A 57671-nucleotide genomic window follows, 5' to 3' on the forward strand; every position below is an offset into this window, starting at 1 on the left:
GCACAGAAAACCCTGGTGCGACTGCACAAATCAGCGTCCCCACCGCAAACAGCCCAATGGAGAACAAAAACAGCTGTCTTGTTGTAAATCGGCTCATAAGGTACGCCGTGACCGGAATGACAATCCCGTTTGTGAGCATGTAAATCGTAGAAAGCCAGTTTGCCGTAGAAGCGGAAATGTGTAAATGATTCATAATTTGCGGGAGGGCAACATTAATCAGCGTCTGGTTTAAAAACGCCACCAGTGCGCCAGCCATCATCACCGCAAAAAAAGGGACAATCCTGATAGAACTATTTTTTGTATTCATTGTTTCCATTCCAATCCCCCATTCATGATGTTAGTGTAAACGTTGTATACCGGAACTATGCCGGAAATGCAGATGGTTTTTCGTTTGGCAGAAGTTTTGAAGAAAACTCCCGCCACTCAAGCGGGAGAAAGAAAGCGTTTCAATTATTTAGAGAGGGTAAACTTTCGGTACTCTAACTATTTTATTCATTTTATGCTGGAAGTCAAGAGAAAAGTTTACTTAATTAGGGATTGCTGAATAAACAAAAATTTGACAAGGATTTTGGCTACTTTTGTCTAATATAAAGTGTAAGGATTTTATAGGAAACGTGTAAAAAACCTTGCACTTGGAGGCCGCTACGATGTACAAAAAGACCGAACATCAATTAACTTTTGTAGAAGATTTTTTTCTACCATTCGGTGGAAAATTAAATAAAGAAAATCGCTGGGTCCGTCTTGCTGAATTAATCCCTTGGTGGGCTGAAGAAAAGTATGCCAAGTCCTTCAAGAAAAAATTCAAAGGTGAAAAGGCTTATTCTGTCAGAGTTGCTCTTGGGGCTCTCTATATCAAAGAACGGCTTGGGCTATCTGACCGGGAAACAGTCGAACAGATCACGGAAAACCCGTATCTTCAGTATTTTATCGGGTTGCCTGAATTCCGGAAAAAGCCCCATTCGATCATTCTCTGATGACTCGTTTTAGAAAACGTTTGGGTGCAAACATCATCAATGAACTGAATGAATGGATTGTTCTGGAAGAACAAGAACGCCAATCGGAAGAAGCATCTAAAGAAAATGACAACGATGATGATCATCAACCTTCCGGTTCTGCTTCGGAAAAGAATTCAACTGGATCAGCGTCTCCTAAAATGAAGAACAAAGGAAAGCTCATTCTGGAAGCAACCTGTGCACCGGCTAATATTGCTTACCCTACTGACCTGGGGCTATTGAACGAAGCTCGTGAGAAACTGGAACATATCATTGATGTACTGCATGAACCGCACAAAGGAAAGTTACAAAATCCACGGACCTACAGAAAAAGGGGCCTGTAAGGACTATCTTTCTGTCGCTAAGCAACGCAAAGCTGGTGTCTGGAAAATCCGGAAAGCTGTCGGCAAACAACTCGGATATGTGAAATGGAATCTGGAGATCATTGGAAATCTCATTACCCAAAGCTCTCTGTCTCTTTTGAGTAAAGATGAATACCGACAACTCCTCGTGATTCATGAACTATACTGCCAACAGGCAGGAATGTACAAAAAGAAAACCCATCGGATTGACCACCGGATTGTGTGCATTTCCCAGCCGCATGTCCGTCCAATTGTGCGTGGCAAGGCAAAAGCGAACGTGGTATTCGGCTCAAAAGTCGCCATTAGCGTTGTAGATGGCTATGCCTTGATTGAGCAACTCGACTGGGAAAATTACAATGAAGGGATCACCCTTAGAGAATCTATTGAGAACTACTACTGAGAACTACTACAACCGGTTCGGATTTTATCCAGAAGCGATTTTAGCAGATAAAATCTACCGAAACCGTCACAACCTGGCATACTGCAAATCTCTTGGCATTCGTCTGAGTGGGCCAAGGTTGGGACGCCCATCCAAAACGGAAGACAAAACCTTAGAACGCGTGGCAAGGCAGGATGCCTCCGAACGTAATGCCGTTGAAAGCAAATTTGGCGAAGGCAAGCGCAAGTATGGGCTAGGCCTTATTCGAGCACGCCTTCAGGAGACCAGTGAAACAGTAGTAGCCCTTCAATTCCTTATAATGAATCTGGAGCGGAAGCTCAGGGTTCTTTTTTTGAAATTTTTACACAACACTATTTTATATTTTAATAACCGCAATTTGGCTTGTATCTGACAGAATCTGATTCGTTCAGCAAGCCCTATTTAAGAGATTCAATTAAATATTCTAAAAAAAAACAAAAAACTGTGTTGACAAAAAAAACAGTCTTGCTATAAAATATAATTCATTGAAAGGGGGGAACAATATTTCAAAATGGTTTAAGATGTTTGTTTTTGTATTAGTAGTGTTTGTATTAATATTCGGATCTATTGGACTTATTAGCATTAAAATCTCTAAAAAAAACTATCAGAAAGGAAGGGAACATCAAAATAGTACAAATTGTATACAACCCTTTAAGAATGCAAAACAAGTTGACGATCTTACCCTGCTTAAAAGAAATGCTAATAAACAAATAACTCCATGGGGTGTAAAGGCAACAATAAAAAGAGGATTGAATATTAAAAATGGAGTTAAAGTCGCAATTCTTGACAGCGGAATTAAAAAAAATCATCCTGATCTACAAAATGTAGTTATAAAAGAATTTGATGCAATTAATTCGATAAGTTCAAGCAAAACTGAAGATGTTTTGGGACATGGAACAGCTGTTGCCGGAATAATTGCTGCACAAGATAATAGTATCGGTGTAATTGGGGTAAATCCTGACTCTATATTATATTCTGTTAAAGTTTTAGACGAAAAAGGCAAAGGGACATTGGAATCAGTAGTAAAAGGAATAAATTGGTGTATTGAACAACATGTCAATATTATTAACATTAGTTTTGGCTTTAAGGCGGATTCTGATATGTTACGAAAAACTGTAAATAAAGCTATAAATTCCGGAATAATTGTAGTTGCTGCTGCTGGAAATAACTATATTGGGAATGCCGATTTTCCCGCAAGATATAAAAATGTTATTTCAGTAGGTTCTCTCGATCAGAATTACAATTTACTTAACTTTTCATTGAAAGGTAAAGTGGATGTCGTAGCACCAGGAAAGGATATATTAAGTACCAATATTCACAATTCCTATTCTTTATATAACGGCACCTCTATGTCTGCGGCTTTTGTAACAGGATTGTTTTCACTATTAATTGGTAGCGGCTACGATATGACATCCCATGCGAAGGTTATGACAACTATTAAAAAGAAAAGCATATCAATTAAAAAGCTTCAATGTAAATCAAAGTATGACTACAGGATGTTAATTTATTAAGGGGTGAGAAAAATGAGGAGTCTACGTTTCATTAGTTGCATTATTGTAGTAATAATTTTCTTGAGTCTTTTACCTCAAAAAGCAACATTTGCCGATAACTCCATAAATATGAATGAAATAAATTCTAAGAACATTGAAAAGTCACTTGAAGAACAAGGTATAGATAGCAGTCAAGTAAAAGTATCTGATACTGCCAATTCAATCACATTAAAAGTAAGCACAGACATTAATAGCGAGAGTGCAGAGCGCAATAATATCGACTTTGGTGAAAACTCGTCAAAAGATATAGAAGATAGTACTGGAAATTCTGAGTATAATAATGCTACATTAGAAAGTGATATATCTGAGAAAAATTTTGATTTTACTGATGATACTTCTAATAACATAACAGAAATACAAGATGATGTCGATAAAGCAACAGTAACTGCAGAGTTGGATAAAGATACAAACAAAGTTACTTTAACTTCCAAGGAAACAGAACATGGTGGCAATACCTTAACAAAGAAATATGCTGTTGAAATAGAAGATGCTTATGGTGACAAAATTAAAGCAGTATTTATCGACTTAGATACAGATAAAAAATATTACTTTGATAATAATGTTGCCGAAGCATCGTTTGCATTTTTAATTCCGATAGGAGTTGAAATAGGTGAAGTATTACTTTCACATTTGTTAGCTGCTTCTTTAGCAGTAACCATATCTGGAGCTACATATATTGCATACTCCGAGTTTATAAAAAAGAGAAACAAAAACTATCATTATTTTAAAGCGTACCTTGATAAGAAAAAAGGCTTATTTATTGGTGATGGAATTTCCCGATCAAAAGCGGTGAGCAGGTTGAAAAGCCATGATAATACTTGGTCCGACAGTAAAGAGCGTGCTAAATCTATTGCAAAGAGCGCCAGCCCTATAGGAAAAGTTACTGCGGCAGAGAAAGATTCGAATGGCAAGAACAAATTTTATCATTATCATCCAGTTACTGGGTATAAACATGGAAAAAGCATACGTCTAGCAGGTGCCCATTCTTTTTTCGGTGCCCCTAGTTAAATGAGTTGAGGAGTGGTAAGTTTGATATATATAGACAAAAATCCCAAAAATAAGGTATATAAAGATTTAATCGATTTTGCATTTGAAAGATGTGATATATTTCATTTGGTGATTCGAAAAGAATTTGGTCCACTGAATGATTACGATCCTGTATTAAATGAATTGCATCCTTTTCTAAAAGAAAAGAAAGAAACATCTAAATGGGCAGGGACTGAGTTGGATGGTGAAACGGCGTATGTATATTATTATTCCGCAAATGAACTGTCAAAGGATAAAATTCTAAAGTTTTCTAAATCCCTGTTCGGATGGGAACAGCCAATACTCCCTGAGGATCTTTCTTTTTACAAATCGGAGAATCCATGGCTGGTGAGTATTGCACATGAACAAATGGCTTATATATTGACCGATGACCAGTATGAAATGGATCGTTTAAGAAAAATAAAAGGCCTTCGCATAAGTTTCGAAGAGGACGGAGAGTAAAGCATCTGCCTTTTAAAAGGTGGTGTTATTCCAAGGAAAGATGACTTGAGGATTTGTATGATGGCTCCTTTTTCCAGAGGGCAATCATCGCTCAACAGGTTATCGGGAAAAGAACTTTCTAAACAGCCAACACCAGTCCGATAAAGCGCCGGGAAAGGGGGCACCATGGCGATAGAAAACTTGGCACATCCCGCGGTTCAAAAGCCGGCAAATGCAAAATAAGAATTGACAAACCCGGCTGGAACTGCCATAATAGCAAGGACAAAAGATGAATGAATGCCTTTAAAACAGTCCCGTGAGGCTGGCAAGGTTCCGGATAAATGTGCACTTCCATGCACCTTGCTTTCATTCGGGCAAGGTGCTTTCTTTTTGCCAAAAGGGCACTTCCTGGAAAACCCCTGCCTCGCATTTTACCAATCCATTGAGGGGGAGAAATATGGAACAGCATGAAATTCAAGTCAACCAAAAACTGCCATTTCTCAAAAGCCTGCCGCTAAGTTTTCAGCATTTGTTTGCCATGTTCGGTTCGACCGTTCTCGTTCCTGTCCTGTTTAAAGTCGATCCTGCGACCATTTTATTCATGAACGGGATCGGGACGCTGCTTTATATCCTGATAACAAAAGGAAAAATCCCGGCTTATCTCGGGTCCAGCTTTGCTTTCATCTCGCCGGTATTTGCCGTTCTTGCAAAACATGCGGGCCTTACCGGATACAGTTACGCATTGGGCGGATTCCTTGCAGTCGGCATTATTCTTGTCATCATTGCGCTTATCGTTAAAATTGCCGGCACGGGCTGGATTGAGGTTGTCTTTCCGCCTGCTGCAATGGGCGCGATCGTAGCCGTTATCGGGCTCCAGCTTGTCCCGACCGCTGCCCAGATGGCAGGCCTTGTCCAGTCGGGTGCTTCCGTGAAACACTGGAGCCCGGACCCGCAGACCATCACGGTTTCCTTATTAACACTTGCCATTACAGTAGTCTGCTGGGTCACCCTGCGCGGCTTTCTTAAAATCATTCCGATCTTAATCGGGATCATTTGCGGCTACTTGATTTCCCTGGCATTCGGGATTGTCGACCTCAAACCCGTCCAGGAGGCAGCCTGGATTTCATTGCCAACGTACTATCCAATCAAACTGAACTGGTCCGACATCATGATGATTGCGCCGGCAGCGCTCGTCATCATTCCGGAACATATCGGCCACTTAATCGTTACAGGCAATATTGTCAAAAAAGATTTAACCAAGGACCCCGGGCTTGACCGGTCTTTGCTCGGAAACGGAATTTCCACAATTATATCCAGTTTTGTCGGTGCCACGCCAAATACGACGTACGGCGAAAATATCGGTGTGCTCGCAATTACGCGTGTCTACTCAACATGGGTGATCGGCGGCGCTGCGGTCCTCGCCATTATCCTTTCCTTCTGCGGAAAATTGGCGGCGCTCATTTCATCGATTCCGCAGCCGGTTATGGGCGGCATCTCTCTACTCTTGTTCGGCGTCATTGCGGCAAGCGGCCTGCGGATGCTGGTCGAACAAAAAGTGGATTACGGAAAATCACAAAATTTGATTCTGACCTGCCTTGTTCTCGCTGTTGGCTTAAGCGGCGCAACGATCAATATCGGCACCGCCTCATTAAGCGGGATGGGGCTTGCAACAGTCGTTGCCATTATCGTAAGCCTGTTCTTTAAACTGCTGAACGTGCTCTATTTGGAAAACGAATAAATAAGGGGCGCCCCAAAAGCCGGAAACTGGCGGATGGGGCGCCCCCTTCTGTGTATTGGACGGGGTGCGCGAGAGCCCGCATACCATTTGCCCGGCCCGCTTTTCCGATAGCTTATAGCAGCCACAAACACCACTCCAAAATATGAAAAAACCTTTGTTTAAAAGAAAAAGCCCGGTTTCCCATACGGATACCGGGCTTATTTTTGATTATCGAATCAAGTTTGTTTTAGCCAAATCAATTAATTCATTGGCACGGCCGTTTAATACGGCTTTCAGCATCCACAGCGTAAAGCCGTGTGCTTGTTCATACGTAATTTTAGGCGGCAGGGACAATTCCTGGCGGTTTACGGCAACATCAATCACGGCCGGGCCGTCATGTTCAAATGATTCACGGAGTGCCCCTTCCAGATCAGCCGGGTCTTCCACACGGATCCCCTTCATGCCCATCGCTTCGGCAATGGCTGCATAGTTCGGGCTGTCAAGGCCTGTTCCGGTTTCCGGATAGCCGGCTGCTTTCATTTCCAGTTCAACAAAGCTTAATGCCGTGTTGTTAAAGACAACGACTTTAACCGGAAGTTTATGCTGGCGGAGCGTTAACATGTCACCCATCAGCATCGACAGGCCGCCGTCCCCGCTGAGCGAAATAACTTGCTTACCAGGTTGTGCAACAGCCGCGCCGATCGCTTGTGGAAGCGCATTGGCCATCGTACCGTGGTTAAATGAACCGAGCAGGCGGCGTTTGCCGTTCATTTGCACATAACGTGCTGCCCACAACGTTGGTGTACCCACATCGCAAGTGAAGATAGCATCTTCATCTGCCAGATCACTGACCAGCTTTGTCAAATATTGCGGGTGGATCGGTTTGCGTCCAGGTTTGCCAACAGCCAATTCATCGAGATCTTCTCTTACTTTTTGATAAGCTTTGACATGTTTTTCAAGATGCTTGCTGTTGTCTTTTTCCTGAATCATTGGAAGCAAAGCTTCAACTGTATCTTTTACATCTCCGACAACGCCGAGTGTCAGCGGGGTCCGGCGTCCCAAATGTTCGGAACGGATGTCAACCTGCAACACTTTTGCGTTTTTCGGATAGAATTGGCGGTACGGGAAGTCTGTACCGAGCATCAGCAGCGTATCGCATTCCATCATGGCGTCATAGCCGGAAGAATATCCAATCAAGCCTGTCAACCCTGCAAAGTAAGGATTATCGTATTCCAAAAACTCCTTACCGCGCAGTGCAACGACCATTGGCGATTTCAATTTATTGCACAGTTCCATAATTTCGTCATGGGCACCCTGGCAACCCGCACCGCAAAGCAGCGTCACTTTTTTCCCTTCGTTTAAGTAAGAAGCAAGCTGTGTTAAATCTTCTTCCGACGGTTTCACGACCGGTTTGGCAACGTGGACCGGCACTTGCGGCACTGCTACGTTGTCATCCAGGCCTGCAACATCGCCAGGCAAAACAAGAACGGAAACGCCTTGGTTTGCGACCGCCTGTTGCATCGCCATATTTACCATTAAAGGCATTTGTTCCGGGCGTTGTACTGTTTCAATAAAATGCGCACAGTCTTTGAAAATCAATTCAGGCCGTGTTTGTTGGAAATACTCGCTACCGATTTCACTGCTCGGAATATGGGCGGCAATCGCCAATACCGGCACACGCGAACGGTTGCAGTCATACAGCCCATTGATAAGGTGCAAGTTTCCAGGGCCGCTGCTGCCTGCGCAAACCGCAATGCTGTTATTTAAGGTAGCCTCTGCGCCGGCTGCAAAAGCGGCCACTTCTTCATGGCGCACGCCGACCCATTCAATCCGCCCGGAACGCCGGATGGAGTCGAGCACTGCATTTAAAGAGTCCCCGACGATCCCATAAATTCTTTTTACACCTGCATTTAATAATGAATCAATCAGCAAATCCGCTATCGTTTTTGCCATTTGTCAATCCCCTTCTTTTCCATTTATTTTTCGTTAATATCCCCTAAATGCCGACTTTTAATCTCCTAATTCCTTTATTCGCATTGCGGCAAACCTGGCCAATGATCCCTTCTTTCTTCGCTGTTCTTGCACCTTTCGGCATTCGGTATACAAACTGTTATAGTAAAAAATGAATCTGTACTATATTTGTTCATAAAAAGTTCACATTTATATATTAAACCTATATATGTGATGAAAACAAGGTTTTTGCATGAAAAAAATTATAAAATGCTTGATTTGCACAAAACTGTATTAGTCCATATGCAAAAGATATTAATACACATTTTTAAAGCGGTTGCATTTTTTCGCTGCCGTAAAACCGACAAACCCTTTTTCATGCAATTTGCGTTATGATGGTATTGATGGATGATGAAAGGAATGAAGAATATGAAACGTTATACAATTGACCAGCTGGCACAAATGATTGACCATACCAATTTAAAACCGTTCGCGGATCAAGCGGCAATGGAATCACTTTGCAGGGAGGCGCAGCAGTTCCATTTTAAAATGGTGGCGATTAACTCCGTCCAAACTACCCTTTGCAGACACTTGCTGGAAGGTACAGATATCCATGTCGGCGCAGCCATTTCTTTCCCGCTCGGGCAGACCACGCTTGAAACCAAAGTGTTCGAAACACAAGATGCGATCGAAGACGGGGCAGACGAAATTGACTATGTCGTGAATCTGTCCGAAGTAAAAAATAAGAACTACCGTTATATCGAAAAAGAGATGGAAACCATTACGGACATTTGCAGGGAAGAAGGTGTCATTTCAAAAGTGATCTTTGAAAACTGCTATTTGGAAAAAGATGAAATCGAAGCGCTGGCCCGGATTGCCAGAAAGGTGAAGCCCGATTTTATTAAGACTTCTACCGGGTTCGGAACAGGCGGAGCCACAATAGAAGATGTCCGGTTTATGAAAGAAATTGTCGGGGACGATGTAAAAGTGAAAGCTGCAGGCGGTATACGCGACGCCGAAACGTTCCTTGCGATGATCAAAGCAGGCGCCGAACGGATCGGCACAAGTTCCGGCGTACAAATCATGGCCAGTCTGCAGACAAAAGCAACAGATGGCCTGATAACGATCGATTAAAGAAAATCCCCGTGCCTAAGCCGCCTTGGCCTGTTTCCGGCCCTGGCGGCAGCACGATTTTTTGCTTTTGAATGACGTTATGGCAATCCCCGATGAAGGCGTCTGAGCAATTTTTGGTTTTTTAACAGATTCATTGAGGAACTTTTCCTGTATATGCCGGTTGTGTCGTACGGCAATACTTCTTTCGATAATTGATGATCCGGCCATTCGTTTTCAGAACCGCCATACCGGTATATTTTTTCCCTCTCTTTAGATTGCTCCTTATAAAAGGAATGTAGTCCAACTAAAATCGCCTCTTATTTTAAAAGCATGTAGCGGCAAAATCTCATGTTCTTCTAAATAAATTTGTACTATCAATAGAATTCCAAAGATCAATAGATGTTCAAGTATTTTTCATAAAACCGTTGCCTGCGTCCGGTTTCCAACTGCATCATACGTATAGCTGTTTGTCGTGCCGTCCGGCAATACTTCTTTCGTTAACTAGGGCTTTCCAAAATGCTATATCCCCTGAAACTGTAAGCAGTCAGACAATTAAAGGTCGTTGATTTATTCCACTAAAGAAAAAAGACGTTTGTATGAACATTATGACAAATGTAAAAAGAAATTGTGAGTTTTTGATTTTAATGGGGTAAATTTATTTATTATAAGTATCTAAATTTTTCCATTTTGGTCGGGTTTCAATAGATTAAGCTACTCATTCCTGTGGTAAATATTGTAAAACGGAAAAGGATGATTTTTTTGAAAAAAAAGAGCCATGAAAGCCACTCCTTTGTTAAGATATAAGTACCACCAAATATCCAGGGAGTGATTTCATGACTATTTCTATTCTAACACAAACCAGAGACTTTTCAATACAACAAAATTTGATTCCCCACAATTGGCAAGACTATGCCGATATACCATTTGTCATTCCAGCCATGTGTTTCCCATGGGAGATTTTTAAGCCGATTGAACGAGAATACTACACCCTTTTATATTTGCACCTAAAAAATGAAAGAGCACATGATCCTTCTAATGAAATACAACCGGCACTATTTTCAATAACGGAGGAAGAAGACAAGTCTGCGTCTTCATTATTTCATCTCCCTTCCACTGGGAGAAAAACGCATCCTTTCATGCCCTTTTTTCGTGCTTTTGAACTGGCCTCTTTACAGTATATTGAAGTGATGGTGGAGAGTGTCTATTTGGGGCTTGCTGAACGAATCAAATTTGGTCAGATACAAGCCAAATTCCGATTATCAAAATATAAAATAGTGTTGTGTAAAAATTTCAAAAAAAGAACCCTGAGCTTGCGCTCCAGATTCAGTATGAGGAATTGAAGGGCTACTACTGTTTCGCTGGTCTCCTGAAGGCGTGCTCGAATAAGGCCCAGCCCATACTTGCGCTTGCCTTCGCCAAATTTGCCTTCAACGGCATTACGTTCAGAGGCATCCTGCCTTGCGACGCGTTCCAAGGTTTTGTCTTCCGTTCTGGATGGGCGTCCTAACCTTGGCCCACTCAGACGAATGCCAAGAGATTTGCAGTATGCCAGATTATTACGGTTTCGGTAAATTTTATCTGCCAAGATCGCTTCCGGATAAAATCCGAACCGGTTGTAGTAGTTTTCAACAGATTCCTTGAGAGTGGTCCCTTCATTGTAATTTTCCCAGTCGAGGTGCTCAATCAAGGCATAACCATCTACGACACTGATGGCGACTTTTGAACCGAACTCCACGTTCGCTTTTGCCTTGCCGCGCACAATTGGACGGACATGTGGCTGGGAAATGCTTACAATCCGGTGGTCAACCCGGTGTGTTTTCTTTTTGTACATTTCTGCCTGTTGGCGGTAAAGTTCATGAATCACGAGAAGTTGCCTGTATTCATCTTTGCTTAAAAGAGACAGAGAGCTTTGGGAAACAAGATTTTTAATGATCTCCAGATCTCGTTTCACATATCCGAGCTGTTTGCCTACAGCTTTCCGGATTTTCCGGGCGCCAGCTTTACGTTGCTTAGCGACAGAAAGATAGTCCTTGCGGGCTCTTTTTCTGTAGGTCCGTGGCTTACGTAATTTCCCTTTGTGTGGTTCATGCAGGACATCAATGATATGTTCCAATTTCTCACGGGCTTCGTTCAACAACCCGAGGTCTGTAGGGTAAGCAATATCAGCCGGTGCACAGGTTGCGTCCAAAATGAGCTTTCCTCTGTTCTTCGTTTTGGGAGAAGCCGATTCAGTTGAATGCTTTTCTGAATCGGAACCGGAAGGCTGAAGATCGCCACGATCATGATCATGATCATTACGATCTTCATCATCATGATCTTCATCGTCGTGATCCTGATCATCATTGTTGTCGTTTTCCTTAGATGCTTCTTCCAATTGGCGTTTTTGTTCTTCCAGAACGATCCATTCATTCAGTTCGTTGATGATATTTGCGCCCAAACGTTTTCTAAAACGAGTCATCAGAGAATGGTCGAATGGGGCTTTTTCCTGGAATTCAGGCAAGCCGATAAAATACTGAAGATACGGGTTTTCTGTGATCTGTTCGACTGTTTCCCGGTCAGACAGCCCAAGCCGTTCTTTGATATAAAGAGCCCCAAGAGCGATTCTGACAGAATAAGCCTTTTCGCCTTTGAATTTCTTCTTGAAGGACTTGGCATACTTTTCTTCGGCCATCCACCAAGGAATCATTTCAGCAAGACGGACCCAGCGATTTTCTTTATTTAATTTCCCACCGAATGGTAGAAAAAAATCATCTACAAAAGTTAATTGATGTTCGGTCTTTTTGTACATCGTAACAGCCTCCAAGTGCAAGGTTTTTTACGTGTTTCCTTTGAAATCCTTACACTTTATATTCGACAAAAGTAGCCAAAATCCTTGTCAAATCTGGAATTTTTGCTTATTCAGCAAGCCCTATTTGCAAGTGAAATCAAACCCGCTATTTGCCACCATGTGTGGATTTACGGAGAAAATTCCGAGCTACCGTTCCTTTGCTCGTTTTGATCAAATCATGACAACAAATGGTCTTTGGGAAAAAGCCCGGCTATTGGTTGTTGAATATAATAAAGGGGAAGGCGTGGTTGAAACGAATGAGGAAGCAGCCGCCGTGGATACATCGCATATAGAGGCAGAAGCAACCTTGAATAAAACAAGGAAGACGTGTTCTTGTGAGGGTGATTGCGATTGCCCCAAAGTCCTTACGGACGACAATGTAGGGGTAATGCGTAAAAGTAATGCAGTTTCCTATATTGCGCATAAATTATCAATGGTATGCGGGGTGAGATCCGGTTTGCCTTTGACGCGGGAAGTATTTAAAGGAAATACACCCGATGGGAAAACATTAGAACCGACATTGGAAACGTTTAAGACAGAGCACCCCGAGATGGCTGAGCAGTTGAGCTTTATCCTGGCAGATGGAATCTACCAAACGCCGGAAAATCAAAAAGTGACAAAGGATGTATTACAGGCGAAATTGGTGGCACCGATCAATCCACGGAACCGTAAAGATAAACCAACTACCGCCCGGGGGATTGAAAAAATCAACCGGTACGGCACTCCCATCTGTATCAGTGGACATAAAATGGAACTTAGAGGATCTGATCGGGCAAAGGGGCAATATATTTACACTTGTCCTGTATTTCATCCAAATGGGAGCCCCCCGAAGATTCGGGGGGTTGGGGGGCTTATTTACACTTGTCCTGTATTTCATCCAAATGCCAAGCAAGAAGGTCTCACCTGCCCGCTAGCGAATCACGCGGAATGTTGTAATGGGGCAGCACAAGGAAGAGTATTTAGGATAGACTTTGATCAAACGCCTCAAGTAGATGTCGAGTTGCCGCAACATGGTCGCACATTTGAAGTGTTATATAGTGCCAGGACGATCATCGAAAGAATCTTTGGCGTTCTAAAAGACGGATACAGTCTCCGTCGTGTTCACAAGCGTGGGAAACAGGCAGTTGAAGCTCATGTAGATCGATGCATGATATCTATGCATATCATGGCAAATATGGCGTACTATCAGACTGGAAAGGCCAATTGTGGATGGACACGCAATCGACTGCAAAGAGCAAATTAAGTTATTCACAGGTGGATATGTGAATAAGTAAAATGAGCGTTTCCTTTCCACAAAGGGTAGTGAAAAAAACCCATTTTGTGAAGGCGGGATACGTATGCCCTTTTTTTGAAGGAAAATGACCGTTTTACTTCTATTGAATTGAAAATCTGGATGAAAAGGCAAAAAAATCGGGATAATTAATTTTCCAGAGCCTCGCTCAAGGGTATATTTTTATTTTGGCAGAGGCTCTTTCTTTACTTTCTTATCAATCGTTAGGAGTGCCTTGAACCCCCTCATATTAATTGTGATGATCGAAATTAGAATTAGTAAAGTACCGGAAATGGCAGTTACGAATATGGACCCCCAAAATTTGGAAAGTAGTCCCGAAATTACTATCCCTAGTAGCAATCCAGTATTAGACGACATCTGTAAAATAGCCATTGCTCTACCTCTATAAATATCTGGCGTTAGACCAAGAAACAAACTGCTTATTGGGATACTGAGGAACGCATTAATCAATCCGATTATGGAGACCCAAACATATAAAGACGGAATAGTATAAACGTGAGAAAACTGGTGTAAAGGAACAATCAAAATCATCCATACACCCATTAAGGCTGTTGAAAAAAAGAGGAGATGACCCGGCTTGAAATGTCTTAACAAAAATGGGCCCATTGCAGCACCTATGAATGCACCTGCACCTACCATAGCCTCAATCATGCCATAATGAAAACTGGAAACATCGAACACCTGCAGCAATAACGAAGTAGATGTAGTGTTAAAAATACCCACAGCAAACATAAGTTGCATGATCAAAGCAATGAGAAATGTAAGTGGTGCCAATTCAAAAACTGTTTTTATCCCCTCTTTTGCAGCGCTCCATATTGATGGATTTGGACGATGATTTTCGCTGAATGTTTGTTTATATTTAATCAATTTGACGGTGATACCTGTAAAAAGTGCTGATAACAAGAAAGTTACAACATCAATCATGAGTATATTGGAGGGAGATGCAAGAACAAGCAATATCCCTGCTATACCTGGTCCGGCAATTTGCATAATTGAATTAATGCTTTGAGAAATACTTAAAGCTTCTGTAATATGCTGTTCCCCAACTAAATGAGGAATAAATGAAGATCTGGCTGGATAATTAATTGAATTTCCAATACCAGAGAGGAAAACTAAAACAATTAATAACCAAATAAAATGTGTTGAGAAAACCATGGCTAGCATAACAAGGGCCCGATATAAATCAGTTCCGATCATTAGATAATGTTTAGGAAATCTGTCTGCTATTGTTCCAGTAAAAAATCCAAATAAAAGCATAGGACCATATTGTGCAAAAAGAACAAGACCAATTAAAAAAGGATCTTCCGACATAGTTCCAATAATATACAAAATAATAGTAGTAGTTACTCCGTCACCAAAGCGTGAAATAAATTGGCCTAAAAAAAAATAGAAGGAGGATTGCTGTTTAAGTAATATCAAAACTATACTCACCACCCGTTTTAACTATTTTTAAAAACAGTTAAGTTGATGTGATATTTTTCACCTTCTTTTTCTTGATTTAAATCTTTTTGGTTTACATCCTTTAAGAGCGAATATATTTCTTTTAACAATATCTTCAGCTTTTCAATTTCTTCCCTATTTAGATAATAATCTCCCGTAACTTGATTCATATCAGAAACATCGACGATCTTCTGTTCCGCCAATACTTGTACTGATCTGTTTAAAGATATCATCATACTTTCCTTTAATCCTGCACTGAGCGTTGCATTATTTTTATTTATATATGGAGTTACCTTCTCAAGAGAAATAACCTTTGCAACTGTACGATAAAATTTTTGGATAATACCGTTTTTTTCCTCCGTTCTATCAACTTTAATAAGCCCAACTTTTTCGAGTTCAGTTAAATGATATCTTACTTTTGACGGAGATAAATGTAATTGATCGGCGAGCATTTTCCCCGTTTTGGGTACTTCGTCTATTTCCCATAAAATTTTTACCTTAAAGGGATCACTTAAGGCTTTTAATTGATTTAGATTATTTACATAGAAAACATTGTCCATACATAAACACATCCTAAACGTATTATTTTTACAATATGTAATTATACATTAATACGTATTAGAATGAAAAAAACGAAACTTTTTAAAAAGTCATGTGCAGAAAAAATTAGAGCACATGACCTTTTTACACTTAAATCAGTCAGGAATAATGATAATAACAACGCCTCTTTGTTCAAGTTGTTTTTCCAGCATTATTCTCACCTCCTTTAATTATTTAGTACAAATTAAAATAATACTAGGAGACTCTATTGAATATTTACTTTCACTAAAATCACCAAAAACATTCTCAATATTAAATCCTACTTGTTTTAAATAACTTGCAATCTCGCTTAAGCTGTATAATCTTAGTTTGAGATTATATTTAGTGACTTTGTTGTCTATAATTCTAGTCTGATTAATACTTAATGAACTGCTTTGTAAATCCAAAGTCCTCCTTTCTAAAGAAAACCCTATTTGTTCGTTTCCAAACCAAACTAAGGGATTGAAATTTTTAATTAAATACTCTCTATTTGCAAGATGAAGGAGAAGCTTTCCGTTTGAATTTAAGCAAGAATACATACACTCTAACATTTTAAAATTTTCATCATCGTTTAAATATCCAATTGATGTTTCCATATTAAGTAAACATTGTATTTTTGTTCTGATTTAAAGTATCTCCCATCTGCTAAAAAAGTTGTTACTTCACCACTGGTTTTTTGATTTATAAGTTTGAGATAATCTTCATTAATATCAAGGCCATGCACACTATAACCATCTCTCCATAATCTCACCTGAATCCGTGACGAAATTTCCGCTTAAAGGCAAACAAATCGCATAAAATTTAGTATAATTGGTATATCAGACAAATTAAATTCATTCCACATTCAGGTGATCTCATGAAAAAGTTTGTGATAGAACCCACAAAAGAACGAATTGTTGCCCAAGCTGGCTTAGCGATAGTAGGAAATTTACTAAATCAAACGAATTTAGTTTCCAGGTTGAATGCCTATAAACTCCCTGATATCTCCCGGTATCCGGCTTGTTCCAATGGCGATGTGGCTAAATCTTATATCGGCTTGCTTTGCCAGGGAAAAAGTGATTATGACAATATTGAAACCTTCCGTGATGATGCTTTTTTTGCACTGGCTTTGGATATCCAGAGGGTTCCTTCCAGCCCGACTCTCAGGCAACGATTGGACCAGGCCGCCTTGGTGGAAAAATGGAAAACGATCTTGCACGAAGAATCGCTGGATCTGATTCGCCATACAAATGCGGAAATCAGCCCGGTTTACGCCAAAGACAAGCCGTATATCCCGGTTGATCTGGATGTCTCCCCTTTCGATAACTCCAAGACAAAAAAGGAAGGGGTAGAAAGAACCTATAAAGGCTGTGACGGTTATGCCCCTATGTTCGCTTACATGGGACAGGAAGGTTACTGCCTGCATGTTGAGATGCGAAAGGGAAGTGTCCACTGCCAAAAAGGTACACCAAATTTCATCCAGGAAACCATTCAATCTGCCCGGAAACTAACAGATCAGCCATTGCTTTTCAGGCTTGATTCCGGAAATGACAGCCGGGATAATCTCATTATTCTCCTAGAAAACCATGCAAGCTTTATTATCAAACGCAATCCCCGTAAGGAAAAAGCTGAGGACTGGCTGTACATTGCCCGAAAATATGGGATCTGTTGTGAAGAACGGGAAGGAAAGAAGGTTTACCTTGGATCCATCCCCGAAACCATTCAAATTAAGGACCAGGAGCGAAGCATCCGAAAAGTTTTTAAAGTGACCGAAAGAACCATCTCAAGAGACGGACAAATTTTTTTAATTCCCGAGTATGAATTTGAAACCTACTGGACGGACCTTGAAGTGCCGCCTCATGTGGTGATCTCTCTTTATCATAACCATGGCACTTGCGAACAGTTCCATAGTGAAATTAAATCAGAACTGGATCTCGAACGGCTGCCGTCAGGCAAATATGAAACGAATGGCCTTGTGCTCCATTTCGGTGTATTTGCGTATAACCTGCTTCGCTTGATTGGACAAGAAAGCTTGAAAAAACAAGATACGCCATTGAAAAAGAAAACAACAAGAAGAAGAATCCGAACCGTCATCCAGAATATGATCACACTGGCCTCAAAGCTGGTTTTCCGTGGCCGGCAATGGAAATTAAAAGTCGCGGAGACCAACAAATGGTTACCGGTCTTTACTCGTTTGTATCAAGCCTTTTACTAAACATCCCGATCAATAGACTACTAGGAAAAAAGAAATAAAAAAACGAAAACTTGCAAAAAATGGAAATTTGCAGGTTTATTTAGCTTGCACAAAAACGAATGAAACAGGGAAATTTTTACATACTGAATCACTAAAAGTGCATTTATCGAATAGTCGGACACCACTATATCCTTACTCTTGGGAAATCTACCTATTAACGGCGTTTGTTATATTTTCGTCACGGATTCAGGTCTCAATAAATGTCTGCCATGCCCACAACAAAAATCAAGAATATGAGGATTCTCTATCTCATTTAAAAGATTCCTTTTTAAAAATCTAATTTGGTCATCTACTTCTCTGTCTAGTAGTTGAGAATAAACTTGTTGATACGTAGAGTCAAAAAAATTTTTATCGCCATCAGAAAATGGAATTGGATAGTCGTTAGTACGTTTAACTTTTGTTATCAAAAAAATCACCCCGTATTATTTTTTTAACACGTTCAAAATTATTAATATGATAATATCATTCTTACCGGTAAGCGTCAACAAAATTTTTAAAAAAATTTAACACTTACCTGAATCCGTGACGAAATTTCCGCTTAAAGGCAAACAAATCGCATAAAATTTAGTATAATTGGTATATCAGACAAATTAAATTCATTCCACATTCAGGTGATCTCATGAAAAAGTTTGTGATAGAACCCACAAAAGAACGAATTGTTGCCCAAGCTGGCTTAGCGATAGTAGGAAATTTACTAAATCAAACGAATTTAGTTTCCAGGTTGAATGCCTATAAACTCCCTGATATCTCCCGGTATCCGGCTTGTTCCAATGGCGATGTGGCTAAATCTTATATCGGCTTGCTTTGCCAGGGAAAAAGTGATTATGACAATATTGAAACCTTCCGTGATGATGCTTTTTTTGCACTGGCTTTGGATATCCAGAGGGTTCCTTCCAGCCCGACTCTCAGGCAACGATTGGACCAGGCCGCCTTGGTGGAAAAATGGAAAACGATCTTGCACGAAGAATCGCTGGATCTGATTCGCCATACAAATGCGGAAATCAGCCCGGTTTACGCCAAAGACAAGCCGTATATCCCGGTTGATCTGGATGTCTCCCCTTTCGATAACTCCAAGACAAAAAAGGAAGGGGTAGAAAGAACCTATAAAGGCTGTGACGGTTATGCCCCTATGTTCGCTTACATGGGACAGGAAGGTTACTGCCTGCATGTTGAGATGCGAAAGGGAAGTGTCCACTGCCAAAAAGGTACACCAAATTTCATCCAGGAAACCATTCAATCTGCCCGGAAACTAACAGATCAGCCATTGCTTTTCAGGCTTGATTCCGGAAATGACAGCCGGGATAATCTCATTATTCTCCTAGAAAACCATGCAAGCTTTATTATCAAACGCAATCCCCGTAAGGAAAAAGCTGAGGACTGGCTGTATATTGCCCGAAAATATGGGATCTGTTGTGAAGAACGGGAAGGAAAGAAGGTTTACCTTGGATCCATCCCCGAAACCATTCAAATTAAGGACCAGGAGCGAAGCATCCGAAAAGTTTTTAAAGTGACCGAAAGAACCATCTCAAGAGACGGACAAATTTTTTTAATTCCCGAGTATGAATTTGAAACCTACTGGACGGACCTTGAAGTGCCGCCTCATGTGGTGATCTCTCTTTATCATAACCATGGCACTTGCGAACAGTTCCATAGTGAAATTAAATCAGAACTGGATCTCGAACGGCTGCCGTCAGGCAAATATGAAACGAATGGCCTTGTGCTCCATTTCGGTGTATTTGCGTATAACCTGCTTCGCTTGATTGGGCAAGAAAGCTTGAAAAAACAAGATACGCCATTGAAAAAGAAAACAACAAGAAGAAGAATCCGAACCGTCATCCAGAATATGATCACACTGGCCTCAAAACTGGTTTTCCGTGGCCGGCAATGGAAATTAAAAGTCGCGGAGACCAACAAATGGTTACCGGTCTTTACTCGTTTGTATCAAGCCTTTTACTAAACATCCCGATCAATAGACTACTAGGAAAAAAGAAATAAAAAAACGAAAACTTGCAAAAAATGGAAATTTGCAGATTTATTTGGCGTGCACAAAAACGAATGAAACAGGGAAATTTTTACATACTGAATCACTAAAAGTGCATTTATCGAATAGTCGGACACCACTATATCCTTACTCTTGGGAAATCTACCTATTAACGGCGTTTGTTATATTTTCGTCACGGATTCAGGTATCAGATAAAGTTGTACTTGCTCAGCAAATTTGAATATCATATTCCATTTCGTGTATTTTCAAAGACACTAAAAGATTATTTTAATCATATGTCCTTCTATTTTCTTTCTTTAATAGCAGTATTACCATTTGGAAAATGATGCAAATTACCTACATAAAAATATTTACAAATTTAGTCTTTTCTGTTAATATAAGAATTGATCCGGATCACACCAAAATATTAGGAGGGTAATTTTCATGCAGAGTCCATCTCTTGATAGCTTGTTGTCTGAGATTGCTAATGAAGTAACTGAAGAGGAAGTATCTCAAGCACAATCAAACCTCTTAGAAGCACAGTCAGACGATACTGTAAGAATGGTTTGGAGGATGTATGCAGTGGATCCTTTCGAAGAGAAATCAGAACCCCCTTATGTCGATAATAAATAATTGTTAATTGTAACAGCCCGCATATAATCAATTGATTTATGCGGGTATTTCTCAATTTACACTTTTAATTTCCAAGAAAGAAGGGGATTATATGCTTTTTTTAAGAGGAGAAAAATCAGTTTTACAAACGGTTAATGTTTTGACGAAACCATATCAAAATAACAGCATCCTCACATCATTTGAATCGTTAAAAATCTCCTATAATAAATTAATTACTGAAATTCAACCTTGGGTGCCTCATTCCAAAGAAATAAACACCGAGTTTATTACAGATCTAAGAACTATAAAGAAGTTAATGGAAGTGTTTAGTACCGAATCCCTTGCTGATGACACCTTTTACGACATGGAACAGTCTAGACAATCACAGTCTGCTGGTATTCTAGGTAGAACAAAAAACTCTATTTTAACCCTTGGAGAAAGGCACCCTGGTTTTTCATGGGTTTTTAATTTAGTTATGAATTCAGTGTTTAATGTTTCTTCCAAAATTGCTTCAGGTGGTACTACAAGTGCAGCTGTTGGGGTCTTATTTATTGACCCACGAAGTCATTATACAGATGAAGATATGTACGAATTATTAGTACATGAGCTTGGCCATACGTTACTATTTCTCCACGAATGGCGATTTGGATTATTTAATGACGTAAACAGACTGACCGACCCTCAAACATTTGCATTGTCAGCCATCAGAAACCAGGTGCGACCTTTCGATAAAGCAATTCATAGTGTACTGGTTGCAATAGAAGTTTTGCTTTTAAGAGAACGCGTATTAGGACATTATAAAAAAAGATCTTTACATCCGCCTACTAATGAGTTGATACCAATGGTCAACAATTCTATCAAATCCATTTCAGAAACCGATAAAAGAGAAAACATGCTTACTGATTTTGGCAAAGATCTTTTGGCTGAATGTAGGTTAATTATGGAGAACTACAATAAGGGGGAAGTAAGGGGGAAGTGAAAAATGTGGTCTCTAGTCGGAGTTAACAATGTTTTCAAAACGCTTTGTACTCTAACACATGGGCAATTAGAGAATAAAGAAACAGTTACCATTCAGATATTAAAAAAAGCAATTACAGATTACCTTATTAAACACAATCCTCATATAACTTATAGCAACTCCTTAAAACCATGTATTATACAATCAGGCCACCAATTGATAGAAATAATAAAAATACTCGATTTAGAAAAGGAAATAAGGTCACATAATGAAAATAATTTAGAGGCTGTAAATAAATCTAATCTAAATAAATTAAATGCTGCTATGAAAAGCATGCAACAGTTAAACGATATATATTCATTGTTCTTTTTGTCGGTTGACACCATAGCCTTAACATCTAACATAAAATTCGCTGGTTCTGCTACTACTCCTGAAGCTATAGGAGTGGTTTGGATTCAACCCGATGAACATTGGAGTATGTTTGACGTTTTAGAATCCTTAGTTCACGAGTTAACCCATAATTTACTTGGTTTTGATAACCTAGTAAACAAACATTACGACAAACCTTCAGAAATTATGAATCCAAACACATGGGTACCTTCTGCTATCAGAAATCAACCTAGACCCGTTAACGGAGTAGCCCATAGTATTATTGTTGGAATCGAATTACTAAATTTAAGAAACAGATTAAATTATGACGATAGCGAAGTAAGTGTACATGGTAATTCTAAAGAACTAATAACCAAGACAAAAAATGCAATTGATAGTTTCAAATCACAAAGGGATAGTTGGCAGATTCTAAGCAATAGGATGCAGCACTTGTTAAACTTAGCTGATGAATCATTAAAACATTTTGCATATGGGAGGATTCAAGATGAAATATTCCCATCAAGAACCTAAAGTGTTACCGCATATCACCATCATAGGTGCAGGCGTTAGAGGACGAAAACAATTAACCTTAGAAAGCATTAAAATTATCAGAGAATCATCTTATGTTCTTTATTTTCCCATTGAAGATAAATTACATGATTGGTTAACAAATAGTATTGGAGTTAAAAATGCGGAAAGTTTGTCTGATTTGTACAAAAACGGGGCTCAAGACCTAGAGAATTACAAACGAATAGTTAGTAAAATTATAGAAGTAAGTTCTAAGTTTAAAGATGTTGCGGTACTTGTTCCAGGTCATCCCTATATAGGTGTATCTTGGATAAAAAGCTTAAACAAAATGGCAATGGAAAATTTAATACACTTGAATGTTATTGAAGGTATTTCTAGCTTTGATACGATGATTAGCGATTTAAAGATCGACCCTTTAGACCACGGAGCTACAATTATAGATGCAAACCGTTTATTGTTATTCCAGCTTAAAATCGAGCCTAAAATTGATCTGTATATTTACCATATTTGTTCTGTGGGTAACTCCAGAACGGATTACGAAGATCTTTCTAAAAACAATCATCTTGAAAAGTTACAAAAATACCTCATCCAGTTTTATCCTTTAAATCATAACGTAGTCCTAATTGGTTGTAACTCAAACTCAAATAAAAGCCTAATCAAATCATGTAAACTAAATGAATTGAATAATCTTCACAGTTATATTTCGGTGGCAACCAGCTTGTTCGTTCCAGGATTAGGTTTCACAAAAGACGACATAGATAAAGAGTTTTACAACCTTGTACAAAGTACCGTATAAAGAAAGCTATGCTACCTCTTATATTATAGATAATTGTTTTGTTGAGGTGATGCAAAATAATAACAAAACCCATAAATAATAAAGATGTCGAGAATGTCTGTCAAGCCATTTATGAAAACCAAGTAATTTCCTGTTTAAAGAATGCACAAAAATTAGTATTAGAGATGGCAAAACGTAAAGAGGCCGGATACTGTCCTTTTTTGCCTACAGCACTAGTTAAAAATGGAGTATGGTATGAAATAGTGGAACAGTACTCCATAGAAAACCTCAGTGCATTTATTGAAGAAAAAATATATGAATTTAAACAGTTACCTCCAGTAAATTCCGATAGAAAATACAAAACTTTGATATTAATATTTCCAAATATCCCTTTCCGTCCAGCCCAAGAAATGCTAGATGCAGTGCAAGAAGAATTGAAGCACTTTATTATTCACCATAAAATCGTAATTGGTGGATTTTCTTCCAATAATGAGCATAATACATTACATTTTATCCTTCGTTACTTAATTGAACAAGATTTATCTTTCTTATTAAAGACTAAGTCTTTAACCGACAAAGTGAATTACTTACAGAGTTATTTGAAGACATTCAAAACAACCCTTACCAATAAACAATACGAATTGGCAACCTATGAACTAAACAAAGCAAAAAAATACCAAACTAATAAAGTTTAGTTTGGTATTTTTATTTGAATTATAAGGTTGATTTGACTGGGTCAAGATATTTTTGTCTCATATAAGCCCAAACACTTGAAACCAAAAGAAGAAGCGATGAGATAACGAAAACTGACCTCACTCCAAATAATTCAGAAAACATTCCGAATATCAATGCAAAAACTCCGAACAGACCAGTAAAAATCACATCTCTAGCAGAAAACACTTTCGGAAGAATATCTTGAGGAGTACTGGACTGAATTAGTGAAAGTTGAGCAATTTCCTGAATTTGAGTCGGTACTCCTACTAATAGGGAAAATCCTAAGGCCCAAAAAGGACTTAAAGGAAACCCAAATAATAAAGTAAATAAGGCTGTCAAAAGAGAACCATAGATAATTAAATATCGTTTTCTCTCTTTATAAAACCTTTCTAATTTAAAGCTGATAACTCCACCTAACAATAGTCCGGCAAAGAAAGCGGAATTAATATATCCCCACCATGCTTCTCCCTTGTGCAAAATTTCATCAACATAAACGTAAAGAATAGCTGCTATCCATACAGCCCCTGTTATTGAATTTATTGCATCCATTACAGAAACCGTCAACAGGGTAGGTGTATTCCAAATGTATTTCCACCCCTCTTTTAAAGAATGCCATAATTTTGTTTTATTACCTTGGCTGCTTTGTACTTTTTGAGTATATTTAACAAATAGCATCATAAAACTCGATATAAAAAATAGGAAACAAGTAGCTGTTATTAAATATTTACCACTTAAGGCAGCAACAATGATCGCCCCAACCGGCCATCCACCGAGTTGAACTGTTCGGTCAGTTATTGAAAGTAAACTATTTGCCTTAACTAATTTTTCCTCTCCTACTATTACAGGAATCATGGAATTTCGTGCAGGTGTCTGCCAACCGTCCAGAAATGCAATAATGCTAACAAAAGGGATTATAAATGCTAGAGTGTTTAACCCCTTAGAAAAATGCATTCCTATCAGTAGAAATACCAATAAAAACGCTTTCCCAAATGAAGAACCAACAATAATTTGTTTTAGATAAACCTTGTCAAGTATCCATGGTGCTATTAATCCACCAATAAATCTTGAGAATGTTATGACAAACGGGATAAGGGATACCACAAAAACCGAATCCGAAACCACATATAAATAACTGATAATCCCAACAATATAAAAAATATCGCCAGCATTGGATACCGTTTGGCCGATCCACAAAAACAAAAAGGAACGGAAATTATTCAATTCATTCACTCCTTTAAAATTAATCTCATTATAACGAAGAATAATTTAAAAAGAGTTTACATTGGACCTCATCCCTTCAAATTTTTTTCTTCATATTTCTTGTTTTATTCAAAACATAAAAAATATATACCAGGATACAGCGTTTTTACTATTCAAAAAAATTTAGTTTAAATCAACCTTAAAATTTTAAATGTATTTTAAGCATCACTCAACTCTATTATTCACGATTAAAATTTTTTTGCAAATTCTAGTGATTTAATTTCCAAGTTATTGAACCAAATTGGTTTCACATACTATCCATTACTATTCTAATAGGAGATCTATATGCCGGATATTTTTTAGCTTTATTCATGGGACAATTTACTTGGTCATTGATCTCCTTTATGAGATTTATCATGTATTTAGGGCTTGCTGAACGAATCAAATTTGGTCAGATACAAGCCAAATTCCGATTATCAAAATATAAAATAGTGTTGTGTAAAAATTTCAAAAAAAGAACCCTGAGCTTGCGCTCCAGATTCAGTATGAGGAATTGAAGGGCTACTACTGTTTCGCTGGTCTCCTGAAGGCGTGCTCGAATAAGGCCCAGCCCATACTTGCGCTTGCCTTCGCCAAATTTGCCTTCAACGGCATTACGTTCAGAGGCATCCTGCCTTGCGACGCGTTCCAAGGTTTTGTCTTCCGTTCTGGATGGGCGTCCTAACCTTGGCCCACTCAGACGAATGCCAAGAGATTTGCAGTATGCCAGATTATTACGGTTTCGGTAAATTTTATCTGCCAAGATCGCTTCCGGATAAAATCCGAACCGGTTGTAGTAGTTTTCAACAGATTCCTTGAGAGTGGTCCCTTCATTGTAATTTTCCCAGTCGAGGTGCTCAATCAAGGCATAACCATCTACGACACTGATGGCGACTTTTGAACCGAACTCCACGTTCGCTTTTGCCTTGCCGCGCACAATTGGACGGACATGTGGCTGGGAAATGCTTACAATCCGGTGGTCAACCCGGTGTGTTTTCTTTTTGTACATTTCTGCCTGTTGGCGGTAAAGTTCATGAATCACGAGAAGTTGCCTGTATTCATCTTTGCTTAAAAGAGACAGAGAGCTTTGGGAAACAAGATTTTTAATGATCTCCAGATCTCGTTTCACATATCCGAGCTGTTTGCCTACAGCTTTCCGGATTTTCCGGGCGCCAGCTTTACGTTGCTTAGCGACAGAAAGATAGTCCTTGCGGGCTCTTTTTCTGTAGGTCCGTGGCTTACGTAATTTCCCTTTGTGTGGTTCATGCAGGACATCAATGATATGTTCCAATTTCTCACGGGCTTCGTTCAACAACCCGAGGTCTGTAGGGTAAGCAATATCAGCCGGTGCACAGGTTGCGTCCAAAATGAGCTTTCCTCTGTTCTTCGTTTTGGGAGAAGCCGATTCAGTTGAATGCTTTTCTGAATCGGAACCGGAAGGCTGAAGATCGCCACGATCATGATCATGATCATTACGATCTTCATCATCATGATCTTCATCGTCGTGATCCTGATCATCATTGTTGTCGTTTTCCTTAGATGCTTCTTCCAATTGGCGTTTTTGTTCTTCCAGAACGATCCATTCATTCAGTTCGTTGATGATATTTGCGCCCAAACGTTTTCTAAAACGAGTCATCAGAGAATGGTCGAATGGGGCTTTTTCCTGGAATTCAGGCAAGCCGATAAAATACTGAAGATACGGGTTTTCTGTGATCTGTTCGACTGTTTCCCGGTCAGACAGCCCAAGCCGTTCTTTGATATAAAGAGCCCCAAGAGCGATTCTGACAGAATAAGCCTTTTCGCCTTTGAATTTCTTCTTGAAGGACTTGGCATACTTTTCTTCGGCCATCCACCAAGGAATCATTTCAGCAAGACGGACCCAGCGATTTTCTTTATTTCATTTCCCACCGAATGGTAGAAAAAAATCATCTACAAAAGTTAATTGATGTTCGGTCTTTTTGTACATCGTAACAGCCTCCAAGTGCAAGGTTTTTTACGTGTTTCCTTTGAAATCCTTACACTTTATATTCGACAAAAGTAGCCAAAATCCTTGTCAAATCTGGAATTTTTGCTTATTCAGCAAGCCCTAATTGGTTATTCTGGTCATACGTGTAACTTGTATCGCCTTTTGCCGTTGTTTCTTTTGTGATATTGGCTGATCCGTCGTACTGATAAGCAAACTGGGCAGCTGCTGTTGTGCTGCTTCCTTTGAAATACTGGAACTTTGGATATTGTTTGCGGTATCCAAAGTGGTGGTTTGCTTAAACAAGCCGTTATTGGCTGTCAATGAATCTTTCCGGTTATTCACTTTTTTTACTTTCAAGTTTTAGTTATTAATATCCAACATTTAACTTAAATCTGACTGACCATTTAAGTGGTAGAAAATCTTTCCGTTTTTTGTTATTAGCCCACACCTTCAAGAAAAATATTAATATACTCTTATAACTTGTTTGCTATAAATAAAATATATTCTTTTAATGCTGAAGTTATTGTGATCTCTTCGGATTCATAGATTTCAACAATCAGAGGAACTATGTTTAATAGATCACTTTTAAAATTTTCTTCAGTAAAAGTTTTGTTTTTAAATATCTGATCTATAGATTTATCCTTTTCAATAAAAAATAATTTATCATTTGAAACAATTCTATCCCTATAAAAGCTTGCATCGTTTGCTTCACATATGATAAATTTTTTTTCGCCAAATAAGAAACGTTTTTTTCCTTGGAGCGGAATAGTTATTAAGGGTGATTCTAAAGCATCATTTGAAGTTGAAATTGTATATTGATACATGGTAAAATTAATATTTTTTAGTAGGTTTAGTACTTCATAAATTACATTTTCTATCGTTTCATATTCATGTGTCTCATTATTATATTTACCAAATGTCGATATTTGAAAAGAGTAATACATCTGCAAACTTCCTATTCTCCTTTTCCTATAGTCTTTCGCCATACAACATGACCTCTAATCCATTTTCCATTGTGTTTAGAATATTTATTGCATTGAATATGATAACCATGTCCGTGCTCAGGTGGGTGAAATTCTATAGAACGATAAATTCTTTTTCCTTTTCTAGTAGTTGAGTAAAGAATCCCCCACCTTCCTTTTTCCTTACTACCAGTATTTTTTATTCTCCCCACTTTTATTATCCTAAAACCCATTTTGTTTCTTACTTTTTTTACATACTTAGAAATATATTTCCAAGCATTACGAAATCCTTTAGCGACATGCTTGGATATGATTTTTAAAGTACCTATACTTATTTTTATCTCGCCATCTAGATCCACATTCACTATTGGATTATTGCTAACGTAATTATATTCATTCTGTGAAAAAGGATCATCTTTGTCCCCAGGCTGTGGATCCATTGCTAAAAATGTCCCATTCGCAGGGTTATAGTACCTCGCTTTCAAATAGTAATCCTTCGTCTCAGCATCATAATAGTACCCGGCATACCGAATCGGATTGTATTTGGCAATTTCACCAGTTTCAGTCAGCACATTCCCGTATGCGTCATAAGTGTAGGAACCCACTTCGTTTCCAGACTGATCCACAATGGAAATGACATCCCCACGATGGTTCGTCCAGAAGAAGTATGCTTTATTGGCCCATTGTCCAGTGCTATCCTGCTGGCGAATGATCATGCCGAGCGGTGTTGTACCGTCTGAATCCCATTTGTAATACTTGTACTGCGTGATGGTACCGTTGTTTTTCACTACTTCCATGGACAAATTGTTGTCCTGGTCATAGTAGTATTCATTTGTTTTCGTTCCAACGGTTTTCTTTGTCCGCAGCCCGTTTTCATCATACGTATACTCGGCAACAGTTGTTCCGCTGAGTGTGGTAACTTTCGTCATCTGACCTAACGCGTTATACGTATATTTATCATTTTCATCCTGCGTTAAATTGCCGTCCTTGTCATACGTAAAGGCGGTGCCATTTTTCTTCACGATCTGGTTGGCATCGTTATACGTATAATTGGACGTTTTCCCGTTAACCGTTGCCTGCGTCCGGTTTCCGACCGCGTCATACGTATAGCTATTCGTCGTGCCATCCGGCAATATTTCTTTCGTTAATTGGTTATTCTGGTCATACGTGTAACTTGTATCGCCTTTTGCCGTTGTTTCTTTTGTGATATTGGCTGATCCGTCGTACTGATAAGCAAACTGGGCAGCTGCTGTTGTGCTGCTTCCTTTGAAATACTGGATACTTTGGATATTGTTTGCGGTATCCAAAGTGGTGGTTTGCTTAAACAGGCCGTTATTGGCTGTTAATGAATCTTTCCGATTATCCAGATCATACCCGTATTGGAACTGCAACAGCGTATCGCCATTCAGCGTTGTATTTACTGTATCTGCTTTTCCTGATTCTATATATGTGTAATTGTTTTTCACTACAACAGATTGCGAATGATACGAATACGTATCGCTTTTCAAGGAATCATCATCGTTGTATTCATTGTTGATCTGATAAGAATCTCCCTGATTGTACTGGGACACCAGGCCGTTATCCGTATAGGCATAGGTTTTAGCGAGAATCTCTGCACCTGTCGCATCTTTCAACGCCGTTTTCGTTACTTGTCCATTATCATCATAAGTGTTGGCAATGTTGTATTCATTTTTTCCTGATGCGTCCGCAACAGTTGTCCCGGTTAGCTGCCCTGCCTCATCATACTGGTACGTCTCTAAAATGCCCGATGCTTTTTTGAAGGTCTGTAGGTTGCCATCTTCATCATACGTATATAGCATTTTCATCGGGTCTGATCCCGAACCGACCGGCAAAGTCACGCTCAATACTTGATTGTTATTGTTATACGTATAGCTTTTTGTAACATTTTTTGCATTTGTCACTGTCAGCATATTGCCGTTGTTGTCATACGTATAGCTCGTTTTATTACCGTTTCCGTCTGTTACGGAAGTTTTTAAATCAGGCGTCAGTGAATCATACGTATAAGAAGTTTTCCTTCCGGCACCGTCCGTCTGGGACACAATCTGGCCGTTATCATCGTATGTCGTACTTGTGGTATTCCCTTTTGCATCTTTTTCGGTAACAGTATGGTCGGTATAGGCTGTTTCCGTATACGTCTCGTTCGGATAAATTTCTTTCGTCTGCCGTCCATATGCATCATACTCAAATTTTGTGATTTCGTCCCCTACCTGCGTCTCGGTGAGATTCCGATTCCCGTCATAGCTGTAAGTAGTCGTAACCCCTTTTGGATCTGTTTTTGATGTGAGTAAATTTTGAGCATTATAGGCATATGTCGTCACATTTCCTTCTGCATCCGTTTCTTTCGTTACGTTACCGTTTGCGTCATATACCTTCGTTTCTGTATTGCCTTCTGCGTCGGTCGACTTGATTATATTATAATTTGCATCATATTGTACGGTGCCCGATTTCCCATTTTCATCAACCGTTTCCGTTACGGCAAACGTATTGTTTGCTGTATTCCGGTGATAAACTTTTTGGCTATCATTTGAATCCGTTACCGTAAATTTGTTATTTGGCAAATCATAATTATAGGTTGTTGAGACAGATGATGCTCCGTCTTTTTGCGGTGTGACAACCGTAATCTCGTTATCCTTATATTCCATTGTCCCTTCATTGCCGTTCCCGTCCGTAAAGGAACTTAACCGGTCGCCGTTATCCTCATAATCGTACGAATTGGTAATGGTTTTGCTTGTGCCTTCAGCATGCGTCACTGTATCTGTTAACAGCTTTGGGCGGTCCGCATCGTTGTATTGGTATTCAATCCAGCGATTATTGTAAGCCATTTTACTGACCAGGCCGTCCGCATTATACGCAAGCGTAATGCTTTTGCCAATTGTACTGCCTGAGCTGTCGGTTTCAGCAATTTCCGTCAGTTGATTATTTGTATACTTAAACCGGATCGTATTATGATTTGTATCCTGATAAGCGTACAAACGGTAAGTACCTGAAGTGGGGGCAGATTCAAACAGTTTGGTAAATCCGTCTTTATCAGTTAAAGCAAAACCTGAAGCGCCATTAACTGTCTGCTTCTTTAAGGACAGATATTTTCCTTTTGGCGAAGTGAACGAATCGTTCCCTGGATTATAAACGAACTCATGCCTCGTTCCGTCTTCATCATCATAATACAGATTAGATGATGAAGGTTTTGTTACAAGCGATTCATTCCCGGCGAATGTCCAGCCTGTGCCAAATGCGGAGCTGCGTGTGGATCCTGAATTATAAGACCTCGTAAAATCAAAATCCAGCACCCCACGTGGATAGAGTGAAGCATCTGTGATGGCCATATTCAGGTTCCCGGTTGTAACATTGACGGAAACAGTAGCATTTCCCATCGTATGGGTACCATATGTGAAATCATCTTCCAGACCAAGGAGATCCTCGCGTGATGCCATGTTGACGGTTTTGATTGCAGATGCGGCGCTGACACCCCGCGGACCGCTGATTTTTTCCTTTTCAGATGATGGGGCTATCGCATCATTGTACCGATATGCCTTTACCCTAACCTGGTAACCTTTACCAGGATCCAGCTCCAGTTTTCCTGTCGATTTCCAGGAGGTCACTTTTCCGACATCCACGGGTGACCGGAAAGTTTTTCCGCCATCCGTTGAGATTTCCACCAAGTAACCACCGGCTCCTGTGACAGCATCCCATTTGACGTTTAAAATACCCTTCGCACTCACAGGGTCTGCAAGTTCCGCTGTTGCTGCAACATTTTTCGGCGTTTCCAGCGGGATATATCCGTAATTCGTATCGGCTGACGGTGTGGTTCCCGCCGGACAGACTGCTTTGATGGTAATCGAATACCGGTGAAAATAATCATAGCCTCCGCCATCGGCCACTGCATTTTTGTATACCGGATTTGGGTCAATCGGCAATTCCGCGCCTGTTTTATCCAGGTGGAGCAAATACTTTCCGGCAGCAATTTCACTATCTGTCGGCCACAGTTTCTGGCCTTTGGTCGACCAGCTGGTGGCATTTCCGGCATTAAAATCCTGATAGTCTTTTCCGTTATAGATCCGGACGATATATCCTGTTGCCCCTTCCACCGGATCCCACGATATATCCAGCCATCCCCTTCCTTTATTTACGGAATCGGATTCAGAATAAGCGCTCGCTTTTACATCCGGCCTGTCCGGCGTATCTACAAGGCCGTTTGGAATAGGCTTGGATACAACGGTGGAGGCGGGGCTGCTTCCTCCCGGGTAATTGGCAATCACGCGGAACTGATAATTTTTATTTTTGGTGGCCGTGCCGCTTTTTGCACTGTAAAAGGCACTCGGATCAACCGGCAGCTCGACACCCGTCCCGTCCGTTTTAAAAGCGGAACTGGTGGAATACGGCGACTTCGGAAAGATCTTTTTCCCCTTTGTAGTCCAACTCGTTGCCGTTCCTTTATAAACGGTTTCATAGCTTTTCCCGTCATACATCTGCAGGCTGTAAGATTCCACATTGTTCACTTTTGGCCAGGAAACATTTACATAGCCTGTTGCAGAACCGGCCGATGTCTGTGCAGCAGACAAGGTCAGGCTTTTCATTTCCGGATAATGGTACGTGACGACAAGTTTTGCTTTATTTGCACTTTCTGAAGCAGTAATCTTTTTCCAATATGTTTGACCATTGCCATTTTCATGGAATTTAAAACCGTAGTTTGGATACTCACCATCCACCACTCCCTGAACAGTGCCTTTTACATTGAAGGTGGCCCATTGGTTCCGGGCTGCTGTCGTACTTGTAATGTTTGTTGAGCCCGGCTTGTTATTCCAATTCATTGTATCAGCCGACCAGGAAGATTGTACCCGGTCCACCCATATGCTTGTTTTAGTTGTGGCATAGTAAGAATGGGTGATATAGGCTTTTAAATCCGCCGAATCAATGATTGCCCCTTTTAAATCAGAAGGGATTGCAAACTTCATATAGGCATAATTGGTGCCGGTTGTATTGTCATATTTCCCAACCTTAAGGACATACTCACCCTGGGAAGAATCCCACTCTTTGTTATAGTTTGTCGTGGGATATGCACTCGCCACGAATGTATCTGCATTGACATCTAAGGAAACAGAAGGGTCTACATAAACCGGATAAACGCGGTCTTTTGATTCCAGCCAGTCTTTATCTGCAGTTAAGCTGAGTTTATACTGGCCATCCCCATCAGCAGATAAGGAATAATGCAAATCATTTGACTTTACACCACTGCCCAGTCCATCATTGTAATTGGAATCTTCCATTTGTGGGCGCGGCAGTACAAACACCTGATCTTTAAAATCAGAATCCTGATAGAAACCGACTGAACCATCGCCGTTCAGACGGGCAGCCAGGTCTGTTTTGATGATGTAGTTGAATTGGTTTATTCCAGTATACTGATTAATAATCCAATCTTCTTTTACTTCTTCGTTGAATGTAACATGCCGCAAATCAATGCCATTAAAAATATTTTGGTACATTATTTGATTGTCTTCATATTTTGTTCGGGCTGAAGGGTTGGCAGCAGTGGTTGTACTTCCGTCCGAGGCAGAGAGATTGGAAAAGATAATGTCATGGTTTCCAACAGAGAAGGTCATATCTTTGTCAGAGGTCTTGTAAGTTTTTGGGAAAGTTGCATCCAATGTGGTGTTATCTGCTTCTACTACATTGGCGTTATCTTCATCTTCCACAAGTTTGTCTGAAATGTTTACCCATTTTCCGTCATCTTTGCGGTGAATCGGTTCTTGATAAATTTCCTTTTTAAAATCCCCCTCATTGTTGGTATACGTTTTGGAATAGGCATCCCTATCCGACACAAGTTCATGATACGCTGAATCCTCATTTTGGCCGGTACCGGCGCTCGCTGTCGAATTCTCTGTTGAATGGCCCGAACCGGAATCATTGGATTCAGCACCTGCATGCATGGGCAGCAAGGACGCAATCATTAAAATCGACAGCAGGCGCGCTAAATGTTTTTTGAACACAAAATATCCCCCAGTATTACAAAATTTTTACTAGCTTTTAAGAATTGTATCACGCGTAGTAACCCCTTACAAGAAAATTTTTCAAAACTTTCTTTCCTCATTCTGGTAATTAGCAAGATGGCTATGTGCTGCTTTTTATGCTGCAATATTTCATTTCCGGTTGGTGCTGGGAATGATTTTTTTATCGGTAAATCGGCATTCGCAACCCGTTAATTTTGCCGGAAACAGTTGCGGCTTCCTTCATACCGGACCAGGCCGGGCACAAAAGAAGCCACTTCCGTTCGTGTAAAGTTTTATGCGTTTCCTTTTTCCACTGCTTCCGGGACGGTTTGCAACCCATTTTCGCTCCGGGTTTTGCGGATCAGGCCGACAAGCAAATAGACAACCGGGGTCATGATGATCGAAGCTGCAAATTTAAAAATATACTGGGTGAGAATCAGCGTTCCAATCATCCCGGCCGGCACCGTTCCGTAAAAAGCTATCACAATAAAAATAGACGTATCGATCAACTGGCTGAACATCGTGGAAGCATTGTTGCGCAGCCACAGTTTTTTTCTACCGTGCCTTATTTTCAGCTTATGAAATACAAAAACATCGAGATTTTGGCTGACCCAATACGAAATCAGGCTGGCCAACACGACGCGGAAACTGCCGCTTAAAATCGTTTTAAAGGCATCCTGGTGCTGAAAAGAAGGGGCAGCCGGGAGATGGATGGCGGCCACGATAAAAACCAGGGCAAGGATTTGGGTGAGAAAGCCTGCCTGAACCGTTGCCCGGCCCGCCTTTTTCCCGTAAACTTCCACTGTAACATCAACAAGGGGATACGTAAAAATGTAAATGATGGCGGCAGCGGGCAGCACAATCGCATCGCCAATATGAAACAGCTTCACAGAAATGATATTCGATAAAATCAGCAGCCCGACAAACATGCCATTTAAGTATGCATTCATCTGTATCCCCCTCACCGGTTATCCACTTTTTCAGGATACAGATCGTGATGCATCAGGCGAAAATGGGCCATGTCTTCATATTTGGTGCCCGGCTTCCCGTAATTGCACCACGGATCGATAGAGATGCCCCCGCGCGGCGTAAATTTTCCCCACACTTCAATGTAGCGGGGATCGAGCAGCTTGATGAGATCGTCCATGATGATATTGACGCAGTCTTCATGAAAATCGCCATGGTTGCGGAAACTGAAAAGATACAGTTTCAGAGATTTGCTTTCGACAATTTTTTTGTCCGGTATATAAGAAATATACATGGTTGCAAAATCCGGTTGTCCGGTAAGCGGGCACAGACTTGTAAATTCCGGACAATTGAATTTTACAAAATAGTCACGGTCCGCATGCAGATTGTCAACCGCCTCCAATACCCCGGGATCGTAATCCACCGGGTATTTTGTTTTTTGGTTGCCGAGCAATGTTAAGTCCTGCAATCCTTCTTCCTGTTTTCTTCCAGCCATAAAAAAACCTCCTGTCAAAAATGTTCCCGTCATTTTTTCCAAGAGAGGCGCAGACCCGTGCCAGAATAAGATGAAAAAAGCCACATCCCGTATGGACATGGCTTTTTGATCCATTTATCCATAGTTTTTTATAGAGGGTTTGCTATGAACCTCATGCTTATGCAACTGTTCAATACCTGGTTCCGAAAATCTACATAAAGCTATATAATCATATAGTCTATCTAGATATCCGAATGATTCGCTCCTGAAAACAGGTCCTGGTTGAGCCAGTGAAACAGCTGTACACACAATTGCTCTATGCCGGGTAAGGCGTTCCTTACCATTTTAGAAAATGATGCGGCGCCTGTAAACCCTTTGAGCTGGAGAATCTTCCATTCAGCCATCTCGAAACAAGAAATAAACAGTAATCCGTGCCGGCCCCGAATAAGAGGACAGTCATGATCGAAGTGGCCTGGGAATCCACTGTAATGATGGCTTCTTTTGCAAGAATACCCAATATCCGCCCGATTGCCCCGTAAGCAAATATGACACCGATGAGCGGGACAAGCGCCAGAATCGGCGACCGGTACAATACAATCAGCAGCACGAGCACAAGCATCACGGTCGAAACCAGCAGGGTGATATCCGCTTTGCTAAAAAGCGACACCGCATCCGTGGAAATGCCCGCAGGCCCTGTGAAGCGGACATGCAGGCCGGCATCCGCCAGTTTCTTGTTCAAAACGGCTTTCGATTCGAAGGATGCCACTCTCTTCTTCAATTCTTTCAAGTTATCGGAAAGTTCATCCGTCCCTGCATTCTTTTTCAAAAATACCGGCGTGGCAATCGTTGTGCCGTCTTTTGAAGCCTGGCTGCCCAGTACCTGCGGCGGCATTTTTTCGTACGGTGGAATAAAACTTTGTGCGGGAAGCGGGTTTTTCTTTAAATCCGCGTACAATTTAGCAATCGTTCCGTAATCCTGCTGCGAGAGGCCGCCTTCGCGGTACCAGGCGATAAGAAGCGGCGTGCCTGCATCCGGAAACTGTTTTTCGGCCACCTTTTCAGCCCGGGCGGACATGGCTGAAGCCGGCAGATTTGCTGCGCTGTTATCCGTTACTTTATTCACATTCGGAAAAACGGCAGATGAAACGGCCAAACAACCAAATTGGGCGGGCAGTCCCATGCCGGGAGCCGGATTTGAACCGTATTTTTGAAAGCGAAAGAAAAGCCTGCCTGTAAAAACAGGTTTTTCCGGATAAAAAGCGGGAATAGTGCCCTTGTTCTATTCGCTTTTTGGCGTGCTTAAAATCATAATTGATTGAAAATTTTTCCGCATTCACTTATACTAAACGCATCAACCTAGTTCTTTTGGAAGGGGTATTTTTCTTGGAACGAAATCATACGATTCTGCAGTTTTTTGAATGGAATACGCCGGCAGACGGCAGCCATTGGAACCGGCTGAAAGAAATGGCGCCTGAATTAAAGAAAACCGGGATTGATGCCGTCTGGCTTCCGCCGGTGACAAAAGGGCAGTCAGACATGGACAATGGTTATGGGGTATACGACCATTACGACCTTGGGGAGTTTGACCAGAAAGGCACCGTCAGGACAAAGTACGGGACGAAACAGCAATTGCATGAAGCGATCAGCGCCTGCCATGAGCAAGATATCCAGGTCTATATCGATGTCGTCATGAACCATAAAGCGGGCGCGGATGAAACCGAAGCTTTCCAAGTGGTGGAAGTCGACCCGATGGACCGCAACAAAGAAATTTCCGAACCGTTTGAAATAGAAGGCTGGACAAAATTTAATTTTACAAACCGGAAAGATAAGTATTCTGCTTTTAAGTGGGACCACACCCATTTCACCGGCGTCGATTATGACAACCGGACAGGGCGGAAAGGCATTTTCCGCATTGTCGGGGAAAATAAGCATTGGGATGAGCATGTCGACAACGAATTTGGAAACTTCGACTACTTGATGTACGCGGACATTGATTACAACCGTCCGGATGTCAAAAAAGAAATGATCGAATGGGGAAAATGGCTGGCCGATACGGCTGGTTGCGACGGCTACCGGCTCGATGCCATAAAGCATATCAAGCATGACTTTATTCGCGACTTTGCCACTGCTTTAATGGAACACCGCGGAGACCAATTTTATTTTGTCGGCGAGTTCTGGAACCCGCAGCTGGAAGCGTGCCAAAAATACCTCGACCATGTCCAGTTTAAAATCGATTTGTTCGATGTTGCGCTGCATTATAAATTGCATGAAGCATCCAAAAAAGGGCGCCATTTTGACCTCACGACCATTTTTCAAGATACGCTCGTCCAAACACACCCGCTGAATGCTGTTACGTTTGTTGATAATCATGATTCACAGCCGAACGAATCGTTGGAATCATGGGTGGACGACTGGTTTAAGCAGAGCGCCTATGCTTTGATCCTGCTGCGGAAAGACGGTTATCCGTGCGTCTTTTACGGGGATATGTACGGCATCGGCGGCGACCATCCGATTCCCGGAAAAAAAGGCGCCCTTTCCCCGCTTTTATCTGTCCGGCGGGAAAAAGCGTATGGCGAGCAGGATGATTATTTTGACCATCCGAACACCATCGGCTGGGTACGCCGCGGCGTTCCGGAGATGCCGCATTCCGGCTGTGCCGTCGTCATCTCAAACGGCGAGAACGGCGAAAAAAGAATGCTTGCCGGAAAAGAGCGCGCTGGCGAGGTTTGGGTGGACGCCACCGGCAACCGGCAGGAAAAAATTACAATTGGCGAAGACGGCTATGCGGCTTTTCCGGTGAACGGCGGCAGCGTTTCTGTCTGGGTACAGGAAACGGGCGAAAACTAAGGAGGGGCACTGTTCCATGTTCCGGAACGGTGCTTGTTTCATTCTTTTTCCCAAATTCAGTCGCTGGCATGCCCAACCAATGTGCGGCATCGTTCCCCGCCCGCTTCCAGGTCATTCCCGGATTTTTTTTAGCGCGGCCTTTCGGATGAAGCGTTCGACGCCTATTTTACAAAGGACAAACCGGTTGTTTTTGCCTTCCATGGCTACGAAAGCCTGATCAAAGACTTGTTCTTTGATCGTGCAAACCGCAATCTGCATGTGCACGACTACCGTGAAAACGGGGATATCACGACGCCGTTTGATATGCGCGTGATGAACCAGATGGACCGGTTTGATCTTGTAAAAGAAGTGGTGTCAAGCCTGCCCGATGCATCCCGGCATGCAGCCCTCATCAGCGAAATGGACGGCATGCTGCAAAAGCATCACGCGTACATCCGCGAAGAAGGCACTGATCTGCCGGAAATCGAAAACTGGCAGTGGCAAGCGTTAAAATAACAGCAGGAAAATCCGGCCGGCGTTTCGAAGCCGCTGAAAAAAAGTCTCATTGAAACCATAAAAACGGCGGGACACCATCATGAATCGTGTCCCACCGTTTTTTTTTTGCATCCTATAGAGGAAATGGGTTTTTTCTTTTCCAAATACAATATATCTATTTCAATAAATAGAATTTTATTTTAAAATAAAAGGAAAAGAAACTGCGAAAATGATAATGATAATCAATTAAATCTTACATCATGCGGGTGATAAAATGGAGCTAAGACAGGCATTGCATCAATTTTTCCTTGAAAAAACATGGCAATTGACGGAAGACTGGTACGCATCGCTCGACAAAAGCACCGTGCAGGGGGTTTATGCGTCCACCGACCCCGAAGTGGTTGCAAAACTGAAAGAGCAAAACCACGAGTTCCACGTCCAGTTTTGTGAAGTGTTTTTAAAAGATGAAGATACATTTTTACACCATTTTGAAAAGTGGGTAATGAACGTTGCACAGGATGAAGAGCATCTTTCCACACCGAACCACTTTATTTTGCGCGAGTTCTTCCACACGCAGGAACAATATCTCGATCTGTTTGATTCATTTGTTGCAGCCCACGAGGGAAAATATACATACGAGGAACTGAATTTTTGGAGAAGGGCGATCATCCGGACATTCGAACATGTCATGCTCAGGTTTATGAAAGAAAACCACTATTATTCCTTAAAGCGATTGGAGTCCCAGCAGGAAATGATTAAAGAGCTGAGTTCCCCCGTCATTATGGTCGGCAAAAATACCGCGCTGCTGCCGCTTGTCGGGGAAATTGATTCCAACCGTGCGAAAATTATTCTGGAAAAAACACTCGAACAATGCGCAGAAAAAAGCGTTCTCCTTCTGTACATTGATTTATCCGGCGTGGTCGTCATCGATACGATGGTCGCCCAGCAAATTTTCCGGCTGATTGAGACGCTGCGGTTAATCGGGGTAAAATGCATTCTTTCCGGCATCCGTCCGGAGGTGGCGCAAACTGCCATTCAATTGGGCATTGATTTTAATGACATAACGATCCACTCAAAACTGGAACTCATGCCGGAATGATGAAGGATCTATCAATCTACTACATAAAGGATGCAACAGGGTGTTGCATCCTTTTTGCTGTCTCCCTAAACCGCCCGCTTATGATTATTTTTATATGAACAGGGTAAAAAAACGATGAGCAAGTTAGCAAATCGGACAAACTTTGGGAAGGAGAAAGCCATGGGGCAGCATGTTAAAAAAGGGGCATTTCTATTCTTATCTGCAATGCTAGTCGTCCTTTTATCGGCATGTGCGAAAAAGGATGAACTGCCGGACGGGGCAAAACTGATCCATAAAGATACATTTACATTTGTGGCTTCCGGCGAATTCAAACCATTTAGCTATGTGAAAGACGATTTGACCATGACTGGATTTGATATTGAAGTAGGAAATGCGATTGCAAAAGAACTTGGGCTAAAGCCTGTCCAAAAACGGATGAAATTCAAAGGGCTTGTGGAAGGCATCAATACCGGCCGGGCAGATGCAGCGGTTGCAAGCCATACCGTGACCCCGCAGCGCAGCAAACATGTCATCTTTACAACCCCTTACTACTATTCCGGGCCGCAAATTTTTACAAGGCCGGACAGCGCGATAAAAACCGTTAAAGATCTTTCCGGCAAGGAAGTAGCCGCCGCAAAAGGATCTACTTATGCGGACATTGCTTCCAAATATACAAAAAATGTAAAAGTGTATGATAGTGATATCACTGCTCTGAAAGCACTTTCGGAAGGTCGCCACGATGCCGTCATTACCGACTTTGTGACGGGAAAGACCGCGATCAAAGAAGGGTACAAAATTACTGGCCGGCAGCTGATCGAGCGGAGCGAGCAGGCCATTGTCGTGGCAAAAGACAATCCGAAGCTTGCAAAAGATATTAACCGGGCGCTTGAAAAACTTAGAAAAGACGGGACGCTTGCACGAATCAGCAAAAAATACTTTGGCGAAGACATCACCAAAAAACCGAACTAGACCGGCAGAAAGGAATGTTGTACATTGCCTAGTTTTTCTCACTTTTTCCATGTGCTCGCCAGTACGAAGCACGTTTTCCTCGAAGCAATGGTTTTGACGCTTGAACTGACCATCGTTTCGATTTTAATCGGCGTTGCCATCGGGCTTCTGTTTGCCCTGTTAAAAATTTCCCGGATCAAAATATTCGGGTTGATTTCCGATCTTTATATTTACCTTATCCGCGGCACGCCGCTCATCGTGCAAATCTTTATTCTTTATTTCGGGCTTAGCGGGCTCTTTCTGATCCCTGACTTCTGGGCGGCTTCCCTTGCACTCGCGCTGCATAACGGCGCCTATATTGCCGAAATCTTGCGCGGCACGATCCAGTCGATCGACAAAGGGCAGATGGAAGCCGGCCGTTCCCTTGGTATGACAAAATCGCTTGCACTGCGCCGGATCATTTTGCCGCAGGCATTCCGGAGGGCGCTGCCGCCGCTCGGCAATCAATTCATCATTTGCTTAAAAGATTCATCGCTGGCCGCATTTATTTCCATGGACGAGCTGTTCAATATCGCAACGACCCTTGGCGCCAACAATTTTGACGAAATGACGTATTTATTGATCGTCGCAGTCTATTACTTAATCCTTGTCGCCCTGCTGACGTTTATTGTCAGCCGCGCGGAAAAATATTTAGCTGTCAGTGATTAAAGGAGGCTCCGTTCCTATGAAGGAAATGATTACGGTCGAAAACTTAAATAAATCGTTTGGCGATCTCCACGTTTTAAAAAATATTAATCTCGCAGTACACGAAAGCGATGTGATCTGCCTGATTGGCTCAAGCGGTTCAGGCAAAAGCACCCTGCTCCGCTGCCTCAATTTTTTGGAGAAAAAAGACAGCGGCACAATTAAAATTGAAGGGGAGGAAATCACACCAAAAACCCATAATATCAATGAAGTGCGGCAAAAGGTCGGCATGGTTTTCCAGCACTTCAACCTGTTTCCGCATAAAACCGTCTTGGAAAACGTGATCGAAGCGCCGGTGATGGTAAAAAAAATCCCCAAAAAACAGGCGGTGGAAGAAGCCCGTGCCCTGCTCGATAAAGTCGGCATTTCCGATAAAGCGGATGTGTATCCGGGCAAACTTTCCGGCGGGCAGAAACAGCGGGTCGCCATTGCGCGTTCGCTCGCTATGCACCCTGATATCATGCTGTTTGACGAGCCGACTTCCGCCCTTGATCCGGAGCTTGTCGGCGAAGTGCTGGCCACTATGAAAGAACTGGCGGAAGAAGGCATGACCATGGTGATCGTCACACATGAAATGGGTTTTGCCCGCGAAGTCGCAGACCGGATTGTTTATATGAATGAAGGTAGGATTATTGAAAAAGGCACCCCTGAACAAATTTTTGAAAACCCGCAGGAGGAAAGGACAAAAGAATTTTTGAAAACGACCGTATTGAAATGATGAAGGTTTTAACCAAGGCGTCATGAAAAATTTTCTTCTTGCTATTTTAAGTCCGTGCTGATACGATAGAAGAGCATGATTTGGAAGGCATATATTCAGCATCAGGAGTCTTTCCAAGCAGATAATTTTGGCCAGTGGAGTAAAGGCATCGGTGTGCCGGGCCAAATGCCGAATCGGCAACTTTTGGTTGCCTTATTGATTGAGTGGGAAACTCAAATTTTATAAGTTGGTTACTTTACAACCGGTGCTTGTGCACATCAACTTGTGAAACGATCAATAAGAGTGGTAAAAGTAATTATTTGCTATATAGACTCTGATCCTATAAGAATATAAAGCTTTCTTCCATATTGTCCACGGACTTTTATGGCAGGCGTATATCTGTTTATGCGGATATGCATGCTTTTTTAGGATGATGATTTCAAGCAAGTGTTGTGCGCACGTATGCGGATTGCACTTGCTTTTTATTATGCAAAAATTCTATTTGAAGGAGACAGAAGAATGGGAAAAGCGTTGATTATCGGGGCCGGCGGCGTGGCATCGGTCGCTGCGCATAAATGTGTCCAAAACAGCGAAGTCTTTGAAGAAATCTGCATCGCAAGCCGCACGAAATCAAAATGCGATGCGTTAAAAGCAAAGCTTGACGGCGGAAAAACGAAAGTGACGACTGCACAGGTCGATGCCAATCACGTCGATGAACTGGTTGCTTTAATTGAAAAAGTGAAACCGGATGTCGTCATGAATCTGGCGCTGCCTTACCAGGATTTAACCATCATGGAAGCCTGCCTTCAAACAAAAACAAACTATCTCGACACCGCGAACTATGAGCCGGAAGACACGGCAAAATTTGAATACAAATGGCAATGGGCATACCGCGAACGTTTTGAAGAAGCCGGCATTACCGCCCTTCTCGGCAGCGGCTTTGACCCGGGCGTAACAGGCGTATTTTCCGCTTATGCCCTGAAACACCATTTTGATGAAATCAATTATATTGATATTTTGGACTGCAATGCCGGCGACCATGGCTATCCGTTCGCAACAAACTTCAACCCGGAAATCAACATCCGCGAAGTTTCCGCCAACGGCAGCTACTGGGAAAACGGCAAATGGATCGAAACAAAACCGATGGAGATCAAACGCGTGTATGATTTTCCTGAAATCGGCGAACGCGACATGTACCTGCTGCACCATGAAGAGCTGGAGTCGCTTGCCGCAAATATCCCTGGCATTAAACGGATCCGTTTCTTCATGACGTTTGGCGAAAGTTACCTGACACATTTGAAATGCCTGGAAAACGTCGGCATGACTTCAATTGAGCCGATTGAATTTGAAGGCAAACAAATCGTGCCGCTGCAATTTCTGAAAGCTGTGCTGCCGGATCCGGCTTCCCTCGGCCCGCGCACAAAAGGGAAAACGAATATCGGCTGCATTTTCCGCGGCAAAAAAGACGGCAAGGACAAAACCTATTACCTTTACAATGTGTGCGACCATGAAGCCTGCTACAAAGAAGTCGGCTCGCAGGCGGTATCGTACACAACCGGCGTGCCGGCGATGATCGGCGCGATGATGCTGATCCAGGGCAAATGGGACAGAAAAGGCGTTTATAATGTGGAAGAGTTCGATCCTGATCCGTTCATGGAAGCTCTGAACAAATGGGGCCTGCCGTGGAAAGAAAGCTATAATCCGGAGCTTGTCGACTGATGCGATTTGAAGAACTGCCGACGCCTTGCTATGTAGTTGATGAACAAAAGCTCGAAGACAATTTGAAAATTTTAAACGGCGTGATGAAACGGACCGGGTGTAAAATTGTTTTGGCGCAAAAAGCTTTTTCGATGTTTGCTTTGTACCCGCTCATCGGCAAATACTTGAGCGGGACAACAGCAAGCGGCTTATATGAAGCGCGCCTCGGGCATGAGGAAATGGGAAAAGAAAACCATATTTTTTCCGCCGCTTACCGTGAAGATGAAATCGATGAGATCGTCTCGATTTGCGATCATGTTATTTTTAATTCATTTTCACAGCTTGAGAAATTCAAAGGCCGCGTGCTTGCAGGCGGGAAAAAGGCGGGCCTGCGCATCAATCCGGAATGCTCGACACAGACCGGGCATGCAATTTATGACCCTTGTTCGCCGGGCTCGCGCTTCGGTGTGACGCAGGAACAGTTCCGCCCTAATCTTCTGGACGGCGTAACCGGCCTCCATTTCCACACGCTCTGCCAGCAAAATGCGGACGATCTGGAGACAACGCTGAATGCCGTTGAAGAAAAGTTCGGGGAATGGCTGCCGCAAATGGAATGGATCAATTTCGGCGGCGGCCACCATATTACGAGGGAAGGCTATGACATTCCCTTGCTCGAAAAATGCATCAAGCGGATGCAGGACAAGTACGGTTTGGAAGTCTACCTTGAGCCGGGCGAAGCTGTTGCTTTAAATGCCGGCTATCTTGTCACGACAGTGCTTGACACAGTGAAAAACGGCATGGACATCGCGATCCTCGATACGTCCGCCTCGTGCCATATGCCGGATGTGCTGGAAATGCCGTACCGCCCGCCGCTCATCGGGGCCGGGGAGCCGGGCGAAAAACCGTATACGTACCGGCTTGGCGGCCAAACATGCCTCGCCGGCGATACGATCGGCGATTATTCCTTCGATAAGCCGCTTAAAGAAGGCGTTCGCCTTGTATTTGGCGATATGGCCATCTACACCATGGTGAAAAATACCACCTTTAATGGCATGCCGCTTCCGGCCATCGCGATCCAATATAAAAACGGCGACTGCGCAATTGTCCGTGAATTCGGCTATCACGACTTTAAAATGAGACTCGGGTGAATACCTGCATTACCCGGGCTAAGTGGAAACAATATAGACGAGGGAGAAAAGCGAAACCGCCGGCAGCCTATCCGTGGCTGATGATGCTTTCTGCTGCAGATTACCGGAAAAAGACGGTTAACACGGACATTTTGCAGGAACTGGAGGAATGGGCGATGAATGGGTAGGAAGTGCTTGACGCAATCAAAGAGTGGGAGAATTTGAGTGCCAATCGGGAAAACAAAGTATTGTACGAAGCCCGGCTGAAATTTTACGCGACCAGCTCGCGAATATCCGCGGTGAAAGAGAGGAAGGGCTCAGAGAAGGGATTCAAAAAGGGATTGAAGAAGGGGTACAAATAGCAATCAAAAAATGCTGAGCAAAGGCACCCCACCCGAAACGATCGCAGATATGCTTGATTATCCGCTTGAAGAAATCAAAAAAACCCAGCGGGAATTAGAGCGGGGTAGCTAACTGAATCGCGCGCCCGCCGCTTCCAAACGCAAGGGGGCTTTTCCAATGCCGGACTGGCGGCGGAATGGCCCCCTTTGCTATCTTGGTTGCATGCTTCCGGCTTCCCTTTTTTCCACAACATTGTTATAATAATATTTGGAAGCTTCCAATAACCTGGGGTTTCCGGCATGCCCATACGCAAACCCGGACAGCTATCTTCTTTAGTATTTTTACTATTTGAAGCCATTAGGTGTTCTTTTTGTGTTGCCTAAATTTCAATAAATGGAGGGATGGCAATGAAAAAGCGGGCAATTGTGTATTGCGAAAACCAATTTGGCACAACAGATGGCAAAACAGCAAACGGGCTCATCCGTGAACCCGGGAATTACACCATTACTGCCGTCATTGACAGCAGCAAACACGGGCAGGATGCCGGCATGCTCCTCGACAACAAATGGAGCGGCATTCCGGTTTGCAAAGACCTGGAAGACGCGCTCATCCACTCCGGCCCGAAACCGGATGACTTCATTTTCGGCATCGCGCCGGCGAACGCCTTTTTAAAGCCGGAAGAAAGAAAAGTCATCCTGCAAGCAATGGAAGCCGGATTGAACATCATTAACCCGCTCCAGGAATTCTTAACCGATGATGAAGAAATGGTGGCCCATGCAAAGGCTTGCGGTGTCACGATCCGCGATATCCGTAAACCGCGGCCGAAAAAAGAATGGACTTTGTTTACCGGAGAAATTTTGAAAATGAACACCCCTGTCGTTGCCGTGCTCGGGACAGACGGGGCCTGCGGAAAACGGACAACCGCCAAATGCATTGAAAAGGCATTCATGGAAAAAGGCTACCGCCCGGCATTTATCGCAACCGGGCAGACAGGTTTGATCCAGGGCGCCAAGTACGGGTTTGCGATGGATGCTTTCCCGCTCCAATATTTAATCGGCGAACTGGAACGCGAAATTTTGCGGGCCAATAAACAAGAACACCCGGATATTATCATCGTGGAAGGCCAGGGCGCGCTCAGCCACCCGGCATATGCAAGCTCAACCGGCATTTTAAAAGGAGCAAGGCCGCAAGCAGTCATTTTACAGCACGCCCCGAAACGAAAATATTTATCCGATTTTCCATTTGCCGAAGTGCCGAAAGTGGAAGATGAAATCAGCCTGATTGAACATTTCGGAAAGACAAAAGTCATCGGCATTACGCTCAACCATGATGGAATGGCAGACAGCGAACTGGAAGACACCATCCGCCGCTATGAAGAAACTTACCATCTTCCGGTTACGGATGTTTTAAAAACCGGCACAGACAAAATCATAAACGCCCTGATCGATTTCTTCCCTTCCCTGAAAAAGGCAGTGGTTTCCTGATGGCCGTTCTGCCACGGGTGGAAATCAATCTGGAGAAGATCCGGCATAATGCGGAAACATTAAAACAATTATTCGGGAGGAAAGGAATCAGCATTACAGGCGTTGTGAAAGGTGTCGCAGCCGATTTAAAAATTGCCGGCACCCTGGTGGATGCAGGCATCAAAAGCCTCGCAGACTCGAAGATTGCAAATATCGAAAAAATGAGAAAAGCGGGAATCAAGGCGGATTTGATTTTGCTCCGTGCCCCCGGGATCAGCGAAGCGGAAAAAACGGTCCGGTTTGCGGATATCAGCATGAACACGGAGCTGGATACGATCCGCGCATTATCCGCTGAAGCGGTGCGGCAACAGAAAACCCATAAAATCATCCTGATGGTGGAAATGGGAGATTTGAGGGAAGGCATATTATTAAAAGATGCCCCTGCTGTGATCAGAGAAATATTAACCTGCCCCGGGATTGAACTGGCCGGAATCGGGACAAATTTTGCCTGCTTTGGAGGCGTGCTCCCGACCGAACAGAAGATGCAGGCGTTTTCCCGGTTTGTCCATGCCATGCAGGAGCTGTTTTCCCTCAAACTTCCTTATGTTTCCGGCGGCAACTCCGCCAACTACAACTGGGCCGTAAAAACAAAAGACGCCGGGGCCGTAAACAATGTGCGGCTCGGCGAGTCCATTTTGCTGGGCCGCGAAACATCAGGCGGGCATACCATTCCGTCTTTATATCAGGATGCCTTTTGCTTTGTTGCCGAAGTCATCGAATCAAAAATCAAACCTTCCGTGCCGTATGGGACAATCGGCAAAAATGCATTCGGGGAACAGGTCACCTTTATCGACAGGGGCAACAGAAGGCGGACGATTGTCAGTGCAGGGCGGCATGATGTGCTTGTTTCAGGCCTTACCCCTGTCCGGCCGTTCCATATCATTGGCTCAAGCAGCGACCATATCATTTTGGATACACAAAATGCGGTTCTCGTGCCGGGCGATGAGGTGAGATTTTATATGGACTACGGCGCGATGCTGAGAGCCATGACGTCTCCGTATGTTTATAAAACGTACGTCCATGGTGCGGCCACAACCAAGCCTTACAAACAACAGTTTCTGCTTTCGCGCGGAACAAAGCAAAGCCGGCCCGCGGAAACCGAAAAAAGCCCCGCCAATTAAAGAAAAGCAGGCTGCAAAAACGGCAGCCTGCCTTTTTTACTTCGTTATAATGATGTCTTCCGCACGGATATCACTGCCAAAATATGGCGCCAGATTTTTGTTGTAATCACTTTTGAAAAAGCCATTGTTGTTTAACTTCGTAATTTCTTTGTTCATCCAATTGAGGAGCGATTGATTCCCTTTTTTCACAGCAGGGGCAATATATTGGTTCGGCCCGAGCGTTTTAATGCCAACCGTATAATCCGGATGGTTTTTCACCCAGGCATACAGGTAGGAATTGTCGTCCGCCAGTGCAACGGCCCGCCCGTTTTTAAGCGCATTGAACTGTTCTGTTTTGGAATCGTACTTTTGCAATTTCACATCTTTTTGTTTGCTTGTAAAATAGTTTTCCGCAGTGGTGCCCTTGTTGACGATCAAAGACTTGCCTTTTAATTGGCTGACACTTGTGACCGGCTTTTTCTTCGGTGAAACAACACCGATGGAAACTTTCATGTACGGCTTGGCAAAATCAACAACTTGCTTCCGTTCCGGTGTGACTGTAAAATTCGCCAGAACCAGATCCACTTTATTTGATTTCAATGCATCCACACGGCTGTTGGCATTCACTTGCACGAATTTCACTTTTACGCCAAGATCTTTGGCAACTTGTTTGGCGAGCGCAACATCATATCCCTGGCGTTGCCCGTTTTTATCGACCCATCCGTATGGCGGAAGATCGCCGAATACGGCAATTTTGATCGTGCCGTTTTTCTTAATGGCTGAAACACTGGACGGATTGCTGCTTGAAGAATTGCCGGAACTTTTGCCGCAGCCTGCAAGCGCCAGCGACAAAATTAATAAAAATGCTGAAACCAAACCAAACAAACGATGCTTTTTCATGGTCTAACCCTCCAAAATATTTTTCTTTTAAAAATCCATGCTTTCCAGAAAATTTTTCGCCCGCTCTGTCTGCGGTTTTGTGAAAAATTGGCGCCCGGGGGTTTCTTCGAGAATCTTCCCGTCTTCCAAAAACAAGATTTTTTCCCCGATTTTCCGGGCAAAATTCATTTCATGCGTGACGACAATCATCGTCATCTTTTCTCTTGCCAACCGCAGGATGATCTCGAGCACGCCGCGCACCATTTCCGGGTCAAGCGAGGCGGTCACTTCATCAAACAGCATCAGCTTCGGGTTCAGCTCAAGCGCGCGGACAATCGCCACCCGCTGTTTCTGCCCGCCGGAAAGCTGGCGCGGATAGGCATTGGCATACTGCTCCATGCCGACTTCCTTTAACAGGCCCATTGCCTGGCGCGCCGCTTCGTCTTTTTTCCGTTTCTGGACTTTCACTGCACCGAGCAGGATGTTTTCCAACACCGTCATATTCGGAAACAGATCATAGCTCTGGAAAACCATTCCGATCTGCTGCCTGAGCCTGCGCCAATTTTTCGGCGACGGCCGCACGGTTTCCCCATTAAACAGAATGGTGCCGCCCTGGAAGGCTTCGAGACCGTTTAAGCAGCGGATCAATGTACTTTTTCCCGATCCCGACGGCCCGAGGAGAACAACAACACTGCCTTCCTCCACTTCGAAAGAGATATCCTCCAGCACTTGTTTTTCGCCGTACGATTTTTTTAAATGTTCGACTTTCAGTAAAGGTTCAGCCATTAGCCCCTGCTTTGCCCCTCCTTTCTAACCGCCTTGCCAGCCGGGAAAGCGGATAGCATAAAATGAAATACAGGATAAATATAAAACCGTATATCCAAAACGCGCCATCCTGATAGCGGTGGCTATTCGCTTCGATGATTTGCTGGCCGACATTGATGACATCCACTACGCTGATCAATAGCAAAAGGGAAGTCGTCTTAATTATTCTGGTCATCAGGTTAATGGTCGCCGGAATCATTAAGTGGACTGATTGCGGCAGCAGCACGTACCGGTAAAGCTGAACCGTGCTTAAACCGACCGCTTTTCCGGATTCCACCTGATGCCTTGGGACAGAAATCAGCGCACCACGGACAATATCGCTCATTTCAGCAGCCATCCACAGGCTGAAGACAATCGTCCCGACCGTATCCGCCTTATAGTTGATGTTAAAGCTTTGCGGCAGAATATAGTAAAACAAAAATAACAGGACAATCGTCGGCACGATGCGGAAAAACTCCAAATACAGCCTGAGTAAAAGGCGGAGCAACGGATTGTGCAATGTCCTTAAAACCCCCAGCACGATGCCGAGGATACCGCCGAAAACGATGGACAGAAAAGCAATTTTTGCCGATACGTATAATCCACCCAGTAAACGTAAAAAGTTGGCTCCTTCAAAAAAGATATTAATTCCCAAATGTCCCATAACGCACCTTCTTCTCCAGCCATGTCAGCAAGATGGACAATGGAATTAAAATGATGGCATAAGCCACAACGAGCATAAACAGATACTCATTCGTGTTGTAATACATCCCGATCAAGTCAAGTGCCGTGTTGGTCAGTTCCGGAATCGCCAGCACAGTAAAGATGGATGTTTCCTTGATTAAAAAAATGACATTTGCGGCGAATGCCGGGACACTGAGCATCAATCCCTGCGGAAAGATGACGTAGCGTGCCAGCTGGAACCTGCTCAGACCGATCGCAAGCCCGGACTCAATCTGCGTTTTCGAAACGCCTGCAAGCCCTCCGGAAAACCCTTCTGCCATATAACTGCCGCCAAGAAAAATAATCCCGATAATCCCGCAAACCTCGGCAGAAAATTTGATCCCGACTTGCGGAAGCCCGTAAAAAAGGAAAAATAACTGGATCAATAAAGGCGTATTGCGGGACAGTTCCACATAGGCCGATACAAGCTTCCGTAAAACCGGCACCTTAAAATACTGGATAAAACTGCATATCAAGCCAAGAACACCAGCCCCGATAATGCCGAAAAAGGAAAGCCGCAAAGTGAGCCAGAATCCTTTTTCAAACATGGGCAAGCTGTTTTGCACAACGGTCCAGTCCATCTCACCCCTCCTATTTTGGAAAATTCTCTTCAATCCAGGCGGGCTTGCGCCAGCCGTCCGGTATGTATGGCGTTGCTGTCCCGAATCAGGTGCTTGCGCGTTTAAAGGCCGGACGACAAAAAGCCGTTTCCTAAGAAAACGACTGCCCTTTTTCAGGTATTGCTGCAGTTTTCTTATCTTGATAGACGATCATGAACTGTACTATTATGATGCCGGTTTCCAAGGACAGCCCTTCCGCCGCCCGGGATAAGAAATTTTCAGCATTTTAGCAACATCTTTATTTTACTGAACGCCGGGACAAAAATCAATATATTCCTATCGACTTGATAGGGTTTTCTTTGCATAGCACCCAAAAAAAAAACAGCATGCCAAAGTTGTTCCTCCGCTTGCACCCGTACTGCTTTCCGGCTGCCTGCAAAATGAATGCCGGTTAAGACGCGTTACAGCCAAAAAAAGGCCTTCAATCCGCTTTAGGATCAAAGGCCCTTCATTTTAGCGCTCCACGCGTTACCGGTAGGCCGGTTCTTTTTCCGTCAGGCCGAGCGTCTCTGCCGTTTCAGCGTGAATTTGATGCAGCAGATCCGGGTTTTCTGCGAGCCGCACGCCATAAGAAGGAATCATTTCTTTTATTTTTGGTACCCATGCTTTTTTCCGGTCCGGGAAGCATTTTTCAATGACTTCGAGCATAACATGGACAGCAGTAGAAGCACCCGGCGAAGCACCGAGCAATGCCGCGACTGAACCGTCAGCAGCTGTTACCACCTCTGTACCGAACTGGAGCGTGCCTTTTCCGCCTGCTTCCGTATCTTTAATCACCTGGACACGCTGCCCGGCTACGACAACATCCCAGTCTTCCAATCTCGCATCCGGAATGAATTCCTGCAGTGTCTCCAGGCGTTTTTCGTCTGACAATAGAAGCTGCCCGATCAAATATTTAACAAGCGGTACATTTTTTGCCCCGGACGCAAGCATCGTTACGACATTATTCGGCTTCACAGAACCAATCAGGTCTAAATTTGACCCTGTTTTTAAAAACTTCGGCGAGAAGCCGGCAAACGGGCCGAACAGCAAACACTTTTTATGGTCAATATATCTTGTATCCAAATGCGGCACGGACATCGGCGGCGCGCCGACTTTCGCTTTGCCGTACACTTTTGCATGGTGGCGGCTAATGACTTCAGGATTGTTGCACACCATAAATAACCCGCTTACCGGAAACCCTCCAATATGTTTGGACTCCGGAATGCCGGTTTTTTGGAGCAACGGCAAGCTTCCGCCACCGGCACCGATAAAAATAAATTTCGCCGTATGGTATTCGATCCTGTTGTGCTCAATATCATGCACTTTCACTTCCCAGTTTCCTTCCGGAGTGCGTTTAATATCCTGAACGGCATGCTTGTAGTTGATTTCGACATTTTGGCGTTGCAAATGATCAAACAGCATGCGGGTCAAGGCGCCGAAGTTGACGTCCGTCCCTGCATCGCTTTTTGTCGCCGCTACCGGTTCATTGGACTTCCTGCCTTCCATCACAAGCGGAATCCATTCCTTTAATTGCCCGGGATCGTCGGAAAACGCCATTCCTTCAAAAAGCGGATGGGCTGACAGCGCTTTAAATCGCTTTTTTAGAAAAGCAACGTTCTCCTCCCCTTCTACGAGGCTCATATGCGGGATCGGCCGGATAAAGTCCTGCGGATTGCGGATCAGCCCCTTGCTGACCAGGTAGGACCAGAACTGCCTTGAAAGCTGGAATTGTTCATTTACATTTACAGCTTTTGTAATATCTATTGAGCCGTCCGGTTTTTCAGGCGTATAATTCAGCTCACATAATGCCGAGTGCCCGGTCCCCGCATTGTTCCATTCATTCGAACTTTCTTCCCCCGGTTTTGCCAGCTTCTCATATACGGTGATTTCCCAATCCGGGGTCAGTTCTTTCAGCAAGGTGCCCAGCGTTGCGCTCATAATGCCGGCACCAATTAAGATGACGTCTGTCTTTCCCTGTCTGATGCTCATGATTACCTTCTCCTTATCCCTGTATTTGCTAATATTATTCCGGACACACTGCCTCTTTTTCAGAACAAGGCAGTCCCCGGGAAAACGCTTTACAAGTCTTAATATCATAATATCATATTTTATGATAATTCTTTAGAATAATGATACACAATTTGACAATGGAAATATCAGGAAACCTTTTTATTTGCTGAATGATTCATTCTTCATTTTGCTTAAAAATATAATATAATGAATCTTGTAAATAGAAATTTTACTGGTATATTTCTTGCATTTGCCAAAGGGGGATGCCAGGAGATATTTTTCACGGATTGAAGACGGAATTTTCATTTTACAAAGGGGGAAGACAAATTGGCACAAACAACCGGACGCACATCCAGACATGTGACTGCTAACATCTTTAAAGGATCACTTGGCAATCTGATCGAATGGTATGATTGGTATGTTTATTCTGCGTTTGCGGTTTATTTTTCATCAGAGTTTTTTCCGGAGGGGAACCAAACTGTCCAGTTATTGAATACAGCCGGGATTTTTGCCATTGGTTTTCTGATGCGGCCGCTCGGGAGCCTGATCATGGGCCGGTATGCAGACCGGTACGGCCGCCGGGCTGCACTGACCTTCCATCTTCTAAAAATTTGTTTTCGAACTCCCCTTGTTTTCCTGCACGAAATAACCAAACAGTCATTATGTAACTCCTTTCTTTGACGTAGCATAATAATTTTCTTGATAATAAAAGAAAACGTCAGTCACCTCTAAAAAAATTTCTAGAAATGACTGACACTGATGCACTTAAACTTCATATTCACTTTTAGACTCCGCAACCTGCAGCGTATTCCAATCTCTTACTTCAGTATGCTCCGCCATTAACTCTGCTTGTCGCATAACTGTGTCCAATGCTTTTTTCGCTTGTTCTGGTGGGTAATCGTATTTCTTCAATAGTCGCTTAATAATTCTCCTCATTCCTGCACGGGCGCTTTTTCGAACATGCCAGTCAATGGTCATGTTCCGTCTAATTGCTTGAGTCAGTTCATTGGCGATTTTACGTAAGACGTCATCTTCCATTAACTCTTTAACTATAGACTCAGATGTTAAAGCATCGTAAAAGGCAATTTCATCTTCATTTAAACCGAGATCTTTTTCTTCTTCTCGTTCTTTTTTCATGTCCTTTGCCATTTGAATTAGTTCTTCGATTACTTCGGCGTTTGTAATGGCTTGGTTTTTATATTTGTTCAGCGACTGTTTCAGTTTTTCCGAGTATTTTTGGGATTTGACAAGGTTGCGTCTTTCCATTGTTTTGATGTTGCCTTCCAGCAATTTTTTAAGCATTTCAAGGGCTAAATTTTTATATTCATATGAACGTACTTCTTCGAGAAATTCTTCTGATAATATGGATACATCCGGATGTTTCAATCCCATTACTTCAAATACATCAACTACTTCTTCTGAAATAATGGAACGTTCGAGTAATTGATTAACGCGTGCTTCGATTTCTTTTTTCGTCTTCCGCTTCGGCTGTTTTTCTTGAAGTTTATTAAGGCTTGCCTTAACTGCTTTAAAATAACTGACTTCAAGAGCTGCTGCTTTTCCTTCATCCGTCGCTGCACATAGTGAATGCGCCTTCGCTAGCTCGGTTGCCGTCTTTTTGAATTCATTTTGTTCCTTTTCACTCTTACCAAAAATGACATTCATTCCGCCCGTGATGGCTCGAATACGAGCTGCTTGGGATGAACCCATATAAGCCGAATAATCAAACCCATGCATCATATCTTGCAGGATTTCAAGTTTTTCTTTCATAACAGCGACAGCAGCTGATGTATCGATACCCGTTGTTTTCTTATCACTTTCGGTATATTGATTTAAAGCTTTCTTTAAGTTTTCTAATATTCCAATATAATCGACAACCACACCACCTGGTTTATCTTTAAATACACGGTTTACCCGTGCGATTGCCTGCATGAGGTTATGACCCTTCATCGGTTTATCGATGTACATCGTATGCATCGAAGGTACGTCAAATCCGGTCAGCCACATATCACGTACAATGACGATTTTTAGTTCATCACTATTGTCTTTCATTCTTTTTGCCAATAAATCCCGCCGTTTTTTTCCACCAATATGCGGCTGTAAGAAATCATCATCCCCAGCACTCCCTGTCATGACGACTTTAATTTTACCTTTATCGTCATCATCGGAATGCCAGTCTGGACGTAATTTGACAATTTCGTTATAAAGTGCGACACAAATACGACGGCTCATGCAAACAATCATTGCTTTTCCGTCAATTGCTTTTGCCTTTTCTTCGTAATGATGAACAATATCTTTGGCTAATTGTTTGATCCGGTTAGGTGAACCGACGATGGCTTCAAGCCTCGACCATTTGGACTTGTATTTTTCACGTACTGATTCTTCCTGATCTTCGGTAATCTCTTCAAATTCCTCATCGATCTTCGCTAATTCTTCTTCATTGGCTTCCAAGCGGATAATACGGTTTTCATAATAAATTTTAACCGTTGCTTTGTCTTCAACTGCTCGCGTCATATCATAAATGTCAATATAATTACCGAAAACAGCGGGCGTTGACTTATCTTCTAGCTCAATCGGTGTTCCTGTAAAACCGATAAAGGAAGCATTCGGAAGTGCATCACGAAGATATTTTGCATATCCATATTTCACTTCGCCTGTTTTCGTATCTGTCTTTGCAGAAAAACCATATTGACTGCGATGAGCTTCATCCGCAATAACAATCACATTTTTACGATCGGTTAAAACCGGCATTTCGCCTTCTTCCGGTTTGAACTTTTGAATCGTTGTAAAAATAATACCGCCTGATTCCCGGTCATTTAGAAGATCATATAATCCGTTTATCTCTTTGGATTTTTCGTTGGCTTGTTGTTTTTTCTGTTCTTCATTCAATTTGCGGACATCTGCTTGTTTCGGTGTTTGTCTTAAGATATCCTTTGATTTTAAAAACGTCGAAAATAACTGGTCATCTAAATCGTTGCGGTCGGTAATCACCACAATGGTTGGATTATTCAGTTCTTTGACAAGCTGTGCTGTATAAAAAACCATCGAAAAACTTTTACCCGAACCTTGTGTATGCCATATAACACCGATTTTACGGTCTCCATTCTCACTGGTCGCTATTTTTGTCTTTTCCACCGCTTTTTTTACCGCAAAATATTGGTGATAGGCAGCGAGAATTTTGGCAATCGTTTTTCTTTCGCCGATTTTCTTCCCATTTTCATCCCGTTCTTCTTCTTTGGATTCCTGAAAGAGAATAAAGTTTTCAATAATATCAATAAGCCGGTCTTTTGCCAGCATCCCTCTTAACAACACTTCATATTGCGGCACTTCAAGTGGTTCAATGTTTTCCCCATCCACCGTCCGCCAATTCATAAAACGTTCTTGACTTGCAGTAATCGTTCCCGATTTCGCATTAATTCCATCGGATAACATACAAAACGCATTGTAGTAAAATAAAGATGGAATATCACGTTTATACGTTTGAATTTGTGCATAGGCATTATCGATACTCACATTTTCATCAGATGCTGATTTTAATTCGATAACGACGAATGGGATGCCATTGATAAAAATAACTAAATCCGGGCGGCGTTCTTCTTTTTCAACGACCGTAAACTGATTCACTACCAAAAAATCATTATTAGCTGGTTCTTCAAAATCAATCAAGAATGCCTTCATGGAACGGCTAAGACCATCTTGATGAAACGACACATCAATGCCTTCAGTGATTAATTTGTGAAAATGACGGTTGTTTTCTTCTAAGATTGGACTATTAAAAGCTATAATTTGCCGAAACGCTTCTTCTATTGCTTCCTGTGGCAAATGGCGATTATGTTTAAACAAAGCATCTTTTACACGTTCTTCTAAAATAACTGTACGATAATCTTTGCGTTCCGGTCTTTCCCCATCACAACTAATGTCCGGACCAAAGACATAGTCATAGCCAAGTTCCTGAAGAATTTCTATAGCTGCTTCTTCCAGCTTATCTTCCGTAAAATTTTCAAAAAAACTCATTCTCCTCTCTCCTTTCGCAATCGGAACCATCTCCATTAACTCTGTTCTACTAAATTTTCATTATCCAGCGGGACACGAATTTCTCCGGACATTAATTTGGGTAATAGAATATCACGAACAGCTTTTAATTTTTTTGACTCAATTTTTAAGTTAATTATGTCATTAATTATGGTACCTAGTATCTCATTAGCCTTTTCATATACATTCGAAGTAGGAATTAACACTTTAGAATCTGTAAGATCTTTTCGTTTTATATGACCCATAGTTGTAGCCTTACTATTTGCTATATTAATGAATCTATCTAAATGTCTTTTAATCCAAAAGTAATAAAACCATTTATTATATTTTTGTGAAGTAACTTTAAATAAATGTTGATTCAGCCCACACTTTCCACCACACCAAATATCTATCATTAAAGTACCTGACCATGAAAAAATAATATCGCCATCATTGATAATATATTTGTCTTCAATATTCGCTGAACATCTATCACTATTTATATCTGGTTCACCGTTTCTTAATTCCTTTATCTTTAAAACAGGAAGAGATAATTCATCTTCTTTTGGTATATA

The 57671-nt window shown here is 42.3% G+C and carries 43 protein-coding genes and 4 pseudogenes (2 of these 47 running past the window's edge); 27 read left to right on the forward strand and 20 right to left on the reverse strand.

The features are described 5' to 3' along the window. On the reverse strand, nucleotides 1-316 hold the beginning of the coding sequence (locus NST20_RS15810) for a DHA2 family efflux MFS transporter permease subunit (protein WP_340703880.1). The gene continues 1187 nt to the left of window position 1, outside the view; the window shows 316 of its 1503 coding nt (coding positions 1-316); its start codon is at nucleotides 314-316; its stop codon lies beyond the left edge, outside the window. Nucleotides 317-647: 331 nt separating this feature from the next. On the opposite strand from NST20_RS15810, the pseudogene NST20_RS15815 reads away from it, so the two are divergent. The 5 genes and pseudogenes from NST20_RS15815 (at nucleotide 648) to uraA (ending at nucleotide 6527) form a co-directional block, all read left to right on the forward strand. Then, nucleotides 648-2145, forward strand: a pseudogene (locus NST20_RS15815) (IS5 family transposase). 148 nt (nucleotides 2146-2293) lie between these two features. Further along, a complete protein-coding gene (locus NST20_RS15820) occupies nucleotides 2294-3283 on the forward strand; it encodes a S8 family peptidase (RefSeq protein WP_019720300.1) in 990 nt (329 codons plus the stop codon). A gap of 12 nt (nucleotides 3284-3295) precedes the next feature. Continuing rightward, the gene (locus tag NST20_RS15825; RefSeq protein WP_019720301.1) at nucleotides 3296-4330 is read left to right on the forward strand and encodes an SAR2788 family putative toxin; all 1035 of its coding nucleotides are present in this window, start codon (nucleotides 3296-3298) and stop codon (nucleotides 4328-4330) included. Nucleotides 4331-4351: 21 nt separating this feature from the next. After that, nucleotides 4352-4810: a hypothetical protein gene (locus tag NST20_RS15830; protein WP_019720302.1), complete on the forward strand. Its 459-nt coding sequence runs from the start codon at nucleotides 4352-4354 to the stop codon at nucleotides 4808-4810. A gap of 436 nt (nucleotides 4811-5246) precedes the next feature. After that, nucleotides 5247-6527, forward strand: coding sequence for a uracil permease (uraA, locus tag NST20_RS15835; RefSeq protein ID WP_342399804.1), 1281 nt, complete (start codon nucleotides 5247-5249; stop codon nucleotides 6525-6527). A gap of 207 nt (nucleotides 6528-6734) precedes the next feature. Here the strand turns inward: uraA and poxB are convergent, their stop codons facing one another. After that, nucleotides 6735-8459, reverse strand: a complete 1725-nt coding sequence (gene poxB / locus NST20_RS15840) for a ubiquinone-dependent pyruvate dehydrogenase (RefSeq protein WP_342399805.1) — start codon at nucleotides 8457-8459, stop codon at nucleotides 6735-6737. A 426-nt stretch (nucleotides 8460-8885) separates the two neighbouring features. Here poxB and deoC point away from each other — a divergent pair, with 426 nt between their 5' ends. After that, nucleotides 8886-9590 (forward strand): deoxyribose-phosphate aldolase, encoded by a 705-nt coding sequence (gene deoC / locus NST20_RS15845; protein WP_342400435.1) that lies wholly within the window; start codon nucleotides 8886-8888, stop codon nucleotides 9588-9590. 812 nt (nucleotides 9591-10402) lie between these two features. Further along, nucleotides 10403-10909 (forward strand): hypothetical protein, encoded by a 507-nt coding sequence (locus NST20_RS15850; RefSeq protein ID WP_342399806.1) that lies wholly within the window; start codon nucleotides 10403-10405, stop codon nucleotides 10907-10909. Here NST20_RS15850 and NST20_RS15855 read toward each other — a convergent pair. Beyond that, a complete protein-coding gene (locus tag NST20_RS15855; protein ID WP_342399807.1) occupies nucleotides 10804-12357 on the reverse strand; it encodes an IS5 family transposase in 1554 nt (517 codons plus the stop codon). The two genes, NST20_RS15850 and NST20_RS15855, sit on opposite strands and share 106 nt — an antisense overlap. A 130-nt stretch (nucleotides 12358-12487) precedes the next feature. On the opposite strand from NST20_RS15855, the gene NST20_RS15860 reads away from it, so the two are divergent. Then, nucleotides 12488-13639 (forward strand): transposase, encoded by a 1152-nt coding sequence (locus NST20_RS15860; protein ID WP_342400436.1) that lies wholly within the window; start codon nucleotides 12488-12490, stop codon nucleotides 13637-13639. A 210-nt stretch (nucleotides 13640-13849) separates the two neighbouring features. On the opposite strand, the gene NST20_RS15865 is transcribed toward NST20_RS15860, so the two are convergent. The 3 genes from NST20_RS15865 to NST20_RS15875 form a co-directional block, all read right to left on the reverse strand. Next, nucleotides 13850-15106: an MFS transporter gene (locus tag NST20_RS15865; RefSeq protein ID WP_340703133.1), complete on the reverse strand. Its 1257-nt coding sequence runs from the start codon at nucleotides 15104-15106 to the stop codon at nucleotides 13850-13852. A 20-nt stretch (nucleotides 15107-15126) separates the two neighbouring features. Further along, nucleotides 15127-15687, reverse strand: coding sequence for a helix-turn-helix domain-containing protein (locus NST20_RS15870; RefSeq protein WP_340703134.1), 561 nt, complete (start codon nucleotides 15685-15687; stop codon nucleotides 15127-15129). 210 nt (nucleotides 15688-15897) lie between these two features. Next, complete coding sequence (locus NST20_RS15875; protein WP_342399808.1) at nucleotides 15898-16302, reverse strand: hypothetical protein; 405 nt, start codon at nucleotides 16300-16302, stop codon at nucleotides 15898-15900. A 260-nt stretch (nucleotides 16303-16562) separates the two neighbouring features. Here NST20_RS15875 and NST20_RS15880 point away from each other — a divergent pair, with 260 nt between their 5' ends. The 7 genes from NST20_RS15880 (at nucleotide 16563) to NST20_RS15910 (ending at nucleotide 23857) form a co-directional block, all read left to right on the forward strand. After that, on the forward strand, nucleotides 16563-17900 hold the full coding sequence (locus NST20_RS15880; protein ID WP_081355869.1) for an IS1380 family transposase: 1338 nt from the start codon (nucleotides 16563-16565) through the stop codon (nucleotides 17898-17900). A gap of 658 nt (nucleotides 17901-18558) precedes the next feature. Then, nucleotides 18559-19896, forward strand: coding sequence for an IS1380 family transposase (locus NST20_RS15885; RefSeq protein WP_081355869.1), 1338 nt, complete (start codon nucleotides 18559-18561; stop codon nucleotides 19894-19896). Nucleotides 19897-20364: 468 nt separating this feature from the next. Continuing rightward, on the forward strand, nucleotides 20365-20553 hold the full coding sequence (locus tag NST20_RS15890) for a hypothetical protein (protein ID WP_328196800.1): 189 nt from the start codon (nucleotides 20365-20367) through the stop codon (nucleotides 20551-20553). Nucleotides 20554-20644: 91 nt separating this feature from the next. Further along, a complete protein-coding gene (locus NST20_RS15895; RefSeq protein ID WP_328196801.1) occupies nucleotides 20645-21511 on the forward strand; it encodes an HEXXH motif-containing putative peptide modification protein in 867 nt (288 codons plus the stop codon). 3 nt (nucleotides 21512-21514) lie between these two features. Continuing rightward, a complete protein-coding gene (locus NST20_RS15900; RefSeq protein ID WP_328196802.1) occupies nucleotides 21515-22390 on the forward strand; it encodes an HEXXH motif-containing putative peptide modification protein in 876 nt (291 codons plus the stop codon). After that, on the forward strand, nucleotides 22365-23183 hold the full coding sequence (locus tag NST20_RS15905; RefSeq protein ID WP_328196803.1) for an SAM-dependent methyltransferase: 819 nt from the start codon (nucleotides 22365-22367) through the stop codon (nucleotides 23181-23183). Before NST20_RS15900 ends, NST20_RS15905 begins: the two co-directional genes overlap by 26 nt. A gap of 164 nt (nucleotides 23184-23347) precedes the next feature. Then, nucleotides 23348-23857: a DUF6875 domain-containing protein gene (locus NST20_RS15910; protein WP_328196804.1), complete on the forward strand. Its 510-nt coding sequence runs from the start codon at nucleotides 23348-23350 to the stop codon at nucleotides 23855-23857. 19 nt (nucleotides 23858-23876) lie between these two features. On the opposite strand, the gene NST20_RS15915 is transcribed toward NST20_RS15910, so the two are convergent. The 7 genes and pseudogenes from NST20_RS15915 to NST20_RS15945 all read right to left on the reverse strand — a co-directional run bounded on the left by NST20_RS15915 (nucleotide 23877) and on the right by NST20_RS15945 (nucleotide 36642). Continuing rightward, nucleotides 23877-25097 carry an MFS transporter gene (locus NST20_RS15915; protein ID WP_328196805.1) on the reverse strand — a complete coding sequence of 407 codons (1221 nt, stop codon included), beginning with the start codon at nucleotides 25095-25097 and terminating at the stop codon, nucleotides 23877-23879. Nucleotides 25098-25527: 430 nt separating this feature from the next. Continuing rightward, a pseudogene (locus NST20_RS15920) lies at nucleotides 25528-27081 on the reverse strand (IS5 family transposase). Between the two features lie 473 nt (nucleotides 27082-27554). Then, complete coding sequence (locus tag NST20_RS15925; RefSeq protein WP_327077457.1) at nucleotides 27555-28067, reverse strand: hypothetical protein; 513 nt, start codon at nucleotides 28065-28067, stop codon at nucleotides 27555-27557. Then, nucleotides 28037-34048 carry a DNRLRE domain-containing protein gene (locus tag NST20_RS15930; protein WP_342399809.1) on the reverse strand — a complete coding sequence of 2004 codons (6012 nt, stop codon included), beginning with the start codon at nucleotides 34046-34048 and terminating at the stop codon, nucleotides 28037-28039. The genes NST20_RS15925 and NST20_RS15930 overlap by 31 nt, the downstream gene beginning before the upstream one ends. Before the next feature lie 293 nt (nucleotides 34049-34341). Next, nucleotides 34342-34998: a queuosine precursor transporter gene (locus NST20_RS15935; RefSeq protein ID WP_342399810.1), complete on the reverse strand. Its 657-nt coding sequence runs from the start codon at nucleotides 34996-34998 to the stop codon at nucleotides 34342-34344. A gap of 11 nt (nucleotides 34999-35009) precedes the next feature. Then, nucleotides 35010-35510, reverse strand: a complete 501-nt coding sequence (gene queF, locus NST20_RS15940) for a preQ(1) synthase (protein WP_017551191.1) — start codon at nucleotides 35508-35510, stop codon at nucleotides 35010-35012. A gap of 316 nt (nucleotides 35511-35826) precedes the next feature. Next, nucleotides 35827-36642: an MMPL family transporter gene (locus NST20_RS15945; protein ID WP_342399811.1), complete on the reverse strand. Its 816-nt coding sequence runs from the start codon at nucleotides 36640-36642 to the stop codon at nucleotides 35827-35829. A 230-nt stretch (nucleotides 36643-36872) separates the two neighbouring features. Here NST20_RS15945 and NST20_RS15950 point away from each other — a divergent pair, with 230 nt between their 5' ends. The 11 genes and pseudogenes from NST20_RS15950 to NST20_RS16000 all read left to right on the forward strand — a co-directional run bounded on the left by NST20_RS15950 (nucleotide 36873) and on the right by NST20_RS16000 (nucleotide 48088). Next, a complete protein-coding gene (locus NST20_RS15950; protein ID WP_342399812.1) occupies nucleotides 36873-38336 on the forward strand; it encodes an alpha-amylase in 1464 nt (487 codons plus the stop codon). Between the two features lie 132 nt (nucleotides 38337-38468). Next, a pseudogene (locus tag NST20_RS15955) lies at nucleotides 38469-38831 on the forward strand (phosphoketolase); the annotation flags it as partial. Between the two features lie 253 nt (nucleotides 38832-39084). After that, entirely contained in the window at nucleotides 39085-39909 is an 825-nt protein-coding gene (locus NST20_RS15960) for an STAS domain-containing protein (RefSeq protein WP_342399813.1), read from the forward strand. Between the two features lie 159 nt (nucleotides 39910-40068). After that, nucleotides 40069-40857, forward strand: coding sequence for a transporter substrate-binding domain-containing protein (locus NST20_RS15965; RefSeq protein WP_035183127.1), 789 nt, complete (start codon nucleotides 40069-40071; stop codon nucleotides 40855-40857). 24 nt (nucleotides 40858-40881) lie between these two features. After that, nucleotides 40882-41544 carry an amino acid ABC transporter permease gene (locus NST20_RS15970; protein ID WP_026683537.1) on the forward strand — a complete coding sequence of 221 codons (663 nt, stop codon included), beginning with the start codon at nucleotides 40882-40884 and terminating at the stop codon, nucleotides 41542-41544. A 16-nt stretch (nucleotides 41545-41560) separates the two neighbouring features. Further along, on the forward strand, nucleotides 41561-42298 hold the full coding sequence (locus NST20_RS15975) for an amino acid ABC transporter ATP-binding protein (RefSeq protein ID WP_035183123.1): 738 nt from the start codon (nucleotides 41561-41563) through the stop codon (nucleotides 42296-42298). A gap of 498 nt (nucleotides 42299-42796) precedes the next feature. Beyond that, the gene (locus NST20_RS15980; RefSeq protein ID WP_013860852.1) at nucleotides 42797-43996 is read left to right on the forward strand and encodes a saccharopine dehydrogenase family protein; all 1200 of its coding nucleotides are present in this window, start codon (nucleotides 42797-42799) and stop codon (nucleotides 43994-43996) included. Further along, a complete protein-coding gene (gene nspC / locus NST20_RS15985; protein WP_019720098.1) occupies nucleotides 43996-45123 on the forward strand; it encodes a carboxynorspermidine decarboxylase in 1128 nt (375 codons plus the stop codon). The genes NST20_RS15980 and nspC overlap by 1 nt, the downstream gene beginning before the upstream one ends. After that, nucleotides 45120-45290: a hypothetical protein gene (locus tag NST20_RS15990; protein ID WP_235801247.1), complete on the forward strand. Its 171-nt coding sequence runs from the start codon at nucleotides 45120-45122 to the stop codon at nucleotides 45288-45290. The genes nspC and NST20_RS15990 overlap by 4 nt, the downstream gene beginning before the upstream one ends. A 561-nt stretch (nucleotides 45291-45851) precedes the next feature. Then, complete coding sequence (locus tag NST20_RS15995; RefSeq protein ID WP_019720099.1) at nucleotides 45852-46928, forward strand: DUF1611 domain-containing protein; 1077 nt, start codon at nucleotides 45852-45854, stop codon at nucleotides 46926-46928. Next, a complete protein-coding gene (locus NST20_RS16000) occupies nucleotides 46928-48088 on the forward strand; it encodes an alanine/ornithine racemase family PLP-dependent enzyme (protein ID WP_328192410.1) in 1161 nt (386 codons plus the stop codon). Before NST20_RS15995 ends, NST20_RS16000 begins: the two co-directional genes overlap by 1 nt. 36 nt (nucleotides 48089-48124) lie before the next feature. Here NST20_RS16000 and NST20_RS16005 read toward each other — a convergent pair whose 3' ends face one another. The 5 genes from NST20_RS16005 to NST20_RS16025 all read right to left on the reverse strand — a co-directional run bounded on the left by NST20_RS16005 (nucleotide 48125) and on the right by NST20_RS16025 (nucleotide 53064). Next, entirely contained in the window at nucleotides 48125-48967 is an 843-nt protein-coding gene (locus tag NST20_RS16005) for a cysteine ABC transporter substrate-binding protein (RefSeq protein WP_061575436.1), read from the reverse strand. 27 nt (nucleotides 48968-48994) lie between these two features. After that, nucleotides 48995-49732: an amino acid ABC transporter ATP-binding protein gene (locus NST20_RS16010; RefSeq protein WP_342399814.1), complete on the reverse strand. Its 738-nt coding sequence runs from the start codon at nucleotides 49730-49732 to the stop codon at nucleotides 48995-48997. Further along, nucleotides 49725-50414 carry an amino acid ABC transporter permease gene (locus NST20_RS16015; protein ID WP_013860859.1) on the reverse strand — a complete coding sequence of 230 codons (690 nt, stop codon included), beginning with the start codon at nucleotides 50412-50414 and terminating at the stop codon, nucleotides 49725-49727. Before NST20_RS16015 ends, NST20_RS16010 begins: the two co-directional genes overlap by 8 nt. Then, complete coding sequence (locus tag NST20_RS16020) at nucleotides 50395-51054, reverse strand: amino acid ABC transporter permease (protein WP_013860860.1); 660 nt, start codon at nucleotides 51052-51054, stop codon at nucleotides 50395-50397. The genes NST20_RS16015 and NST20_RS16020 overlap by 20 nt, the downstream gene beginning before the upstream one ends. Before the next feature lie 507 nt (nucleotides 51055-51561). Further along, nucleotides 51562-53064: a malate:quinone oxidoreductase gene (locus NST20_RS16025; RefSeq protein ID WP_342399815.1), complete on the reverse strand. Its 1503-nt coding sequence runs from the start codon at nucleotides 53062-53064 to the stop codon at nucleotides 51562-51564. 348 nt (nucleotides 53065-53412) lie between these two features. On the opposite strand from NST20_RS16025, the pseudogene NST20_RS16030 reads away from it, so the two are divergent. After that, nucleotides 53413-53679 (forward strand): annotated as a pseudogene (locus NST20_RS16030) (MFS transporter); the annotation flags it as partial. Nucleotides 53680-53850: 171 nt separating this feature from the next. On the opposite strand, the gene NST20_RS16035 reads toward NST20_RS16030, so the two are convergent. Then, on the reverse strand, nucleotides 53851-57099 hold the full coding sequence (locus NST20_RS16035) for a type I restriction endonuclease subunit R (protein WP_342399816.1): 3249 nt from the start codon (nucleotides 57097-57099) through the stop codon (nucleotides 53851-53853). Nucleotides 57100-57134: 35 nt separating this feature from the next. Further along, a protein-coding gene (locus NST20_RS16040; protein WP_342399817.1) for a restriction endonuclease subunit S crosses the window boundary here: on the reverse strand, nucleotides 57135-57671 show its 3' end. The gene runs 717 nt beyond the window's last position; 537 of the gene's 1254 nt are visible here — the last part of the coding sequence; its start codon lies beyond the right edge, outside the window — the gene reads right to left on this strand; it ends in the stop codon at nucleotides 57135-57137.

This window comes from Weizmannia sp. FSL W8-0676 (genome assembly GCF_038593015.1).
Lineage (GTDB): Bacteria > Bacillota > Bacilli > Bacillales > Bacillaceae_C > Weizmannia > Weizmannia coagulans.

Coding starts and splice junctions, on each gene's coding strand:
- NST20_RS15820 (WP_019720300.1), top strand. CDS start 2,294: ATGTTTGTTTTTGTATTAGTAGTGTTTGTATTAATATTCGGATCTATT.
- NST20_RS15825 (WP_019720301.1), top strand. CDS start 3,296: ATGAGGAGTCTACGTTTCATTAGTTGCATTATTGTAGTAATAATTTTC.
- uraA (WP_342399804.1), top strand. CDS start 5,247: ATGGAACAGCATGAAATTCAAGTCAACCAAAAACTGCCATTTCTCAAA.
- poxB (WP_342399805.1), bottom strand. CDS start 8,459: ATGGCAAAAACGATAGCGGATTTGCTGATTGATTCATTATTAAATGCA.
- deoC (WP_342400435.1), top strand. CDS start 8,886: ATGAAACGTTATACAATTGACCAGCTGGCACAAATGATTGACCATACC.
- NST20_RS15850 (WP_342399806.1), top strand. CDS start 10,403: ATGACTATTTCTATTCTAACACAAACCAGAGACTTTTCAATACAACAA.
- NST20_RS15855 (WP_342399807.1), bottom strand. CDS start 12,357: ATGTACAAAAAGACCGAACATCAATTAACTTTTGTAGATGATTTTTTT.
- NST20_RS15870 (WP_340703134.1), bottom strand. CDS start 15,687: ATGGACAATGTTTTCTATGTAAATAATCTAAATCAATTAAAAGCCTTA.
- NST20_RS15875 (WP_342399808.1), bottom strand. CDS start 16,302: ATGGAAACATCAATTGGATATTTAAACGATGATGAAAATTTTAAAATG.
- NST20_RS15880 (WP_081355869.1), top strand. CDS start 16,563: ATGAAAAAGTTTGTGATAGAACCCACAAAAGAACGAATTGTTGCCCAA.
- NST20_RS15885 (WP_081355869.1), top strand. CDS start 18,559: ATGAAAAAGTTTGTGATAGAACCCACAAAAGAACGAATTGTTGCCCAA.
- NST20_RS15890 (WP_328196800.1), top strand. CDS start 20,365: ATGCAGAGTCCATCTCTTGATAGCTTGTTGTCTGAGATTGCTAATGAA.
- NST20_RS15895 (WP_328196801.1), top strand. CDS start 20,645: ATGCTTTTTTTAAGAGGAGAAAAATCAGTTTTACAAACGGTTAATGTT.
- NST20_RS15900 (WP_328196802.1), top strand. CDS start 21,515: ATGTGGTCTCTAGTCGGAGTTAACAATGTTTTCAAAACGCTTTGTACT.
- NST20_RS15905 (WP_328196803.1), top strand. CDS start 22,365: ATGAAATATTCCCATCAAGAACCTAAAGTGTTACCGCATATCACCATC.
- NST20_RS15910 (WP_328196804.1), top strand. CDS start 23,348: ATGGCAAAACGTAAAGAGGCCGGATACTGTCCTTTTTTGCCTACAGCA.
- NST20_RS15925 (WP_327077457.1), bottom strand. CDS start 28,067: ATGGCGAAAGACTATAGGAAAAGGAGAATAGGAAGTTTGCAGATGTAT.
- NST20_RS15935 (WP_342399810.1), bottom strand. CDS start 34,998: ATGAATGCATACTTAAATGGCATGTTTGTCGGGCTGCTGATTTTATCG.
- queF (WP_017551191.1), bottom strand. CDS start 35,510: ATGGCTGGAAGAAAACAGGAAGAAGGATTGCAGGACTTAACATTGCTC.
- NST20_RS15960 (WP_342399813.1), top strand. CDS start 39,085: ATGGAGCTAAGACAGGCATTGCATCAATTTTTCCTTGAAAAAACATGG.
- NST20_RS15965 (WP_035183127.1), top strand. CDS start 40,069: ATGGGGCAGCATGTTAAAAAAGGGGCATTTCTATTCTTATCTGCAATG.
- NST20_RS15975 (WP_035183123.1), top strand. CDS start 41,561: ATGAAGGAAATGATTACGGTCGAAAACTTAAATAAATCGTTTGGCGAT.
- NST20_RS15980 (WP_013860852.1), top strand. CDS start 42,797: ATGGGAAAAGCGTTGATTATCGGGGCCGGCGGCGTGGCATCGGTCGCT.
- nspC (WP_019720098.1), top strand. CDS start 43,996: ATGCGATTTGAAGAACTGCCGACGCCTTGCTATGTAGTTGATGAACAA.
- NST20_RS15995 (WP_019720099.1), top strand. CDS start 45,852: ATGAAAAAGCGGGCAATTGTGTATTGCGAAAACCAATTTGGCACAACA.
- NST20_RS16000 (WP_328192410.1), top strand. CDS start 46,928: ATGGCCGTTCTGCCACGGGTGGAAATCAATCTGGAGAAGATCCGGCAT.
- NST20_RS16005 (WP_061575436.1), bottom strand. CDS start 48,967: ATGAAAAAGCATCGTTTGTTTGGTTTGGTTTCAGCATTTTTATTAATT.
- NST20_RS16010 (WP_342399814.1), bottom strand. CDS start 49,732: ATGGCTGAACCTTTACTGAAAGTCGAACATTTAAAAAAATCGTACGGC.
- NST20_RS16015 (WP_013860859.1), bottom strand. CDS start 50,414: ATGGGACATTTGGGAATTAATATCTTTTTTGAAGGAGCCAACTTTTTA.
- NST20_RS16020 (WP_013860860.1), bottom strand. CDS start 51,054: ATGGACTGGACCGTTGTGCAAAACAGCTTGCCCATGTTTGAAAAAGGA.
- NST20_RS16025 (WP_342399815.1), bottom strand. CDS start 53,064: ATGAGCATCAGACAGGGAAAGACAGACGTCATCTTAATTGGTGCCGGC.
- NST20_RS16035 (WP_342399816.1), bottom strand. CDS start 57,099: ATGAGTTTTTTTGAAAATTTTACGGAAGATAAGCTGGAAGAAGCAGCT.